This window comes from Protofrankia sp. Cr2 (genome assembly GCF_963555885.1).
GTDB lineage: Bacteria > Actinomycetota > Actinomycetes > Frankiales > Frankiaceae > Protofrankia.
Window position 1 is genome coordinate 178284 of the sequence record NZ_CAUVXG010000001.1, and the last position, 57671, is coordinate 235954.

The 57671-nt window shown below is 66.0% G+C and carries 47 protein-coding genes and 1 pseudogene (1 of these 48 only partly in view); 28 read left to right on the forward strand and 20 right to left on the reverse strand.

The window, feature by feature from the left end:
• Positions 1-11 precede the first annotated feature (11 nt).
• Entirely contained in the window at positions 12-1295 is a 1284-nt protein-coding gene (locus U9978_RS00750; protein ID WP_322759061.1) for an acyl-CoA dehydrogenase family protein, read from the forward strand.
• On the forward strand, positions 1292-2242 hold the full coding sequence (locus U9978_RS00755; RefSeq protein WP_322759062.1) for a sugar phosphate isomerase/epimerase family protein: 951 nt from the start codon (positions 1292-1294) through the stop codon (positions 2240-2242). The genes U9978_RS00750 and U9978_RS00755 overlap by 4 nt, the downstream gene beginning before the upstream one ends.
• A 108-nt stretch (positions 2243-2350) precedes the next feature.
• Here the strand turns inward: U9978_RS00755 and U9978_RS00760 are convergent, their stop codons facing one another.
• Together U9978_RS00760 and U9978_RS00765 are read right to left on the reverse strand one after the other, a co-directional pair.
• Positions 2351-2659: a hypothetical protein gene (locus U9978_RS00760; protein ID WP_322759063.1), complete on the reverse strand. Its 309-nt coding sequence runs from the start codon at positions 2657-2659 to the stop codon at positions 2351-2353.
• Between the two features lie 7 nt (positions 2660-2666).
• Positions 2667-4175: a class I adenylate-forming enzyme family protein gene (locus U9978_RS00765; RefSeq protein ID WP_322759064.1), complete on the reverse strand. Its 1509-nt coding sequence runs from the start codon at positions 4173-4175 to the stop codon at positions 2667-2669.
• Positions 4176-4553: 378 nt separating this feature from the next.
• Between U9978_RS00765 and U9978_RS00770 the strand changes: the two genes are divergently transcribed.
• Both U9978_RS00770 and U9978_RS00775 read left to right on the forward strand, forming a co-directional pair.
• Positions 4554-5747: an amidohydrolase family protein gene (locus tag U9978_RS00770; RefSeq protein WP_322759065.1), complete on the forward strand. Its 1194-nt coding sequence runs from the start codon at positions 4554-4556 to the stop codon at positions 5745-5747.
• The gene (locus U9978_RS00775) at positions 5744-6550 is read left to right on the forward strand and encodes a CoA pyrophosphatase (RefSeq protein WP_322759066.1); all 807 of its coding nucleotides are present in this window, start codon (positions 5744-5746) and stop codon (positions 6548-6550) included. Before U9978_RS00770 ends, U9978_RS00775 begins: the two co-directional genes overlap by 4 nt.
• A gap of 50 nt (positions 6551-6600) precedes the next feature.
• Here the strand turns inward: U9978_RS00775 and U9978_RS00780 are convergent, their stop codons facing one another.
• Together U9978_RS00780 and U9978_RS00785 are read right to left on the reverse strand one after the other, a co-directional pair.
• Complete coding sequence (locus tag U9978_RS00780; RefSeq protein ID WP_322759067.1) at positions 6601-9024, reverse strand: CoA transferase; 2424 nt, start codon at positions 9022-9024, stop codon at positions 6601-6603.
• 164 nt (positions 9025-9188) lie between these two features.
• A complete protein-coding gene (locus tag U9978_RS00785) occupies positions 9189-10106 on the reverse strand; it encodes an alpha/beta hydrolase (RefSeq protein WP_322759068.1) in 918 nt (305 codons plus the stop codon).
• Positions 10107-10454: 348 nt separating this feature from the next.
• Between U9978_RS00785 and U9978_RS00790 the strand changes: the two genes are divergently transcribed.
• Positions 10455-14030, forward strand: a complete 3576-nt coding sequence (locus U9978_RS00790) for a DEAD/DEAH box helicase family protein (protein ID WP_322759069.1) — start codon at positions 10455-10457, stop codon at positions 14028-14030.
• 131 nt (positions 14031-14161) lie between these two features.
• Positions 14162-15370 (forward strand): restriction endonuclease subunit S, encoded by a 1209-nt coding sequence (locus U9978_RS00795; RefSeq protein ID WP_322759070.1) that lies wholly within the window; start codon positions 14162-14164, stop codon positions 15368-15370.
• Between the two features lie 125 nt (positions 15371-15495).
• Here U9978_RS00795 and U9978_RS00800 read toward each other — a convergent pair whose 3' ends face one another.
• From U9978_RS00800 to U9978_RS00810, 3 genes are read right to left on the reverse strand one after another with little or no spacing between them, the layout of a single operon-like run.
• Complete coding sequence (locus U9978_RS00800; RefSeq protein ID WP_322759071.1) at positions 15496-15945, reverse strand: NUDIX hydrolase; 450 nt, start codon at positions 15943-15945, stop codon at positions 15496-15498.
• A gap of 4 nt (positions 15946-15949) precedes the next feature.
• Positions 15950-17203, reverse strand: coding sequence for a DegT/DnrJ/EryC1/StrS family aminotransferase (locus U9978_RS00805; RefSeq protein ID WP_322759072.1), 1254 nt, complete (start codon positions 17201-17203; stop codon positions 15950-15952).
• Positions 17200-18192 (reverse strand): Gfo/Idh/MocA family oxidoreductase, encoded by a 993-nt coding sequence (locus U9978_RS00810; protein WP_322759073.1) that lies wholly within the window; start codon positions 18190-18192, stop codon positions 17200-17202. Before U9978_RS00810 ends, U9978_RS00805 begins: the two co-directional genes overlap by 4 nt.
• Before the next feature lie 397 nt (positions 18193-18589).
• Between U9978_RS00810 and U9978_RS00815 the strand changes: the two genes are divergently transcribed.
• The 4 genes from U9978_RS00815 to U9978_RS00830 all read left to right on the forward strand — a co-directional run bounded on the left by U9978_RS00815 (position 18590) and on the right by U9978_RS00830 (position 23109).
• Positions 18590-19879: a helix-turn-helix transcriptional regulator gene (locus U9978_RS00815; protein ID WP_322759074.1), complete on the forward strand. Its 1290-nt coding sequence runs from the start codon at positions 18590-18592 to the stop codon at positions 19877-19879.
• Complete coding sequence (locus U9978_RS00820) at positions 19876-20358, forward strand: GNAT family N-acetyltransferase (RefSeq protein ID WP_322759075.1); 483 nt, start codon at positions 19876-19878, stop codon at positions 20356-20358. The genes U9978_RS00815 and U9978_RS00820 overlap by 4 nt, the downstream gene beginning before the upstream one ends.
• Before the next feature lie 288 nt (positions 20359-20646).
• Entirely contained in the window at positions 20647-21510 is an 864-nt protein-coding gene (locus U9978_RS00825) for an ImmA/IrrE family metallo-endopeptidase (RefSeq protein ID WP_322759076.1), read from the forward strand.
• A gap of 78 nt (positions 21511-21588) precedes the next feature.
• Positions 21589-23109, forward strand: coding sequence for a class I SAM-dependent DNA methyltransferase (locus U9978_RS00830; protein ID WP_322759077.1), 1521 nt, complete (start codon positions 21589-21591; stop codon positions 23107-23109).
• A gap of 3 nt (positions 23110-23112) precedes the next feature.
• Here the strand turns inward: U9978_RS00830 and U9978_RS00835 are convergent, their stop codons facing one another.
• Both U9978_RS00835 and zapE read right to left on the reverse strand, forming a co-directional pair.
• Positions 23113-24381, reverse strand: a complete 1269-nt coding sequence (locus tag U9978_RS00835; protein ID WP_322759078.1) for an ATP-binding protein — start codon at positions 24379-24381, stop codon at positions 23113-23115.
• 64 nt (positions 24382-24445) lie between these two features.
• Positions 24446-24676, reverse strand: coding sequence for an AFG1/ZapE family ATPase (gene zapE, locus U9978_RS00840; protein WP_322759079.1), 231 nt, complete (start codon positions 24674-24676; stop codon positions 24446-24448).
• A 3-nt stretch (positions 24677-24679) separates the two neighbouring features.
• Here zapE and U9978_RS23935 point away from each other — a divergent pair.
• A pseudogene (locus tag U9978_RS23935) lies at positions 24680-24850 on the forward strand (SAM-dependent DNA methyltransferase); the annotation flags it as partial.
• Positions 24851-24879: 29 nt separating this feature from the next.
• On the opposite strand, the gene U9978_RS00845 reads toward U9978_RS23935, so the two are convergent.
• The 3 genes from U9978_RS00845 to U9978_RS00855 form a co-directional block, all read right to left on the reverse strand.
• A complete protein-coding gene (locus U9978_RS00845) occupies positions 24880-26646 on the reverse strand; it encodes an ATP-binding protein (protein WP_322759080.1) in 1767 nt (588 codons plus the stop codon).
• A gap of 172 nt (positions 26647-26818) precedes the next feature.
• On the reverse strand, positions 26819-27133 hold the full coding sequence (locus U9978_RS00850) for a putative quinol monooxygenase (RefSeq protein ID WP_322759081.1): 315 nt from the start codon (positions 27131-27133) through the stop codon (positions 26819-26821).
• Positions 27134-27162: 29 nt separating this feature from the next.
• Positions 27163-28173: an LLM class F420-dependent oxidoreductase gene (locus U9978_RS00855; protein ID WP_416210813.1), complete on the reverse strand. Its 1011-nt coding sequence runs from the start codon at positions 28171-28173 to the stop codon at positions 27163-27165.
• Positions 28174-28481: 308 nt separating this feature from the next.
• Between U9978_RS00855 and U9978_RS00860 the strand changes: the two genes are divergently transcribed.
• The 3 genes from U9978_RS00860 (at position 28482) to U9978_RS00870 (ending at position 31675) form a co-directional block, all read left to right on the forward strand.
• Entirely contained in the window at positions 28482-29285 is an 804-nt protein-coding gene (locus U9978_RS00860) for an enoyl-CoA hydratase/isomerase family protein (protein ID WP_322759083.1), read from the forward strand.
• Between the two features lie 146 nt (positions 29286-29431).
• Positions 29432-30559 (forward strand): CaiB/BaiF CoA-transferase family protein, encoded by a 1128-nt coding sequence (locus U9978_RS00865; protein ID WP_322759084.1) that lies wholly within the window; start codon positions 29432-29434, stop codon positions 30557-30559.
• Between the two features lie 177 nt (positions 30560-30736).
• Positions 30737-31675 carry an aldo/keto reductase gene (locus tag U9978_RS00870; protein ID WP_322759085.1) on the forward strand — a complete coding sequence of 313 codons (939 nt, stop codon included), beginning with the start codon at positions 30737-30739 and terminating at the stop codon, positions 31673-31675.
• A 62-nt stretch (positions 31676-31737) separates the two neighbouring features.
• On the opposite strand, the gene U9978_RS00875 is transcribed toward U9978_RS00870, so the two are convergent.
• The gene (locus tag U9978_RS00875; protein WP_322759086.1) at positions 31738-32952 is read right to left on the reverse strand and encodes an ABC transporter substrate-binding protein; all 1215 of its coding nucleotides are present in this window, start codon (positions 32950-32952) and stop codon (positions 31738-31740) included.
• A gap of 639 nt (positions 32953-33591) precedes the next feature.
• On the opposite strand from U9978_RS00875, the gene U9978_RS00880 reads away from it, so the two are divergent.
• Together U9978_RS00880 and U9978_RS00885 are read left to right on the forward strand one after the other, a co-directional pair.
• The gene (locus tag U9978_RS00880) at positions 33592-34578 is read left to right on the forward strand and encodes a sugar ABC transporter substrate-binding protein (RefSeq protein WP_322759087.1); all 987 of its coding nucleotides are present in this window, start codon (positions 33592-33594) and stop codon (positions 34576-34578) included.
• 329 nt (positions 34579-34907) lie between these two features.
• A complete protein-coding gene (locus U9978_RS00885) occupies positions 34908-36053 on the forward strand; it encodes an acyl-CoA dehydrogenase family protein (RefSeq protein WP_322759214.1) in 1146 nt (381 codons plus the stop codon).
• A gap of 79 nt (positions 36054-36132) precedes the next feature.
• Here the strand turns inward: U9978_RS00885 and U9978_RS00890 are convergent, their stop codons facing one another.
• Together U9978_RS00890 and U9978_RS00895 are read right to left on the reverse strand one after the other, a co-directional pair.
• On the reverse strand, positions 36133-36891 hold the full coding sequence (locus U9978_RS00890; RefSeq protein WP_322759088.1) for a 3-hydroxyacyl-CoA dehydrogenase: 759 nt from the start codon (positions 36889-36891) through the stop codon (positions 36133-36135).
• Between the two features lie 177 nt (positions 36892-37068).
• Positions 37069-38262 carry an acetyl-CoA C-acyltransferase gene (locus tag U9978_RS00895; RefSeq protein ID WP_322759089.1) on the reverse strand — a complete coding sequence of 398 codons (1194 nt, stop codon included), beginning with the start codon at positions 38260-38262 and terminating at the stop codon, positions 37069-37071.
• A gap of 498 nt (positions 38263-38760) precedes the next feature.
• Here U9978_RS00895 and U9978_RS00900 point away from each other — a divergent pair, with 498 nt between their 5' ends.
• The gene (locus U9978_RS00900; protein ID WP_322759090.1) at positions 38761-39651 is read left to right on the forward strand and encodes a pentapeptide repeat-containing protein; all 891 of its coding nucleotides are present in this window, start codon (positions 38761-38763) and stop codon (positions 39649-39651) included.
• 672 nt (positions 39652-40323) lie between these two features.
• Here the strand turns inward: U9978_RS00900 and U9978_RS00905 are convergent.
• Positions 40324-41727, reverse strand: coding sequence for an XRE family transcriptional regulator (locus U9978_RS00905; protein WP_322759091.1), 1404 nt, complete (start codon positions 41725-41727; stop codon positions 40324-40326).
• Positions 41728-42284: 557 nt separating this feature from the next.
• On the opposite strand from U9978_RS00905, the gene U9978_RS00910 reads away from it, so the two are divergent.
• The 3 genes from U9978_RS00910 (at position 42285) to U9978_RS00920 (ending at position 44804) form a co-directional block, all read left to right on the forward strand.
• Entirely contained in the window at positions 42285-42590 is a 306-nt protein-coding gene (locus U9978_RS00910) for a WhiB family transcriptional regulator (RefSeq protein ID WP_322759215.1), read from the forward strand.
• A gap of 8 nt (positions 42591-42598) precedes the next feature.
• Complete coding sequence (locus tag U9978_RS00915; RefSeq protein WP_322759092.1) at positions 42599-42949, forward strand: hypothetical protein; 351 nt, start codon at positions 42599-42601, stop codon at positions 42947-42949.
• Positions 42950-43529: 580 nt separating this feature from the next.
• Positions 43530-44804, forward strand: a complete 1275-nt coding sequence (locus tag U9978_RS00920) for a GNAT family N-acetyltransferase (protein ID WP_322759093.1) — start codon at positions 43530-43532, stop codon at positions 44802-44804.
• A gap of 382 nt (positions 44805-45186) precedes the next feature.
• Here U9978_RS00920 and U9978_RS00925 read toward each other — a convergent pair whose 3' ends face one another.
• Positions 45187-45414 (reverse strand): hypothetical protein, encoded by a 228-nt coding sequence (locus tag U9978_RS00925; RefSeq protein ID WP_322759094.1) that lies wholly within the window; start codon positions 45412-45414, stop codon positions 45187-45189.
• Between the two features lie 114 nt (positions 45415-45528).
• Entirely contained in the window at positions 45529-46914 is a 1386-nt protein-coding gene (locus U9978_RS00930) for a transcriptional regulator (protein ID WP_322759095.1), read from the reverse strand.
• Positions 46915-47082: 168 nt separating this feature from the next.
• Here U9978_RS00930 and U9978_RS00935 point away from each other — a divergent pair, with 168 nt between their 5' ends.
• The 5 genes from U9978_RS00935 to U9978_RS00955 all read left to right on the forward strand — a co-directional run bounded on the left by U9978_RS00935 (position 47083) and on the right by U9978_RS00955 (position 52454).
• Positions 47083-48201: a PP2C family protein-serine/threonine phosphatase gene (locus U9978_RS00935; protein ID WP_322759096.1), complete on the forward strand. Its 1119-nt coding sequence runs from the start codon at positions 47083-47085 to the stop codon at positions 48199-48201.
• A 9-nt stretch (positions 48202-48210) separates the two neighbouring features.
• Positions 48211-48519 carry a hypothetical protein gene (locus tag U9978_RS00940; protein WP_322759097.1) on the forward strand — a complete coding sequence of 103 codons (309 nt, stop codon included), beginning with the start codon at positions 48211-48213 and terminating at the stop codon, positions 48517-48519.
• Between the two features lie 181 nt (positions 48520-48700).
• Positions 48701-50038 carry an ATP-dependent 6-phosphofructokinase gene (locus U9978_RS00945; protein WP_322759098.1) on the forward strand — a complete coding sequence of 446 codons (1338 nt, stop codon included), beginning with the start codon at positions 48701-48703 and terminating at the stop codon, positions 50036-50038.
• 80 nt (positions 50039-50118) lie between these two features.
• On the forward strand, positions 50119-50352 hold the full coding sequence (locus tag U9978_RS00950; RefSeq protein WP_322759099.1) for a zinc ribbon domain-containing protein: 234 nt from the start codon (positions 50119-50121) through the stop codon (positions 50350-50352).
• A gap of 392 nt (positions 50353-50744) precedes the next feature.
• Positions 50745-52454 (forward strand): MFS transporter, encoded by a 1710-nt coding sequence (locus U9978_RS00955; RefSeq protein ID WP_322759216.1) that lies wholly within the window; start codon positions 50745-50747, stop codon positions 52452-52454.
• Positions 52455-52582: 128 nt separating this feature from the next.
• Here U9978_RS00955 and U9978_RS00960 read toward each other — a convergent pair whose 3' ends face one another.
• The gene (locus U9978_RS00960) at positions 52583-53485 is read right to left on the reverse strand and encodes an alpha/beta hydrolase (RefSeq protein ID WP_322759100.1); all 903 of its coding nucleotides are present in this window, start codon (positions 53483-53485) and stop codon (positions 52583-52585) included.
• A gap of 300 nt (positions 53486-53785) precedes the next feature.
• Between U9978_RS00960 and U9978_RS00965 the strand changes: the two genes are divergently transcribed.
• Positions 53786-54466: a metallophosphoesterase family protein gene (locus U9978_RS00965; RefSeq protein WP_322759101.1), complete on the forward strand. Its 681-nt coding sequence runs from the start codon at positions 53786-53788 to the stop codon at positions 54464-54466.
• 72 nt (positions 54467-54538) lie between these two features.
• On the opposite strand, the gene U9978_RS00970 is transcribed toward U9978_RS00965, so the two are convergent.
• Complete coding sequence (locus tag U9978_RS00970; protein ID WP_322759102.1) at positions 54539-54958, reverse strand: hypothetical protein; 420 nt, start codon at positions 54956-54958, stop codon at positions 54539-54541.
• Positions 54959-55626: 668 nt separating this feature from the next.
• On the opposite strand from U9978_RS00970, the gene U9978_RS00975 reads away from it, so the two are divergent.
• On the forward strand, positions 55627-56757 hold the full coding sequence (locus tag U9978_RS00975) for a DegT/DnrJ/EryC1/StrS family aminotransferase (RefSeq protein ID WP_322759217.1): 1131 nt from the start codon (positions 55627-55629) through the stop codon (positions 56755-56757).
• A 111-nt stretch (positions 56758-56868) separates the two neighbouring features.
• Positions 56869-57671: the 5' portion of an NAD-dependent epimerase/dehydratase family protein gene (locus tag U9978_RS00980; RefSeq protein ID WP_322759103.1), read on the forward strand. The gene runs 190 nt beyond the window's last position; the window shows 803 of its 993 coding nt (coding positions 1-803); it begins with the start codon at positions 56869-56871; its stop codon lies off the right edge, out of view.

Sequence of the window (57671 nt, forward strand, 5' to 3'; positions counted from 1 at the left end):
AGGAGTCACCGATGTGGGGCTTTCAGACGGATCCCGATTACCAGAAGCTGCTCGACTGGGCGGACGAGTTCGTCCGCACGGAAGTTGAGCCCGTCGATCGGTTGGTCCGCCAGCCGTACGACCTCGCCGACCCGGTCCGTGCCGCACTCATCCCACCGCTGCAGGAGAAGGTCCGTGCGCAGGGGCTGTGGGCCTGTCACCTCGGCCCGGAACTCGGTGGCCCCGGATACGGCCAGCTGAAACTCGCCCTGCTCAACGAGATCCTCGGCCGGTCGCGCTGCGCTCCGAGCGTTTTCGGCTGCCAGGCACCGGACTCGGGTAACAGCGAGATCCTCGCGCACTTCGGCACGGATGAGCACAAGGCGACCTATCTCGCGCCGTTGCTGCGTAATGAGATCGTCTCGTGTTTCTCCATGACCGAGCCGCAGGGTGGCGCCGATCCGAAGGTCTTCAAGACCCGGGCGGTACTGGACGGCGACGAATGGGTGATCAACGGGGAGAAGTGGTTCTCCTCGAACGCCCGTTTCGCCTCCTTCCTGATTGTCGTCGCGGTGACCGACCCGGATGCCTCCCCTTATCGGCAGCAGTCGATGTTCATCGTCCCCACCGACACGCCCGGCATCCGGTTCATCCGGCACGTCGAGCTCATCGACGAGGAGGTCGGTCAGGGCACCGAAGGCTACATCGCGTACGAGAACGTGCGGGTGCCCCGCGCCAATCTGCTCGGTGCGCAGGGCGGTGGTTTCGAGGTCGCACAGGTCCGCCTCGGCGGCGGCCGTATCCACCACGCGATGCGCACCGTAGGCCTGGTGAAGTGGGCCTTCGAGATGATGTGCGAGCGGGTGCTGTCCCGATTCACCCAGGGCGAGATCCTCGCGCGCAAGCAGTTGGTGCAGGAGGCCATCGCCGACACGTGGATTCAGATCGAGCAGTTCCGGCTGCTGGTTCTGCGGACCGCCTGGCTGATCGACGAACGTCAGGACTACCGCCAGGTCCGCGGTGACATCGCGGCCATAAAAGCAGCCATGCCGAAGGTCATGCTCGACGTCACATCCCGGGCCCTGCAGCTGCACGGCTCGTTGGGCCTGACCAAGGAGATGCCCTTCTTCGACATGCTCGTCGCCGGTTACACCGTCGGCCTCGCCGACGGTCCGACCGAGGTGCACAAGGTCACCCTCGCCCGTGAGGTACTCAAACAATACAAACCGACCGACGGGCTCTTCCCGACCAACCACCTGATCGCCCTTGAAGAACAGGCTCGGGCACGCTACGCCGACGTGCTGGCCGACCTGTGACCGGGGAGCAACCGGCTGCTGCTGCTGCCGCCGCCGCCGCACCTGTCACCCCGGCCACGTCCGCAGTGGATGGTGGGCTCGTGCTCTGCAACGTCTCGGTGGCGTCGCTGAGCTTTCGCGATGTCGTCACCGCCGCCTCGGCAGCGGGCTTCGACGCCATCTCGATCCTGGGCCGTTCGCTGCGCCGGGCCCGCACCCGGGAGGGGCTGTCCGACTCCGACATCAGAGCCATGTTGGACGACAATGGCCTTGCCGTCACCGAGATAGAGGCGGTCGGTGACTGGCTCATGCCACCCCCGGTCGATCAGCCCGCGTTCATGAACCAGGTTCTCACCGAGGCCGAATATCTTCAGGCGGGACGTTCGCTGGGGGCGAAGACGCTGGTGGCGACGCATTTCGGCGATCCGGTCGAGCTGGACCAGGCCGCCGAGAAGTTCGCGGGCCTGTGCGACCGCGCCGCCGACCACGGGCTCAACGTCGCGCTGGAAGCGGTGGCCTGGGCGACGATCGGCGACATCGGGACGGCATGGGAGATCGCGCGCCGTGCCGACCGGCCCAACGCCGGAGTGCTCGTGGACGCCTGGCACCACAATCGGGGACCCGGCGCCGGGAACGCGGAGATGCTGCGCCGTGTCCCCGGTGACCGGGTGTTCGCGGTGCAGCTCAGCGATGCCGCGGCAACGCCGGTGGGCCCCCCGCTTGAGGACGTCCGGCACCGGTTGCTGCCCGGCGAGGGCAGTCTGGACCTGACCGGGCTCGTCGGCATTCTCGACGACGCCGGGGTGCGGGCACCGATCGGAGTCGAAGTCCTCAGTGCCGAGATCCTCGCGCAGGGTCCGGCCGGCGCCGGGCGGATTCTGATGGACGCGCTCCGCGCTACGCTCGACCGCGCGCGATCGGCCGTGACGGAGTCGAGCGGCACGGAGTCGAGCGCGCCGGGGAGATAGACCGCGACGGTCAGGGGCCGTCCAGCCGATCGTCGATCATGCTGGACAGCCCCTGACCGAGGGCACCTGAGCGGAGAATCTCGGTGTTCGCCCGGTCGCTCTCAGACCCTAGTCGCTGGATGGAAGCGGCTTGGCCTCCTTGAGCAGCAGGGGGGTCAGCCCATCGGCGACGGTGCCCGCTCCGGCCTTGGTGACGAGGAGCTCGATCTCAGTGGCCTCGTCGGTGTACCGCTTGCCCAGCAGGGCACCGCCGGAAAGCTCCGGCTTGAGGTCAAGCCCTTCGGCGGGCGTCTCCTTGGATGCGATCATCGGATGACCACCGCAGGTCAGGTCGATCTCGCTGGACCCGGGCCGGACCACAATCACTTCCGTGGAGCAGACCTGGCTCCGCAGCCGCAAACCTGTCTTGAGCCGCATGGTGTGCTCACGTCCTTTCGTATGTCGTGGCAGCGCCGATCTCGGCAATCAGCTGACGGCGCAGAAGCTTGCCGGTGGGCGTGTAGGGAAGGTCGTCGCGAAAGATGACCTCGTCGGGTGTACGGGAGCCGCGAAGTCTGGCCCGGACCCAGGCGCGCAGGTCATCGGGTTCCGGTGCCGCGTGCGCCTCCGGCACGACGACCGCGGTCAGGCGCTCGCCCCACTCGATGTCGGGCAGACCGATGACGGCGACTTCCTTGACCGCGGGGTGGTGGATCAGCACGTCCTCGATCTCGGCCGGCGCGATGTTCTCGCCCCCGCGGATGATCGTGTCGTCTGACCTGCCCTCGATGAACAGGTAACCGTCGGCGTCGAGGCAGGCCCGATCCCTGGTGGGGAACCAGCCGTCGGCGTCGAGGACGGAGCCCAGCCCCAGGTACTCCCCGGAGATCTGACTGCCTCGCACCCACAGCTCGCCGATCTCGCCGGGGCGGGCGACCGCTCCGGTGGAGTCGCGGATCTCGCCTTCCACCCCGGGGACGAACCGGCCCGCGGAGGCCAACCTGGCCTGAACCGCCGGGTCGGCCGACGCGAGCGCCGCGCGGTGGTCCTCCGGACCGAGGATCGCGATCGTCGAGCTCGTCTCGGTGAGTCCGTAGGCGTTGACGAAGCCGGTACCCGGAAATGCCACGAGCGCTTTCTCCAGGACCGGACGGGGCATCCGGGCGCCGCCGTAGGCGATCGCTCGCAGCGTCGGCGTCGGTGCCTGGGCGCCAGCAAGCTGCTCGACGATGCGGGCCAGCATCGTCGGTACGACCATGGCGCTGGTCACCTCCTCCTCGGCCACCAGGCGCAGCCATGCGTCCGCGGTGAAGTTCGGCAGGTAGACGAAGCGGCGGCCGGCATAGAGGTTCGTCAGTACGGTTCCGACACCGGCGATGTGGTACGGCGGGACACTGGTCAGAGACGCCTCGTCCGGTTCGGCGGAACCGAACTCGACCGTCTGTAGGACGTAGGCGACGAGGTTGGAGTGTCGGAGCACGACCGCTTTCGGCTTGGACGTCGTCCCGCTGGTGAAGAGCAGGACCGCCGGTGCGTCATCGTCGACCTCGACCGGCTCGGCGGGTTCCGCGAGTGCAGCGTCCGCCAACCAGTCCTCGCTGCGGTGGATCTTCAAGCCGGTTCTGGCCACAACGCCCTGAAATGCCTCGTCGCAGACGACGACCGGCCCGTGTAACTCGCCCAGCAGCCCGTCCAGCTGGTCTTCGCTGAGCCGGTAGTTCAGCGGGACGAACGGCATCCCGGCCGAAGCCGCGGCGAACAGCACGGCGGGGAAGGCGGCGCTGTTGCCACCGAGGTACGCGACTCGCTCGGCACCGGAGGAGCGCAGCAGCGTGGCTCCACCGGCTGACACCCGGAGCAGGTGCTCGAACGTGATGCCGTCGCCACGCCGCCCCAGCGCCACCCGGTCACCGAAGGCCATCGCGGCCATGTCGAGCAACATCCCGATACTCATAGATCCCGCCCTAAATCATCGCTTCAAATAAGCTCTCGCATTGTAATTTAGGGATCAATCCACGTGCATTGGTTGCTGACTGATCATTCGGCGATCTCATTCTCGATCTTCGTAGCTCCCTGGTTGATCCCCGGCGTTCCCCGTCGTCCTCCGGCTGGCGTCTCGTCCGGCCGGGTCGCTTGCCCGGTCGGGTCGATCGGCGAGGCGAGCAGCGATGCGGTCGGTAGGGCCTGTCCAGCGGATCTTCGATCGCATCGACGGACATCCGCTGGACGAACTCTAGCGTATGATCAGGACTACTAGTATGCTAATTAGACGAAATGGCTCGTAGGGTCGCGAGGCTCGTAGGGTCGCGAAGATGGATGCGGGGAGACTCCGATGACAGTGCTCGACTTCGGCCTGTTCGACTGCGACACGCACTGCTACGAGACCAGGGACGCCTTCACGAAGTACCTGCCGGCGCAGTGGTCCGAGTACGCGGTTCGGCCGATCAAATTCGAGGGCGGCCTTGAGAAGATCATGGCTGCGGACCGGGTCGCGACCTTCAACTCGGAACAGGGACTCGGCTTCGACCTGGCCTACCGGCCGGGATCCCTCAAGGAGATGTTGCGCCAGATGGCGTCCGGTAACCCGGACGAGACCTACGAGCCGGAGCCGATGCGCCCGGAGTACCACGACCGTGACGTGCGCCTGCAGTTGATGGACACCCAGGGGGTGGACAGGGCCGTCGTCTTCCCGTCCGCGATGGCTCTGTCGGTCGAGAACTACGTGAAGCACGTGCCCGCCGCCTACGCCAACGTGCACGCCTTCAACCTGTGGTTCGAGGAGACCTGGGGCTTCGCGTACAAGGACCGCATCTACGGCCCGGCTCTGCTGTCCCTGCGCGACCTCGATCTCGCTGTAACCGAGCTGGACGACCTCCTCGCGCGCGGGGTCCGGGTTGTGCTGCTGCCGACAGGGCCCGTCAACGGCCGTTCGCCCGGCGACCCCTACTTCGACCCGATCTGGGCCCGGCTCAACGAGGCCGGCGTGACCGTCGCCTTCCACATCATGGAGAACTGGTACAACGAGCACATCGCGCCCGCCTGGGGCCACGAGGCATTCCCCGCGGCCTGGCACATGTCGGCGTGGCAGTGGAACAACCTCTACGGCGAGCGGCCCATCGAGGACACCCTCTCGGCGCTCATCTATGACAACGTCTTCGGGCGGTTCCCCAACCTGATGGTGCTCGTCGCCGAGTTCGGCGCCTCCTGGGTGCCGCATTTCATCGAGCACATGGACAAGAGCCGGGGGATGGGCCGCAACGGCCCGTGGATCGGCGGTCGCCTCACCGAGCGTCCCAGCGCGATCTTCCAGCGTCACATCCGGGTCGCGCCCTACCCGGAGGACAACGTGGCCAAGATCGTTCGTGATCTGCCTGATGTCGACTGCCTGGTCATGGGCTCGGACTTCCCACACGCGGAGGGGTTGGCCGTACCGGCGGACTTCACCGGGCTGCTCACATCGCTGACGCCGGAGCAGCAGCGGAAGATCCTGCGCGGCAACGCTGAAAAGCTCTTCGAGAAGGCGTGATCAAAGCGGCGGGTGATCGTCTGCCCGACGACCCGGATTCGGCAGGTGCGGCTCATGCCGGCCCGGTTTCCAGCGGGCCGGACGCTCCGCCGCAGCCGTACGGGGACACCTTCTCGGGCTCCCGTACCCGCCTGGACAGGCCGCCGCCATGGGCGGATCTTCCCACGCCGACGCGTCAAGGAATTCGGATCGATACCGTCCGGCGTGCCTTCAGACACCGCGATACCCTGCCGCCCGCCCCGCAGCGGCTGGGTATTCGGGCCGCGGCGGTCCTGCTTGTCCTGTTCGAGGAGGCGGACGACGTTCGGGTCATCATGATCGAACGCTCCGGCACGGTCAGCACGCACCGGGGGGAAATCGCCTTCCCCGGTGGTGTCTGCGACGCGGGCGAGACACCCGGCCAGACCGCGCTGCGGGAGGCGTGGGAGGAGATCGGGCTCGCCGGGGCGAATGTTGAACTGATCGGTGAGCTGGGCTGGCAGAACGCCGAGCTGACGAAGTTCCAGATCACCCCGATGGTGGGTACGGTCGCGGCCCGACCGCTCCTTCGGATCAACCACAGCGAGGTCCAGGATGTCTTCGACGTCGCGCTCACCGGGCTGATGGCCGACGGCGTGTACCGGGAGGAGCTGTGGGCCGGTCCGGATGGCAGGTTCATGGTCCCGTTCTTCGACCTCCCGCAGGGCAGCGCCTGGGGGGTGACGGCATCGATACTCCTTGAGCTCCTCGCCATCGTGATCGGTGACGTCCACGGCGACCGTCCGTGGCCTCCGGTACGGATCGTGCCTCGACCCGGGCCGTGACCCGGGCCGAGGCACGCCGCCGGTAGTGGTTCGCGTGCCCGGGGCCCGCCCTACGCGGGGAGATCGGCGCCTGTGACGATCCTGGCGTCCTTGAGTGCCGCGATGGCGTCTGCCTCATAACCGAGTTCGGTCAGCAGCGTTTCGGTCTGCTCGCCGAGCACGCAGCTACGGCCGATCCGCCCGGGCGTTTCCGACAGCGCCGCCGGCAGGCCGTGCACCCGGATCCGGCCGAACAGCGGGTGGTCCACCTCGGCGACCAGGCCGGTCGCCAGCATGGTCTCGTCCGTGCAGGTGAACCCGGAAAGGCCACCCTCGAAGACGGTCACGCAGGCGAGCCCCTCGGGAACGAACAGGTCCTCCCATGCCTGAGCGGTGTCGGTGAGGAGGACGTCTTCCAGGATCGAGGTCAGGTCGTCGTCGTTGGACACCCGACGTTCCACCGTGGCGAAGCGGGGGTCCTCCAGCAGTTCCGGACGCTTGATCCCACCGACGAGGATCTCCCATTCCTGCTGCGTCGGGGCGGCGAGGAAGACCCAACCCGACGACGTCCGGTAGAGGCGGTACAGGGCGTTGTACCCGTGTTGTTCGGAGTCCAGGGTGGGCGCGGGCGGCTTGCCCGCGTAGGCGTTGACGTCATCGGAATAGGTGTAGGCATTTCCGTTGATCATGGTGGTGGAGACGAGCTGTCCCTGCCCGGTCCGCTGCCGGTGGGCCAGCGCCAGCATGATGCTGGAGAAGAGCGTGGCCGCGGCGTTGGAGTCACCGTCGGTGAGGCCACGCAGCCTCGGTTGGACGATGGCCTGTATTTCGGTCAGGTCGAAGCTGCTGACGAGATCGGGGTCCATCCAGTAGGCGGCCTGCTTGAACAGGCTCCCGGCCACGGCGCTCGCGGCGTCGGCATAGAGCGGGCGGGTGCTGTACGGCCCGCTGCTGCCATACCCGGTGGCGTGCACGTAGATGAGCTTGGGGTTGGTCTCCCGCAGGGTCGGGTAGTCGATGCCGAGACGTTCGGCCACCCCGGGCCGGAACCCGAGGACGAAGACATCCGCCGTCGCGAGCAGAGCCTTGAGGATCGATTGTCCCTCGTCGGTGGCTACGTCGACGGCGATGCTCTCCTTGCCCGCCATCGTCTTCACGCCACCGGTCTCGCTGACCCCGAAGGAGCTGCGCATCGGGTCGCCCGCTAGACCCTCGATCTTGATCACCCGTGCGCCCATCGCGGCGGCAAGGGCGACCCCGAACGGCATCGCGTAGAAGTAGCCGAACTCGACGATGGTCACCCCCGCCAGGGGGTGGACCGGGGCGGCGCCGGTCGGGGTCGGCGGAGCCGACGGCCCGGTGAGTGGACCGTTGTTGGCGCCGAGCGCGGGTGCGGACCGCTCGATCCGGCACGGCGTCGCTTCGAAGGCCGCGACCGGGCCGACCTGGCGGATCGGGCCGCGTTCCGGATCGTCGATCGTGATCGAGTGTCCATTGTAGATCATTTGCGGATGGTCGAGTGCCTCTTCGCAGGTCGCACCGATCTCGAAGGCGACGTCCACGTCGGCCTCCAGCAGTGGCACCCACTCGGCGAGCGTCCTGCTCCGGACGGTATCGCTGAGCAGATCCTCCCAGCGCTGCGCGTCCTGCGGCGTCTTGAACCGTGGCATGTCCTGGAAGACCGGGTCGGTGATGAGCTGCTCATGGCCCAGCACGCGGGTGAGCGCCTGCGCCTGGTGGGGGAGCTGCGGATTGGCGATGATGAAGCGGCCATCCGTGGTTGCCATGGTGAGGCTGAACCGGCTTGCAGCCAGTGCGCCGCCGCGGGCACTGATGATGACGTGGGGTTCACCGCCGGTGTTCTTCGCGTACTGCCAGTGCATCGTCCCGAAGTAGTCGACCGGGTTGTAACCCTGTACGAGGGTGGCCTCGACGCGCTGTCCGCGTCCGGTCCGTTCGCGGACGATGAGCGCGGCCATGATGCCGCCCAGCGCCATGTGCGCAGCGCCCGTGCTGGCCAGGGGGGCGGCGACGAAGATCGGGCCGGGCCGGAACCCGAACTGTCCCCGGGCGAACGCCCCGGCCTTCGCCGCGACGACGCCTTCATAGCCCTTGAGCCGTGCGTACTTACCCGTGGAACCGAAACCGTTGACCGAGCAGTAGACCAGCGCCGGGTTGGCTGCGTGCAGGGCCTCGTAGCCGAGATCCCAACCCTGCGCGACGCCCGGTTCGAAGCTCTCGATCAGCACGTCGGCATGGCTGGCGAGCTCGCCGACCTCGGCCCGGCCCGCGGGGGTGCGCAGGTCGGCGACCAGGCTCTCCTTGCCCCGGTTCCAGACCAGGAAACCGGACGGTGACTGTGTGCGCAGACGGTCGCCCTGCGGTGGCTCGATCTTGAGCACCCGGGCTCCGTTGTCGGCGAGGATCATCCCCGCCAGGGACCCGGCAACACTGCCGGCGCCCAGCTCGAGCACTGTCAGACCATCGAGAATCATCGATACCGCTTTCCAGGGCCGCGGGTCACACCGGCACGAGAGCCCTGTGAGCCGTCCTGATTCCCGCCGTGGGGGAGGAGGCCGGGCGCTCAGCTGCAGGCGCTCCTAATAGGTAACGAATCTAACAGCTTCTGCAGGTCGGGGACAGACCGCGCATCCGGCGGTTACCGGTCGTCGTCCGCGGTACCGAAGACGAAGTCGCTGATGAGATGGGCAAGCTCGACCGGCCGGTCGCCCTGGACGGAGTGCCCGGCGCCCGCCACGGTCTCGACGCGGGTCGTGGGCTGGCGGCGACGGAACTCGGCCACGTCCTCCTCGGTGACGACGCCGGAGGTCGACCCCAGCACGAGCATCGCCGGTGCCGGCAGCGCTGTGACGTCCTCCCAGAGCGGCTCGAAGTCCAACAGGCCGCCGACCGGGGTCAGCCGGTCGTACCGCCAGGCCCAGCGGCCGTCCGGGAGCGGGTGGGCGTTGTGCAGGATGCCGCGGCGCAGGGAGCTGACCGACCGGGTCGGGTTGTGGCGGACCGTCCGTTCCAGGATCTCCTCGAAGGAGGGGAAGGACTCCGGGCCGTTGACGAACGCCGCGATCGGGGCGCTCTTCGCCAGCGTCACACCCGGTGTCACGTCGACGACCACAAGGCGGCGCACGAGGTGTGGGTGGACGGATGCGAGGCGGATGCCGGTGAGTCCTCCGAGGGACATACCGATCACACCTGCGGCCCGCGGCGCAAGTTCGCTGATGGCGCCGGCGAGGATGTCGGCGTTGCGGACCGGCCAGTAGTCACCGTCGGACCGTTTGCCGGAGTGGCCGTGTCCGGGCAGGTCGAAGGCCACCAGCGGGCGGCCGCCCAGCGCAAGGGCGACGCTGTCCCAGGTGTGGGCGTTCTGCGCCCCACCGTGGAGGAACACCAGCTCGGCGGGTCCGTCACCCCAGACCAGGGCGCTGATCCGTTCGCCGCCGACATCGACGTTCTCCCGCCGTACCAGCGGTGGACCGGCCCAGGCCAGGCCCGCTTCCTGTGCGTTCTCCTCGAAGAACCCGAACTCGTCGTATTCGGGTAGTTGCGCGGCCGCTGTCATGTGGGCCTCCCGGGGTGATCTGTTCCTCGAACGCCCACACGCGGTGACCGGAGGTCGCGAGACCTCCGCGGGCGTTGGCCCATGTATCCGATGTGGTTACAACATATACCTATATCAGGTACCGTCCGGGGGGAAGCCTGCGACCGTCAGGTCCCCGCCGCGAACACCGCGAACACCGCGAACTGCACGCCCGGCGGGTCGCCACCGATGAGCAGTGTCCGGTGAAATCCGGACCTGAGCTACATTGTGGTACTGCACGGTCACCAGCTGGCCGAAGGGTACGCGATTCTTGTTGTCTGCGCGCTCCCCGGAGGCCTCGGGGCTCTCCACGGGGGCGGGCTGACGGTCATGGACGCGCGCATCGAGGAGCTGGCCCGCCGGTCGGCGAATTTCGGCTTTCTTCTTCCCCACGAACCGTTACTGGTCTTCTACGGCGCGGGCGCGGAGTCCTACGCCCATTCGGACCCGAACGCCGCTCTGATCAAAGCCCGCCAGTTCGGCGAGGTCCTGGCGAAGGCCCTGGTCAACCGGGCCGGGTTGCCGACCCGCGGCGACAAACAGGTTGACCGCCTTGCTGCGCTCGGCCGGGCCGGGGTGTTCGACGGGCGCATCCGGGCCGCGTTCGACGCCGTCCGTACCGAGGGCAACCGGGCCGTCCACGGTTATTACGGCGAGGTCCGGGCAGCGGTCCGGGCGACACGGGCCTGCTTCGAACTGGGCGTGTGGTTCCACCGGCTGGTGACCGGTGACCGGAAGGTCATCGCGTTCGTCCCACCACCCGAGCCGGGCCGATCACAGCCGGGTGAAGCACGGCCGGCATCGTCCGCGGCGGAAGATGCCGAGCGTGCGGCGCTGCGCGCGGAACTGGCCGAGTACCGCGGCCGGCTCGCCGAGGCCAAGCTGCGCCTGGACGGGGGCGGCAACAACCGGCTGGACGCGGAACGCCGAGCGCGACGCGAGGCGGAGGAGGCGCTGACCCGAGCTCTGGCCGACGCGGAAAGCCTCCGCTTCGCCTTCGCCGCGCTGCCGGACCAGGTCGGCGACGAACCGCAACCGGCCGGGCGGACAGGGAAGCGGACAGGGAAAAAGAAGGTGTCCGCGGCGGAGCGGGAGTCGTTCGTCGCACAGGCCAAGTCCGCCGCGCGGGAACCGCGGACCGAAATCGAGGTACGCGCTGAGGTCGACCGGATGCTCACGCAGGCCGGCTGGTCGGTGCAGGACCTGTCCAGCCTGAACCTGATCGACCCCGACGGTGTCGCGCTGCGCGAAGGCCGGACGGCGACCGGCCCCGCCGACTACCTGCTGTTCGTCAACCGCCGGCTCGTCGGTGTCGTGGAGGCCAAACGGGAGGGCACCGTCCTCACCCCGGTCGAAGGGCAGTCCGGTCGGTATGCGAGCTCCCTGACCGACGAGCAGCGCGGGCAGGCATGGCGGTGGCCGCTGCCCTTCCGGTATGAGACGACCGCGGCCGAGACCCATTTCACCAACACCCTCGACCCGCGTGGGGGCCGGGCCCGGTCGGTGTTCTCCTTTCACAGGCCCACGACACTGGCCCGGTGGATGCGGGATGCAGACGCCGACCCCGAGCATCCGACCCTGCGTCACCGGCTGGCGCACCTGCCGCCGCTGGCCCATGGGAATCTCCGTCCGGCCCAGCTCGACGCGGTGGGCGGCCTGGAACGGTCACTCGCCGATGACCGGCCCCGGGCGCTGATCCAGATGGCGACCGGCGCGGGCAAGACGTACGCGGCGGTCACCTCGTCGTACCGACTGCTCGCGCACGCCAACGCGCGCCGCATCCTGTTCCTGGTCGACCGCAACAACCTCGGACGTCAAGCCAGGGAGGAGTTCGCCACCTACGTCACGGCGGGCGACGGCCGTAAGTTCACCGAGCTGTACAACGTCGAGCCGCTGACCGCCGCCGGGCTGCTCGGCTCCACCCATGTGGTGATCTCCACGGTGCAGCGGCTGTACGCGATGCTGCGTGGTCGCCCGGTGCCCGATCCCGACGTCGACGACCGGGCCTTCGACGCGGACACGTCCGAGGGCACCTCGGGGGACGGAGCAGGGGACAGCGATGACGAGCCGATCGACATCACCTACAGCGCGGATATTCCGCCGGAGACGTTCGACCTGATCATTGTGGACGAGTGCCACCGGTCGATCTACGGGCGTTGGCGCGCGGTGCTGGAGTACTTCGACGCCTACCTGGTGGGCCTGACCGCGACCCCGGTGAAGCAGACGTTCGGTTTCTTCCACCAGAATCTGGTCAGCGAGTACACCTACCCGCAGGCGGTCGCCGACGGGGTGAACGTCGACTTCGACGTCTACCGCATCCGCACCGAACTGACCCGACAGGGCGCAACCATCGAGGCGGGGATCACCGTCCCGAGGCGGGACAGGCGTACCCGCCAGCAACGCTACGAGGAACTCGAGGACGACTTCAGCTGGACGCCGGAGCAGCTCGGCCGCTCGGTCGTCAGCCCGAACCAGATCGAACTGGTGCTGCGGACGTTCAAGGACAGGCTGTTCACCGAGATCTTCCCCGGCCGGACGCATGTCCCCAAGACGCTCATCTTCGCCAAGGACGACAACCACGCCGAGGACATCGTGATGAAGGTCCGGGAGGTGTTCGGCCAGGGCAACGAGTTCGCCACCAAAATCACCTATTCAGTGCGGGACACCGACAGCCTGCTCAAGGCATTCCGTAACAGCGCCGAGCTGCGGATCGTCGTCACCGTCGACATGATCGCAACGGGCACGGACGTCCGGCCGCTGGAATGTCTGCTGTTCCTGCGCAATCCGCGCAGCGCGGTGCTGTTCGAGCAGATGAAGGGCCGGGGTTCCCGGACCATCGACGGTGACGACTTCCGGGCGGTCACCCCGGACTCGTCGGTCAAGGACCGGTTCGTGCTGGTGGACGCGGTCGGGGTGCTGGAGGGCGAACGGCTCGACGCGGCCCCGCTCGCGCAGCACACCGACAAGCAGATCAGTCTGGAGAAACTGCTGCGCAGGACCGGGACGTTGACGATCGACGCGGACGAGGTGTGTACCCTCGCGTCCCGCCTGGCCCGGCTCAACCAGCAGATCACCCCGGACGAGCGGGCCGAGCTCGAACAGCTCGCCGGAGAGTCGCTCGCCTCCGTCGTGTCGAGCCTCGCTCGCTGTGCCGACGCCGATGCGCTTGATGCCGCCCGCCAGGCCGGTCCGGGCGCGCAGCGGGCGCTGGTGGAGGATGCCGTACGTCCCCTCGCGGCGAATCCCGCGCTCCGCGCCCGTCTGCTGGAGATCCGCCGTGCCCACGACATCACCTACGACGAGGTCAACCCGGACACGTTGCTGGAGGCGGCCGGGGTTGACCGTACCGAGCTGGCGCAGCGCACCGTGGCGTCGTGGCGGGCCTACCTCCGGGAGCATCAGGCGGAGATCAGCGCGATCCAGCTGGGGTACGAACGCGGTACCGGGCAGCAACCGGTGTACGCCGCGCTCAAGGAGCTCGCCGGCCGGATCGCCCGGCCGCCCCATCAGTGGACGCCGGAACGCCTGTGGGATGCCTACGAACGGTTGGAACTCGCCGCCGCCGCACCGGAGGTCAAGTATGGAGCGCTGGATCTGATCGGGTTGATTCGCTTCGAGCTGGGTGTGGACGAGACACCGCGCCCGCACCGGACCATGGTGCACGAACGGTTCGAGGGCTGGATCATCCGGCAGCGGCAGGCAAGCAGACGGGAGTTCACCGCGGACGAGCGGTGGTGGCTGGAGAGGATCAGGGACATCGTCGTGACATCGGCCGCGTTCGCAATCACTGACCTGGATGAATCGCCCTTCACCGAACGCGGCGGCACCGACGGCTTCCTCACCGTCTTCGGCGAGGACCGCGCTCTGCCCCTCATCACCGACCTCACCCACGGCCTCACCGCATGACCCCCCTTCCCCCCGGCTGGGCTCGATGTACCATCGGAGATCTTCTGCTTCGGATTGAGGCAGGTCGTTCGCCTCGATGCGAACCCCGTCCAGCCGCGGACGATGAATGGGGGGTCATCAAGGTCAGCGCGATGACGCGTGGGGACTTTATCCAGAGCGAGAATAAATCCCTTGCGTCGACGACGAGCTTCAACCATGACGACGAGATTAAAACAGGCGACATTCTGATCAGTCGCGCAAATACGAAAGAGTATGTCGGTGCATCGGTTCTGGTCGGAAGATGCAGGCAACATCTCCTGCTGAGTGATAAAAGTCTTCGACTCGTCACTTTTCCTTATCTTGATCGTCAATGGTTTGCCCATCTTCTGAAGTCACCCGGGATCCGACGAGAGATTTCCCGAAGGGCAACTGGAACAAAAGACTCCATGCGAAACATATCGCAGAGTTCGCTCACCTCTATCGAAATCGATCTACCACCGCTGGCCGAGCAGCGCCGCATCGTCGCCACCCTCGACGAATACTTCTCGCGAACCGAGAAATCTGAGGAGACTCTTTCGAGATCTTACCGCAGATTAGAGAATCTAAGAAGGACGCTGGTTCGGCAGCGGTTTGATCGACGAGATGCGGCGACTTCTCACCATATCCGCAAGCTGGGCGACGTATGCGGCATTGCAGGCGGCCAGACGCCCAAATCCATCTCTGAGGTTCTGAGCAGCTCGCCGAGCCGTGAAAGCCTGCCATTTTATAAGGTGGGTGACTTGAATGTTACGGAACGACAAGTAGGGGGCTCTCGATTCTATATCAACCGCGATCAGGCGTTGAGATTTGGCCTGAAGGTCCGACCTGCCGGTACGGTCCTCATACCCAAGCGGGGTGGAGCAATTCATACCAACAAGAAAAAAATCATGTCTGTTCTGGGTTGTTATGACCTCAATACGATGGGCATAGTTCCGTCCGAAAGAGTAGATTCAACGTATCTTTGGTACTGGTTCCAGCAGGTCGACCTTGGTGAACTTGCCGATGGTTCAAACATACCTCAAATCAATAACACCGACCTAGTGGATCTCCTCATTCCGATACCGCCTATTGACGATCAGTTGGCGATTGTTTCGGAACTCGACATTCAGACAGACTCGATTGCTCGCCTGATGGAGTCATTGGCCAGTGCAAAAAATTCCAGCCTGAAACGCGCTCTTCTACGTATGGCGTTTGCGGGGCGGTTGGTGGAGCAGGATCCGGCGGACGAGCCGGCGTCGGTACTGCTGGAGCGGATCCGGGCGGAGCGGGCAGCCGCCGGCAGTGTTCCGCGGAGCAGAGGCCGGGCGAAGAAGGCGACGTAAAACCTGGACTGCGGGGGAGATGAGCAGGGTCACCGTAAGCTCGGTGAGCCGCCTGTGACAACGACAAACGCCCCACATGCCTCTCGCCTTTCGTGGGGCGCCGTCGCCTTGGATGGGGAGCCGGGCTATGCGTCCCGCAGCTCCCGGTATGTACCTAGCACGTCCTTCACGGCATCCGTCACCGACAGTTCTTCGTTGATCGGCGTCCAGGTGTAGGCGTCGTGCTCCTGCAACTCGATCGGCTCCGGGCTGGTTACGTCCACAGCGAAGTTGAACTGTCGGCTCTTCTTGCCGCTTCCGGACGTGTAATCGAAGCTGCCCAGGTAATCACCGAGCGCGTCCACGTCGAGGCCGGTCTCCTCCTGGACCTCGCGGATGAGCGCGGTGTCCAGCGCTTCCCCTGGCTCGACCTTTCCGCTGGGCAACTCGAAGATGCCGCCCATGAAATCATCCTCGGGGCGTTGTAGAAGGAGAACCTTGTCGTCGTGCTGGACGACCGCGCCGACAACGAATTGCTGCACCCCGTCTTCTTCGGCTTCGGCGGCGAGTCGGCGGAGAAGGGACGAGTGATCCATGCCATTATCCTATCAAGTCGTGGTAATGCTCTGTAACTTTGTGGAACGCTTCGATGTATTGGTCTACCAGTGGCAAGTCCTCCTCCCTATGCCACATGGGAAGCTTGAGGGTGCCGTGGTGGACCGCTTCGGCGCGCGGGAAGTCGCCCGGCTGGTAGGTCATGATGCCCTGGAGACCAGGGAAAATCGGTCCCGGCTCCTGGAACAGCGGTAGGAGGTTCAGCGGGCACGTCGAGCCGGGTCGATCCAGCTCGCGGCAGCCCTCGGCCTGGAGCGCGTCATAGAAGCGCTCGACCGGCAAGCCGCCCAAATCGTCGCCGTGGTATTGGAGGATCAGGCCATACCACGACGACATGCGGGTGGAGCCCAGCCGTGGCACGGCCACTCCGGGCAGTCCGTCCAGTTCCTCACAGATGTGGGTCGCGATGCGCTGGCGTCCGGCAAGGTACTCGTCCAGGTGCCCGAGCTGGTCAAGCGCGATCGTGGCCGCGACCGGGTGGATGCGGTGCTTGAGTCCCATCCCGGTGACGGCGTAGGGGTAGAGCCGGTGCTCGGGCGGCAGCTCGTTTCGGCACCGCTTGTTGTACTGGCCGTGCATGAGTGCGAGGTGGTAGGTGTCGTCATCGTCGGTCAGTAGAAAGCCTCCCTCGCCTGCCGAGAGCGGCTTCGGGCCGTTCATGCTGAATGCCGCTGCTCGGCCGAACGTGCCGACCTTGCGGCCATCGACGGTTGCGCCGTGGGCGTGTGAGGCGTCCTCCAGGAGCAGGAGGTCGTGCTCGTCCGCGATTCGGCGCAGCGCGCCGACATTCGCAGGCGTGCCCCACATGTGTGTGCCCACGATGGCGTAGGTTCGCTCCGTGATGCGCTGGGCTACGTCCTCTGGGTCGAGGTTGCCGTCAGTGTCGCAGTCGGCCAACACCGGCACCGCGCCGAGATGAAGTAGCGGCGTCACCGTCGCGAAGAAGGTGTAGGCCGGGACGACGACCTCGTCTCCAGGCCGGATGCGGCAGGCCGCGTACATGGAGTAGAGCGCGGCCGTCCCCGAGCTGGTGAGGAGGGCGTGACGGACGCCGAAATACTCGCGAAGGGCGTCTTCGAGCTGCGCGATCACACCGGAGCGGTCGTAGATGGAGATGCCATCGTGTAGCTGCTCGAGTACGGCCTTGGCGGTTTGATCTGTGAGGGGCGGCCATGAGAAGTGTGGAGCGTCCCCGGTGACGGTTGGTTCCCCGCCGAGTAGGGCGAGAGCTGATGTCACAGCAATTCCTTCGGGTTGATGTAGACGTGCGTGCGGGCCGACTCGTAGCAGGCCGTAATAAAGCTCATGTGTGCCAGGTTCTCTTTCGGACCGCTGACGTTCGGGCGCATCCCCTCGATCACCCGGCAGAAATAGTCGATCTGTCCGGCCGCCGCCGACGGCCACGCCTGTTCCCGCGACAGGGATTCGATGACTTCCCCGCCGTTGGCCATGCGGCGGATCCGGCCGCGCTCCAGATGCACCATGCCCCTTGAGCCCACCAAGCGGATTTGCTCGGTCTTGGGGCCGATGAACCGGGAGAGCAGAAGCGAGCCGTAGAGGCCGCTGTCATAGGAGAAGTGAATAAGCGCCGTATCCTCGGCGTCGTATTCCCGATCCGGTCGGGCACTGACCGAGACATCAGCCAACACACGGTCAGGCAGGCCGAAATACCAGAGGATCATGTCGATCAGGTGGTAGCCCATATCGATGACGCAGCCGCCTCCGGCCTTGGCGGTCAAGCCGCGCCAACCTTCGGACGGATCGTCAATGTGCAGCGTGTATTGCGCGTCCACCACGAATGGGGTGCCGATCTGGTCGGCCAGCTGCGTGAAACTCGTATAGATCGGGTTGAAGCGCCGTTGCAACGTCACCATGAGCTGGATGCCGCTCCGCTCGCAGATTTCCACGAGCACCTGTGCTTCCGGCATGCTTGTAGCGAACGGCTTTTCCTTGAGTACATGCACATTGTGCTCGGCCGCCGTCTCGATGACAGTGTGGCCGACATGGTGTGGCACGCAGATCACTACGAGGTCAAGGTATTCAGCCTTGAACATCTCGCGGAAGTCGGTATAGCCCTGCACCCGGTGTCGGTACTGCTGTTCGTGTACGATCTCAGGATTCTCATCGCAGACGGCTACGAGCTTTGCCCCATCTGAGGCGTGTAGGCCAGGAATGTGGTCTTCGAGTGCCTGCTTGCCCAAGCCAATGACGCCCGCCCGCAGCTTCACGCGACGCTCCCGGGGAGTAGTAATTGTTCGCCACGCTGATTCAATGTCCGTTGCCATGTCACAAGGCCGTGATCGTCGCTGTGCGTCGTAATTCCCGTGCCGCGAGTGCGCACAGGCGTTCGATTTCGGGTGGGAACCGATCGGAGACAGGGCGGACAGTTAAGACGCTCATGTTCGGCATGTCGCTTCCCTTCAGTGGTCATCTCGGGAGATAGGCGCCGACGCGGGAATCATTGCCGATCAACCGCGCCAGGCCGTAACCTGCACTCAACCGGCTGTGGCTGAGCACATCCACAGCGGGAGCGGCACTTGAGTGTGGCGTTTCCGCCGCATCCAGACTGCTGACCTGCGAAAATTGTGGTCACGGCGCACACGGGACCGAGCGTGGAGGCGACGTATGGTGGCGAAGCGGCAACGCCTCGCGGCGCGCCGCAAGGCGGTCGGCTTCAGCCAAGAGCAGCTCGCCCAACGGCTCGGCGTCGAGCGCTCAACCGTCGTTCGCTGGGAGAGCGGCGAGACGGAGACTGGCCCCCAGCCCTGGATACGCCCCAGGCTGGCGAGAACGCTCCAAGTGTCCATCGAGCACCTTGACGAGCTGTTGACGCCCGAACCCATCGACGAGCCGGAAACCGTGACGGCTGAAGTTGTGGCCATGCCGGAAGTTCACCCCGTCAGGCACATCGACTCCGCAGACATGAAGAACCTGCCCGACCCCCACCAAGTCGAGCTGCTGCGGCAAGGGCTGAACGACGCGCTCAGCGAGGGCACGATGGCCGAGGCCAGCCTTGACGACTGGGAGCGCACGGTTGTCCGCTACGGCCGAGCGACGCGCGACCGTCCGGCCGGGGTGCTGTTGGACGACCTGGCCTCGGACCTAGCCGAGCTGAAACGGGCGCTACATCGTCACCGCTCGACGTCCGCCCTGCGTCGCTTGACTCGCGTGGCCGCCCACATGTCCGGTCTTATGTGCCTGACGTTCTGCAAGCTGGACGACCGGCCGGCCTTCCGCAGATGGGCGCGCACCGCCCGCCTTGCCGCCGACGAGGCGGGCGACCCCGAGACGCATTCCTGGATATTTGCCCAGGAAGCGTACGGACACTATTACGCCGCTGACCTTCTCGGAGCCATAGATGTTGCGCGGCACGCGCAGGCAATAGTACAGAGGACGCCCTGCGTTGGCGCGGCATTGGCGGCAGCGCTGGAAGCACGGGCGCACGCCGCCATGCGTCGTCACGAGGAGACCCGGGAAGCTCTCGGGCGGGCCGAGGACATTTTGTCGTACCTTAGCGGCGACGCGCTCACGCCATCGGCATTTGGCTACAACGAAGCCCAGCTCCTTTTTCATGCCGGGAACGCTTATACGCACCTGCGTAACGCCAAGGCCGCGTTCAACGCCCAAGACAGAGCGCTGGAGCTATGTATGCCCGGCGACTACACGGACTGGGCCATGACGCGGCTCGACCGGACAAGTTGCCTCACTCACGATGGCGACACCTCAGACGCTTTTACATACGCAACCGAGACCCTAATCAACCTCACAGAGCCTCAGCGCCGAGGTATTATTACGTTGCGCGGACACGAAATACTGGATGCTTTGCCCAAGCAGCAGCAGACGCTTCCGGCGGCACGCGACCTCCGCGAACTCCTGATGCTCACCACCGACCGGAAAGAGGTAGAAGGCTCGTGACTGTCGTGACTCCCGCCGAATCGGCTCACGTCGAAGCAATCGCGGCGCTGGCCGAGAAGATGGATCGCTTCTACGGAGCGACTGAGGTGGAGCCGCTTGACCTCCGTATCCGACAGATCAATGAGGCTATTTTCGACAACCCGCCTGCCGCTTATGCACTGCTGGCATGGGATAGCGATCAGCTCGTCGGCTTCGCCGCCTACTCGTTTCTATGGCCCGCTGTCGGGCTCACGCGGTCACTGTTTCTGAAAGAGCTGTACGTGATCGAATCTGCACGGCGTACGGGCGTCGGGAAGCAGCTCATGCGGGCACTCTTCGATGTCGCCGCGAAACATGACTGTAGCCGCGTGGAATGGCAGACTGAAACCACCAACGCGGGTGCGCAACGCTTCTATGCCGAGCTGGGCGTTCCAACGTTTGAAGGCAAGCTGCTTTACCGGCTGGAAAGCGACGAGTTGCGGTGGGCGGTCAATGACTAGATTCGTGCTTTATTCGCCTACATTCACCTCGATCATCGCGCCGAGGATCTGCCCGCGCTGGTTATTGCGCCGAGCGCCGATGATTCCGCTTTTGCTTGGCCAATTTCCGCGTAACGACTCATGGGTGCGCGTAACCAGCGCTCTCTGTAGTTGACGCGCCGGGGAACTGGCGATCCAACAGGAAGACGCGGGACCTTGTTAAGAAGATTGGTCCGACCAAAGATCAGCCTTAGAAAGGTCCCGCCTCCCGCGATCGTGTCGCACCGCAACCTGCAGGAACCAGGTGCCGTGAGCCCCGCCATCGACCGGATGGTCGATCGGGTGGCACGCAACGTCGAGTTCGCGATACGGCACGACGATCGATGGAGTCTTGCCACCCCACCACAGCTGCAGCGGCCAAGGACAAACGAAGAAGCGGAACGCTGCGCTTCACAGGTACGCAGACTCCTCGTTCTCGACGATACCGAGCCTTTTCTGGACATATCCGTGCGCGTAGGCGACCTCGGTCTCCTGACCTTCTCCTTCGATCTGGGGCCGGAGTCCGCGGACGCCGCATCGATCCTGCTGACCCATGGCGGCATCGCTGTCGTCAACGGGCACCTCCGCGTGGGGCGGCGCCGGTTGGCCCTCGCGCACGAGTTGGGCCACTATCTGTTCGCCGACGCCTACACGGTCGATTGGCGTATCGCCGAGCAGGACGACGGCGACACCTGGGAAACCCGCCTCGACCGATTCGCCCGGGCTGTCCTGCTACCCGCGGCGGGGCTACGTCAGAAATGGACCGAACTGCGGGACCATAGCGACGACCTTCGTGCCGCCGCGGTCAGGGCTGCAAGCGCCTTCCGTGTAGACATGTCCACCTTGGCGCGTCGCCTTTGGGATCTCGGGCACGTGGACCAGGGCGAGGCCCATCGGATCCGTTCCGTGCGCACGACCAGAGCCGATATTGTCGAGTTCAACCTGCTCGTCCACGAGGAGCTCGCCGCGCCTTCGCTCGCCAGACGGTACGAGGAATCGGTGCTGAGGCTGTACCGCAGCGAGACGGTATCCCTGGCCCGGGCAACCGATCTCCTCTTCGAGGCATGGGACGAAGAGGACCTGCCCTCGCTGCCGCAGCTTCCGGAGAGTGCTATCTGGAAGTTCGTGTCATAGGAGGATGCCGAGGCATGCGGGCGCTGTCCCGAGGGGTAGGCGTCGGGCTGTCGGGGCGACGGGTCAGGATGTGGCCTCGTGAGTGCTGAGTCGCGGCGGCTGGTCGCCAAGCTGTGGAACTACTGCGACGTCCTGCGGGACGACGGCGTGTCCACCATCGACTACGTGGAGCAGCTAACCTACCTGTTGTTCCTGAAGATGGCGCACGAGCGGGCGAACCGTCCGCTGAACCCCGACACGGCGCTCGCGCACGTCGCGAACCGGTGGCAGGCACTGCTTGACTACGAGGGTGACACCCTGGAGAAGGTCTATCGCACCACCCTGGACGAGCTGTCGCGGGAGAGCGGCACCCTCGGGGTCATCTTCCGCAAGGCGCAGAACAAGATCCAGGATCCGGCGAAGCTGAAGAGGCTGGTCGTCGACCTCATCGGCAAGGAGAAATGGTCGGCCGCCGGGGTCGACGTGAAGGGCGACGCCTACGAGGAGCTGCTAGCCAAGAGCGCGGAGGACATCAAGTCCGGCGCCGGCCAGTACTTCACCCCACGGTCACTGATCACCGCGATGGTCGACTGCCTGCGACCCGGACCGGACGACACCGTCCACGACCCGTCCTGCGGCACCGGCGGGTTCCTCCTCGCGGCTTATGAGCACATTCAGGCGCATCATGCTGCCGAGCTCACCCCGGAGCAGCGCCGGGCGCTGGGGCGCACCGCCATCACCGGCACCGAACTCGTCGACGGCACGGCCCGCCTCGCCGCCATGAACATGCTGCTGCACGGCATCGGCCAGCCGAACGGGCCGTCCCCGATCGAGGTGGCCGACGCGCTCGCCCGCCCGTCCGGGCTGCACCCGAGCGTGATCCTGGCGAATCCGCCGTTCGGCAAGAAGTCATCCATCACAGTGATCGCTGATGACGGCCGCGCCGGGCGGGACGACATCTCCTACAACCGCCAGGACTTCTGGGTCACGACCACGAACAAGCAGCTCAACTTCGTCCAGCACATCGCGACCGCGCTGGGTATGAACGGACGGGCGGCGGTCGTCGTCCCCGACAACGTGCTGTTCGAGGGTGGCGCCGGGGAGACCGTACGCCGTCGGCTCCTGACCCAGTTCGACGTCCACACGCTGCTGCGGCTGCCGACCGGCATCTTCTATGCCGGTGGAGTGAAGGCGAACGTGCTGTTCTTCGACAAGCGGGAGGCGCGGCCGGGCACGCCGTGGACGTCCAAGCTGTGGGTGTACGACTTCCGTACCGGGGAGCATTTCACGCTCAAGCAGAACCCGTTGCGCCGCGATCATCTTGACGATTTCGTCGGATGTTACCGGCCGGGTGAACCTCGTGCGGACCGGGTGGAGACCGAACGGTTCCGCCCGTTCAGCTATGACGAGCTGGTCGCTCGGGACAAGGCCAATCTCGACATCACCTGGCTGAAGGATCCGAGCCTTGACGACGCAGACAGTCTGCTGCCGCCCGAGGTGATCGCCCGGGAGATCGTCGAGGACCTTCAGGCCGCGCTCGCCGAGTTCGCGGCCATCGCAGACTCCCTCGCCACCCGGGTGCAGCCCCGCGAGACCCCGGCGGCTGGGGATCAGGGTTGACGGTTAACGCCACAGCCGGTCCACCGGCAGGACCCAGATCCGGTCATCGGCCTGATAGGCCCGTTCTCCCAGGTACAGGACCGTACCGGCCGTGAACCGCGAACCGAGTTTCTCGCGCAGCAACCGGAGCCCTCGCAGGTCTTCTCCCGGCACCCGGGAGGACGCCTTGACCTCAACCGCCGCGATTGTCCCGTCATCGGTCTCGAGGACCAGGTCGACCTCATGCCCATCGCTGGTCCGGAAGTGCGACGGCTCGACAAACGTTTCCGCCCAGCCAGCCTGTTTGATCACTTCATTGACGACGAACGTCTCCATGATATGTCCGAATTCGGTCAGGGCCGCAGGGTCACGGTTCTCCAGCCGCTGCGCGGTGATCCCCAGTAGATAGGCCCCGAGTCCTGAGTCGACGAGGTGCGCTTTGGGTCTACCGGTGACCCTGCTGTGCAGCGTCCGTCCGAATGCCGGCAACCGATGGACGAGGAAGACCGTTTCCAACAGCTGGACGTAGTCACCGACGACATCCTGCGCCAGTCCCACTGCCCGTCCGATGTCCGCGAGATGGAGTACCTGACCGGTTCTTGCCGCGATCCGGCGAAGGATCATGGGCAGTACCCCTCGCTGCCGCACCTTGCGGATCTCCAGGACGTCCCGCTCGACCACGGTTGTCACATAGTCACGGAACCAGCGGTTGCGGGCCGCACCCGCAGGGCGGCGTGCAGCGAGCGGAAAGCCGCCCGCGATGAGCCGCTGTGTGTACTCCTCGCGGGGTGTGGGTTTCCCCTCCACCGCCAGCAACGAGCCGGGGTCGCCGAGGACCTGGTCCACGAACGTCTCCCGGCGACCGTTCAGTTCACCCTGAGACAGCGGCCAGAGAGTCATCACATGGACCCGGCCGGCCAGTGACTGGGACAGGGTCGGCATCGTCAGGTAACGGGTGGACCCGGTGAGAACGAACCTCCCTGGACGCAGGTCGCGGTTGAGTTCGGCCTTCACGGCATCCAGCAGCTCGGGGATGTGCTGGAACTCATCCACGAACACTGGCGATCGCGCTGCCATGAAGAAGACGGGGTCAGCCTCGACAGCCGGCCTCGTGGACAGATCGTCGAGATCGAGGACGGTGGCATCGTGCTGGGTGGCCAACGCGGACAGCAACGTGCTCTTCCCGGACGTGCGAGCACCGTTGATCACTATCACTGGTTCGGCGGTCAGGAGCTCTGTCACCACCGGTGTCAGGTTGCGCCGCAGCGCGCCGCCGCCCGACTGCGTCACCACTGTGTCACCGCTGGTTCACCACGGTGGACTCGGCCTCATGCCTTGCGATGCTAGAGCCCGAACGCTATTTTTGCCAGAACCCGAGCACTTCTGATGCCAGAACACGATGATCTTTTATGCTGGAACCCGAGCACACCATTGGGTCGAGGGCGGTGTCGGCACCACGCGGATCCGCACCACGCAGGAGGTCCGCCAGCGGGATGTCGCCGATGAGGAACAGCGCGATGTCCCTGTCGCAGAGAACATCCACGAGGTTGACGAAACGCTGCTGGGCGTCCGGTGAGCACGCTGTCATCTCAGCTTTGACGAGCTGGTCGCTCGGGACAAGGCCAATCTCGACATCACCTGGCTGAAGGATCCGAGCCTTGACGACGCTGACAGTCTGCTGCCGCCCGAGGCGATCGCCCGGGAGATCGTCGAGGATCTTCAGGTCGCGCTCGCCGAGTTCGCGGCCATCGCCGACTCCCTCGCCACCCGGGCGCAGCCCCGCGAGACCACTTATCGGGGGCGGCTGCCGCGCCGTGGAAACGCCGGCCCGGCTTCGTACCTGACGGTCGGTCCGCGGGTCGGCGAGCCCGCGGTCCGTTGGATCACGCCCTTTTCCGCAAGCGAGCGCAGGAGCACGCTTGCCCGCTGGACGCCTACCAGGAACAGGTTCTGGACGGTCTGGTTGGAGATCGTTCCATATTCGCCGAGGTGCGCGACGATACGGCGTTCGACCTCGTCGGAGTCGTTGCGATGGTAGGGCAGCAGCGTGCCCAACTCTGCACGGACACGTTCGCGGAAGCGATACGCGGGCAGCCGGTAACGGCGTGTCTCTCGAATAGGCTCCAGCAGTTCGTATGCGTCGTCGGAGAGCCGTCGGAGAGCCTCGGATGCCTCCTCAACGCTCTTCTGGAGCACAGGAGCGATCTTAACCGCATCGACCGTCGCATGGGACCGAAGGAAATGAACAATCAGAATTGCGTCGGTGTCGTCCTGCACGTCAACAGGCAGGCTTGCAATCATGACCGCAAGGCGGGTGACCGGAGCGCCGCCGTCGAGGACGACCCGGACGTTTCCGCCTCCGCTGGTGAAGACCGGGGGTACATGTCCCGCGCGGATCATGACCCGCACCATCACATCGACACCGGTTCCGGCTCTTTCCGCCAAGCGGAGCACCCGCAACGCCTCGACCAGGCAGCGGTTTCGTGGCTTGGACACATGCGTGAGCAGGTTCTCCTCGGTTACTCCGAATACCAACTCCCCGGGTGATGTCACAACAAACCGGCTGGGGCTGTGCTCGACGACCACCGGCTCAGGATGCCGGTAATCGCGGTGTGCAAGTGCGTTGACCACGGCTTCGCGCGCGGCCGGGCCGGGAATTGTTTCGAGTTGTTGTTGCACTCCGGAGGGAAGTGTGACAGATGTGGTCTCGTTGATCGCGTCAATATCCCGAAGAAGGTCGGACAGGGCAACTATCAGAGGAGTCCGATGGACTGCTGGCGGACGAGCAAGGGGACCAGCCGGAGTCCGCCGGCGCAGGTACTGGATCGTCGGATCGGCGGCGAAAGGGTGCACGTTACTGAACATCAGGGCGCCGCCCCGCGTGAGATGTCCGTCAGCGTCCAGAACTGCGCATTCACGTAGAAGGTCTGGGACGCTCAGCTCGGCACGTCGGCGGCTCTGCGAGTCTCCTGCCTCGGTGAGCCCACGGCGCGCCTCCTCGACCGCTCGCGGGGAGACGTCGTCGATCCGCAGGTGTGTGGGCTCGGCGGACCAGTCGTATCCGCGACGCTCATCGCGGATGGCAGCTTCCCGGCCAGAAGTCATCGGCTCGCAGGATGTGCCAATCCGTTCGCGGAGTTTCCCACCAGCCCGAATCAGGTCGAAGGCTGTTTCCACGGTGATGAGTAGCAGGCGGGTGCCTTGCGCTATGCGACTTTCAATATCAACTACCAAGGGTGGCGACGTGTGTTGCCAGATGCGATGACGAAGATCGTCGGTATCGAGGTCGGCGGGCACGCCCACGAGGGCCGCAGGCCCGGCCCAGTCGTCGCGCACGCCAACGATGATCGTTCCTCCTCGGCTGTTGGCCAGACAGGCCGCAGCTTCGGCGAGGTCGGCAGCCGCCGCCTTCAGCGGGTCGCGGTCGTTGCCCGCGGGACGCTTGAGCTCCTTGAAGTCGAGCGTCTGCGACTCCAGCTCTCGCGCTTCGCACCCCCCGAGCACCCCGTCGATCGCCCTGTCCACCTCGTGGCGGAGTTGTTCACGACTCAGAGTCACGACAAGTTTTATATCACCCTGTCAAGGCAGGCTTGTATAAAACCCTGTCGGCAGATCGCGTCACCACCGCGCCCAGGCCGATGGCTGGCAGTGTCCGGGCCTGACGGGCCGGCTTCGCGGACGGGAGCGGCGCTACGTGACCAGTGGCTCAGGTTGACCAGTGGCTCAGGGCTCAGGCGGGCAGGCCGACGCCGGTCACCGGGTTGAGGATGAAGCCCTTGCCCGGCTGCGCCATCAGGGCGTTCAACCGGCTACCGGCCGCCTTCATGATCGGACCCTTGCCGTGGACCTTGAATGCAGCCTCGTCCGGGTAGAGCTCGTAGAAGGCGAACGAACCCGGCTTGTCGGCGCGCTGGTGGGAGACGTGCATCAGGGCGGCGGGCTCCTCGATCGTCATGGCCGCGCTGATCTCAGCCAGGATTTCGATGGCCTCGTCGACCTTTTCCGGCGGAACCGAGAAGGTGAACATGACCGCGAGAGGTGGCATGGACCGCTTCCTTCTGGGAGCTGCGAGGTTCAGGATGCCTGGAGGGCGGCCACGATGTCTGGCCACAGCTTCTCCTCGGACGGGTACGGAGTGTTGAGGGTGACCCGCGTCATGACGTCGCCGTAGCGCCGGCGGAGCTCAGGTGCGATGTCGTCGGGCTCGCCGACAACGGCGAACGTGTTGAGGACCTCGTCGTCGATGAGGTCGCCCATTTCATCCCAGGCTCCCCGCTTGGACAGCAGGTTGAGCTGCTCCTGGAGGGCGCCCCAGCCGTGGATCTCCAGGACGGGCCGGTAGGCGGGCGTGGAGGCGTAGAACGCTATCTGCTTGCGGGTACCGCGCGCTGCGTCAGCCAGCGCCTGCTCGTCGTGGCCGGTGACGACGAAGGGTGCTCCTGCGATGGTGAAGCCGTCGAGCGTTCCGTCAGCGGACTCGCGCCCGGTCGTCAGCGCCGGGAGCGTCACCTCCCGCAGAAAACGCTCGGTGGTGAAGGGATGGCACAGAAAACCGTCTGCGACCTCGCCCGCGACCGTCGTCATGAGCTGGCCGACGCCCGCGAGGAGCACCGGGGGGCGCCCGTGCGGGTTCGGGCCGGGGTTGAAGAACGGTGTCATGAGCGTGTGGGTGTAGAACTCGCCGCGGAAGTTCAGCTCCGCGCCGTCGTTCCAGCAGTCCCAGATCGCCCGGATCGCCAGGACGAGCTCGCGCATGCGGGCGGCCGGCTTGGACCACGGCATGCTGAAACGGCGGGTGATGTGCGGTTTGATCTGGGTACCCAGCCCGAGCAGGAACCGGCCGCCGCTGGCGAGCTGGAGGTCGTTCGCCGCCACCGCCAGGTTCATGGGGTTGCGGGCGAAGGCCACTGTGATGCTCGTGCCGACCTGGATGCGGTCCGTGCCCGCCGCGGCCAGGGCCGCGCCGATGAGGGGGTCGTGTGCGGTCTCGCCGAGCCACAGCCCGTTGTAGCCCCGGGCCTGGGCATCCTGGGCCAGGGCTGCCGCTCCGGTCGGATCGATGATCCCGCCCGCATCGACCTTCACGTGTTCCGTCCCCTCGTCCATGTAGCCAGGGCCTGACTGAGCAGATCTGATCGCTGCCGATCCGGCGGGTGGTCGATCAGAATCGCAGGCTATCCCGTTAGAGTTAGACCATCAAACACATTGCACTACAAGAGCGCTGGAGCGTAGCGTCGGCAGCCGCGATCCCGACGCATCGATCCCGACGCATCCGTCTTATCCGTTCTGATACGTCGGGCCTGACGTGGACGCTTTTGTCGGTAGGGCACGCAGGTCGTCACCAGGGGCAGGGCCGCCCCTACTGCCGGGCGCTCTAAAGGAGTGGTGCAGCCTTGGAAACCATCAGTATCGAGGAAGTGGCTCCACATGTCGCCGTCCTTACCCTCAACCGGCCGGATCGGCTCAACGCGATCACGCTGAAGATGTACGACGAGATCGAGGAGACCGTCGACGCCCTCTCCCGGGACACCTCGACCCGGGTTCTGGTGATCACCGGTGCGGGCCGGGGCTTCTGTTCGGGGCAGGACCTCCGTGACCTCGGCGCCGACCCCGCCGCCTCCGATCTGGGACGGATCCAGTTCGGGATGGCCTGGCAGGCCCGCGCGTCCCGACTGATCAAGGCCATCCATGAACTGCCGCAGGCGGTCATCGCCGCGGTCAACGGCCCGGCCTCCGGCGCGGGACTGGCTCTCGCACTGGCCGCGGACATCCGGCTCGCCGCACGCTCCGCTCGCTTCAACGTCGCCTTCGTCCGGATCGGGCTGTCCGGCGCCGACATGGGCACCAGCTATTTCCTGCCCCGGATCGTCGGGCCGACGGCGGCGGCCGAGATGATGCTGACCGGCCGGCTCATCGATGCGCCGGAGGCCAAGGACAACGGTCTTGTCCTGCGGGTCGTCGACGACGGCACGGTAGTGGAGGAGGCACTGTCGATCGCTTCGGCGATCGTGGCCAACAGCCCGTTCGGAGTCCGGATGACCAAGCAGGTGCTCTGGAACAACATCGACGCCCCGAGTCTCGACGCCGCCATGCAGGTGGAGAACCGCACCCAGATCCTCGCCAGCCTGACCGAGGACTGCCGCGAGGCCGAGGCGGCCTTCCTCGCCAAGCGTGCCCCCGTCTTCGGTAACAAGTGAACACGTGACTAGTTGCAAGAAACGATCTGTTACAACAAGTGACCGTTGCAAGAAGTGACCGTTGACAGCGTGACGGCGCCACCTCTGGTGGACGGCACGGACAAGCGGCCAAGCAGACAAGCGGACGACTACGAGATGGGCGTGCCATGGCCGAGAAGCAGGTGACCGCATCCGGCGGACCATTGCGTGGGGTACGCGTCGTGGAGCTGGCTGGTCAGGGGCCCGGACCGTTCGCGGCGATGCTGCTCGCCGACATGGGGGCGGACGTCGTCTCGGTGGATCGGGCGCCCGAGACCAGGGTGGAGCTGGCGCCCGCGCTACTCGCCCGCGGCCGGCGGACCGTCACCGTCAACCTCAAGGATCCGGCCGGGGTGGCCGCGGTGCTCGCGCTGACCGACGCTGCGGACGCCTTCATCGAGGGCTACCGCCCGGGTGTGGCCGAGCGGCTCGGCGTCGGCCCGGAGGTCTGCCTCGCCCGCAATCCCCGGCTCGTCTACGGGCGGATGACCGGCTGGGGCCAGGACGGCCCCTATGCCCGCAGCGCCGGCCACGACATCAACTACATCGCCCTCGCGGGCGCGCTGGACCCGATCGGTCGGGAGGGTCAGGCACCGGTCCCGCCGCTCAATCTGGTCGGCGACTTCGGCGGCGGCGGAATGCTGCTCGCTTTCGGCGTGATGTGCGCGTTGTTCGAGGCGAAGGCGTCCGGCCTCGGTCAGGTCGTCGACGCGGCGATGGTCGACGGGGCCGCGCTGCTGATGATGATGACGCATGAGATGCGCGCGGCCGGGCAGTGGGACGGCCCGCGGGGCACCAACGTTCTGGACACCGGCGCGCCCTTCTACAACGTCTACGAGACCGCGGACGGCCGTTATGTCGCGGTCGGCGCGATCGAGAACAACTTCTACCGCACGTTGCTGGAGCTGGTCGGCCTCGACCCGGTGGATCCGGCCACACAGTGGGACAAGGCCGGCTGGCGGCCGATGAAGGCGCGGCTCGCCGAGGTGTTCAGAACACGGACCCGGGACGAGTGGTGCGCGCTGCTTGAGCACACCGACGCCTGCTTCGCCCCGGTGCTGTCGATGGACGAGGCGCCCTCGCACCCGCATATCGCCTACCGCGAGACCTTCACCGACAGCGGGGGAGCGGTGCGCCCGGCGCCCGCCCCACGTTTCAGCCGCACACCCGCGTCCACTCCGCCCGGTCCGGTCGAGGCGAGCCTCGACGAGGCGCTGGCCGCCTGGGGTGTAGCTGCCGCGCAGAGGCGGGCGTGACCGCGGCGGCACCGGTCATCGACCTCGGGGAGCTGGCGAGGAGGACCGACATGCCCGTAGTGGAAACCGGTGCTGAGGTGCGTGCTGAGGTGCGTGCCCCGGCCCTGGGACGCCGTGTCCCCATTGCCGATCATTCTAAGTAGTCGGCGCCCACAAGCGGATTGCGAAGGAGTGGGAATGCGTACCCGAAGGATCGGCAGCCTGGAGGTCTCCGTCGTTGGGCTGGGCTGCAACCAGCTCGGCACCACCTGTGACGAGACCCGGACCGCAGCGATTCTCGACACGGCCGTCGACAACGGCGTGACCTTCTTCGACACCGCTGACGAGTATGGTGCCGGCGCGTCCGAGGAGCTGCTCGGGCGTCTGCTGGCCGCACGCCGTGACAAGGTAGTGATCGCGACGAAGTTCGGGTCGACCTACGGCGCGGCGCCCGGTGACGGCGGCGCGAGCCCCCGCTGGATCACGGCAGCCGTCGAGGCGAGCCTGCGGCGGCTGCGTACCGACCGTATCGACCTCTACCAGCTGCACTTCCCCGACCCGACCGTTCCGATCGAGGAGACCCTCGGCGCACTGGACGCGCTCGTTCAGGCGGGCAAGGTCAGGGAGATCGGCTGCGCGAACGTGGGTACGGCCCAGATCGACGAGGCGGCGCGCGCCGCAAAGGACAACGGCCTGCGGCCGTTTGTCAGTGTCCAGAACCGGCTCAACCTGTTGCGGCCGGAGGCGCTTGCTGACACCGTGCCGGCCGCGAGTGCGCACGGTATGGCGTTCCTTCCGTTCTTCCCGCTCGCGTCCGGCGTTCTCACCGGCAAGTACCGCCGGGGGCAGGCTCCGCCCGAAGGTACCCGCCTCGGGGACCACGTAGCCCCTGAGGTGGTCGGGAAAATCCTCTCCGACCGCACGCACGATCGTCTCGAGGCCTTCGAGAAGTTGGCCGGCCAGGACGGGCACAGTCTCCTGGAACTTTCGATCGCCTGGCTGATCGCACAACCGGCGGTGGCGTCTGTCATCGCCGGTGTGACCTCGCCCACGCAGCTTCTCGCCAATGTCGCCGCAGCCGAGTGGGAACTGAGCGAAGACACCGCGGCCGCGGTGACGGCTGTCGCCCACGGCTGAGCTCCGTGGCCGGTCCGCCACCGAACGGACCGGCCCCTGGGCGCCGACCACTTAGTCCCCGGTCAGGACGAGTTGCCGCACAGCGGCGCTGTTGACAGCACGTTGAAACGAACGCCGTCCGGGCTGACCTGGACGAAGTAGTTACAGGGGTTCTGGCGGACCGCGCTGGTGAGGTCGACTGGTGCCAGCAGGCCGCCGGCGGTGTATTTGTTGACCTTGTTGAGTCCGGTGATGAAGCCCTGCCGGGTCGGGCAGGTGCCGGCTGCCTGTACGCCTTGGATGAACATGTCGGCCGCTATCCATCCGTCGAGTGCCATCTGCTGGTTCGGCGGCTGTATCTGCGGGGCGTACTCGATCATTCCCTGTAGAAAGGCTCGGTGCGCCGGGAGGTTGAGCTCAAAGGGCGCAGAGTTGACGGCGATGACACCGCCGGCGAGTTTGGCACCCCATCGGCTGAGCTGGTTGGGGTCGTAGCCGAGCGTCCCGATCCGTACTTTGAGCGTTACGCCGGCCTGCGCGGCCGCGTCAAGAACGGACGCGTACACATCCGGCGCGGCACTGATGATCAGAGTGTCGGCTTTCAGTCGTTTTATCTCCCGCCCGATGACTGCGAAATTATCGTTGGGCCCGGAGACGTCGCGGGCGTAGACGACATTGATGCCGGACGCGGCCAGACTTTCGACGACGGCATTTTTCTGCTGTATCGACACCGGGTCGAACTGGACGCCGAGCACGGCCGCGCTGGTGCCACCATGGTCGCGGACGAACCTGGGCCAGGTGGTTTCCGGGAAATAGGTGGTCACGGTGAAGACGTTGTCATAGCTCGCCTGACTCGCGCTGAGCGCCGCGACCGCCGGGATCCCCCGATTCTGCAGCCAGCTGCTGGTGTCGTCACTGGCCGCGAGCTGAACAATCCCGAATGCCTGTTCCTCGGTCACCAGATTGCGGACAGCGACAAGGTTCTGCTCCGGCCGGTTCTGGTCGTCGCCCCAGGCGTATGTCAGGCGGCGGCCGTTCACCCCGCCGCGTGCGTTCTCCGCCCCGATACGGGCGTCCACGCCGGCACGAAACGGCAGCAGCGTTGCGTTCGTCGTCCCGGTGTCCGAATAGACAAGTCCGAACGTGAGTGTGTCAGCACTCACGCCCGGGTCGGCACAGCTTTTCGCGGCATCCGCAGCCGAGTTCTTGCTTAATCCTCCGCAACCGACCAGTAAACCTAACGCGGCGACTCCGGCCAGCGCGATGCCGTGACGGCCACGGAACATGGAACGTGGCATCGGTGCACCTCTCCTTCTTCCTTGGCATGCCTATTGAAATGATCTTCTGGTCTTCCCGTTCAGCCGGACTGGCACGCTTTGTTATCGGCCGGTCACGGAACCCCTCGGGATGTTCGACCGACACTGCGGCCGCCCGTGGTCGCCGTAGTTCGGCGTCTGGCTGAGTCGTCATCGAGCGCTGCTCTGCTCTTCCGATTTTTCTGGTGAGTGGCTACTGTGGCCCTCTTCGCTGCCAATCTCAAGAAACACCGCTGAACGCCGCCCGCGCGGCGGGGCAAGGCGGGCGGTTGCGTGGTACGCCAATGGCCGTACCACGCCGCTGTCGCGGCGTACCCGGGCTTGGCAAGACACCGAACACCCGATTCAGTTCACCTGAAGGACAACGTGAAGACACGAATTTCTCTCTATTTGGACAATAATTGCGGCGGGTCTGCGACGGCTACAGGGATTTTTATCAGGCCACGGTTAGGCCGGACCCGGAGGCACAGCGGGTTACGGTTGGTCGCGGGCGCCGCGGCGGCAGTCTTTCTTGTGACCGCATGCAGCGGAGGGGCGTCTGCCGGGGGGAGTGGTGGCCAGACGGAGACATCCGGTGACGCGCTGATCGCGGCTCAGGCCGCCCAAGCCGAGGTGTCGAAGGTGCTGCGCAACCCCAGCGGCATCCTGCTCGACACACCGCTGTCGAGGACGCCGCCGACAGGCAAGATGATCGCCATAGTGGACACCCCGACCGGCACGGGCCACGTGAAGAACCAGGGTATTGTCGATGCCGCGCGGGCGCTCGGATGGCGGGCCGAAGTGATCCCCGTGGGCACGGGCGCCGAGGACGGGGCTGCGGCCTTCGACAAGGCGTTGGACATACGTCCGGATGCCGTTGTCTTCGCCGCTACCCCGGTGGCGCTGCTGAGCAAGCAGCTCGCCAGGGCCAAGGCGCTGAACATCCCCGTCCTGGCGGACAGCATCCCCGACCCGGTCCAGGCCGGGCTCATCTCGACGTCCCTGGACAGCGCGCCCCAGGTGGCAGAGTACGGCCGGCTTGCCGGTACCTACGTCGCAGCCACGAGCCGGGGCAAGGCGCACGTCGCCCTTTTCACGATCAGTGCCTTTCCGGTTCTCACCGTCTTCGCCAACAGCTTCAAGCAGGCCCTCGTCTCATCGTGTCCAGCCTGCAAGATCGTAGTTGTCAATCAGCAGATCAGAGACATCGGCACCAGGACCCCGCAGAGTGTGGTGGAAACAATCAAGCGTGATCCGGACATCGACTGGGCGATCTTCTCGATCGGTGATCTGACGGTCGGCGTGCCTGACGCGCTGCGGACGGCCGGGCTGCAGGGTAAGGTCAAGATTGGTGGCGAGACCCCGACCCCGGCCAACATCGAGGCATTGCGGGCCGGGACGGAGGAGGTCTGGACGGGTTTCGCCGCGACGATTCTCGGCTGGCGCGACGCAGACCTGCTCGCCCGCTATTTCAACGGCGACGACCTCGAGCCGGCGAACCGGACGTTGCTGCCCACCCAGCTCATCACCAGGGACACCGTGAACGCGGCTGCGCTGGACGCGACCGGGTACTATGTCGGTTTCCCAGGTTACGTCGATGCCTTCAAACGGCTCTGGAAGGTCGGCTAGGGCGCTCGGTTCCGGCGCTCGCTTCCGGGGCGAGCTCGTTGCGCCGCTGGATGTGACGCCGCTTGCCGTTGCTCACGTGGTACAGGTCGCGTGCGTCGAGCTGTACCACGTGAGGGCAGCCTGATTGTCTTGACCGCGCAGCGTCCACCCGCAAGGGTCAGGCCGGGACACAACTGTCGTCCTGGATCAGCCCGGCGGACCGCAGGCGCTGTCGTAGTCGTAGTCGTTATCTCGCGCCCGCGAATCCCGCTTCCTCGTCCCCGGTTCCTCGTCCCCGATTCAAGCTGGAGAGGTGGTGACCGGTGGTCACGGACCAGCTGCCGTCGTCGCTGTCGGCCCGTGTGTACGACAGCGAGCATGAGCTCTTCCGCGAGATGGTGCGGGCTTTCATCGCGCAGCGCGTGCTGCCGAACTTCGATGCCTGGGAACGCGCCGGCATCGTCGATCGGGCGATGTTCGCCGATGCCGGCGCGCAGGGCCTGCTCGGATTCGGTGTCGACGAGAGGTACGGGGGTCCCGGTGTCGAGGACTTCCGGTTCAACGCGATCGTGGGGCAGGAGTTCGGCCGTGCGCTGGTCTCCTCAGCGGGCCTCGGCCTGACGTTGCAGAATGACATCGTTCTGCCCTACCTGCTCGGTCTCGCCACCGACGAGCAGAAGGAGCGTTGGCTTGCCGGCACGGCCTCGGGTGACACCATCCTTGCGGTGGCCATGACCGAACCGGGCACCGGCAGTGATCTTGCTGGCATCCGGACCCGCGCGGTCCGCGACGGCGACGTCTACGTGGTCAACGGAGCAAAGACCTTCATCTCCTCCGGCCAGCATGCCGACCTCGTGGTAACGGCTGTGCGCACGGCGGACGATCCCCACCGTGGGCTGTCCCTGCTCGTCATCGAGCGCGGCATGCCGGGTTTCGAACGGGGCCGCAACCTGGAGAAGATCGGTCTGCATGCGCAGGACACCAGCGAGCTGTCCTTCACCGACGTCCGGGTGCCGGTCGCCAACCTTCTCGGGGAGGAGAACCGCGGGTTCTACGCCCTGGTCGGCAACCTGCCGCAGGAGCGGTTGTCCATAGCGGTCACCGGCCTCGGCGTGGCGGAGGGTGTGCTCGCGCAGACCCTAGTCTATGTGAAGGAGCGCACCGCTTTCGGCCAGTCGATCGGATCCTTCCAACACAGCCGGTTCGTCCTGGCGGAGCTGGCGACCGAGGTCGACATCGCCCGTACGTTCATCCTCGACTGTCTGGTGGAGCATCTGCGTGGCGAGCTCAGCGCCGCGCGTGCGGCCAAGGCCAAGTACTGGGTCACCGAACTTCAGTGTCGGGTTTCCGACCGTTGCCTACAGTTGTACGGAGGGTACGGCTATATGCGCGAGTATCCGGTTGGTAGGGCCTTCGTCGACTCCCGGGTTCAGATGATCTACGGTGGGACCAATGAGATCATGAAGGAGATCATCGGCCGGGATCTCGGCTTGTGACCCGTTCCGATGGATCTGTGACCGGTGCGGATGCATCTGTGACCGGTACGGAGGACGATTCGGTGGGCCGTCCGGCCGATCAGCGAGGCGCCATCCGGATGGCGCCGTCAAGACGGATGACCTCACCGTTGAGCATCGGGTTGGCGACGATGTGCTCCACCAGCGCGCCGTACTCGCCCGGATCGCCGAGGCGGTTGGGGTGGGGCACCTGGCGGCCGAGCGAGGCCTGAGCCTCCGCTGGAAGGCTGGCGAGCATCGGTGTGGCGAACAGGCCCGGCGCGATGGTCACTACTCTGATCTGCTTGTCCGCGAGATCGCGGGCAAGCGGCAGGGTCATGCCGACGACGCCCCCCTTGGACGCGGAGTAGGCTGCCTGACCGATCTGGCCCTCAAACGCGGCAACCGACGCGGTGCATATGACCACGCCGCGCTCACCCGCGGTCGGCTCATTGCGGACCATTCGCTCGACCGCGAGCCTGATGACGTTGAAGGTGCCGATCAGGTTGATCGTGACCGTGCGGGTGAACGTCTCCAGCGGCATCACGCCGGCCTTGCTGAGGACCCGGGCCGGCGGTCCGATCCCGGCGCAGTTCACCACGACGCGCAGTTCGCCCAGGCCGTCGGCGACATCGAGGGCAGCGGCGACCTGCTCGGAGTCGGTGACGTCGGCGGGTGCGAATGTTGCCTTGCCGAGATCGGCGGCGGCCTGCTCGCCACCTGATGAGGGCAGGTCCAGCAACACGACGCTCGCGCCCGCGTTCATGAGTCGGCGGGCCGTCGCGAACCCGAGCCCGGAGGCACCTCCTGTGATCACAGCGACGCCGCCTGCGATGTCCACCCGTCCGACTCCCCTCTCGCACCGTTGCCCGTTTCCGGCTTCTCCAGCGTTACCGACCGTACCGGGGGCTGCCGGCTTCACCGCGAAGCCGGCAGCCAGACGGTACTGCCCACATGTTCGCCGGTGCACGATCTGTCGGCGTGACCAGCTGTCCGAACCCAAGATTCAAACAGGCTTTTACAGGCGCTCGATGATGGTCGCGTTGGCCATACCGCCGCCTTCGCACATGGTCTGCAGGCCGTATCTGCCGCCGGTTGCCTCCAGGTAGTTGACCAGCGTCCCCAACAGGCGGGTACCGGATGCGCCGAGCGCGTGCCCGAGGGCGATCGCGCCGCCACGAGGGTTGAGTTTCCCCGGATCGGCGGCGAGATCGTGTGCCCAGGCCAGCGGCACGGGCGCGAACGCCTCGTTGACCTCATAGGCGTCGATGTCGTCAATGGTCAGACCGGCCCGCGCGAGGACCTTCTGGGTTGCCGGGATGGGGCCGGTGAGCATCAGCATCGGGTCGTCACCGACCACGGAGAACGCGTGGAAGCGGGCGCGTGGGCGCAGGCCGAGCGCGTTGGCGGTCTGCTCACTCATGATCAGTGCGGCGGACGCCGCGTCCGTGAGCGGGGAGGAGTTCCCAGGTGTGATCTTCCAGTCGATGTCGGGAAACCGTGCCCTCATGTCCGCGGTGGCGAAGGAGGGCTTGAGGGCGGCGAGCCCCTCGGCGCTCGTGCCCGCCCGTACGGTCTGGTCGACCAGATGCGTGCCGGTTGTGCCGTCCGGCGCGGGGGCCGTCACCGGCACGACCTCGTTGTCGAACGCGCCCGCGGCCGCGGCGTCGGCGGCGCGCTGGTGCGAGGCCGCCGAGTAGGCGTCGAGGGCCTCGCGGTCGAGCTTCCACTTCTTGGCGATCAGCTCGGCTGCGACCCCCTGGTTGACCAGGCCCTCAGGGTAGCGGGCGTGGATTCTCGCGTCCTGCGGGTCCTGGCCGATGGTCGGCGTGCCCATCGGGATGCGACTCATCGACTCGACGCCACACGCGATCACGATGTCGTAGGCACCGGCGATCACGCCCTGCGCGCCGAAGTGCGCGGCCTGTTGGCTGGAGCCGCACTGGCGATCGATGGTCGTCGCCGGCACGGTCACCGGAAATCCCGCGGAGAGTACGGCGTTCCGGGTGATGTTCGAGGACTGCTCACCCACCTGCTGGACACATCCGCCGATGACATCGTCGATCCGTGCCGGGTCGAGGTCATTGCGTTCGATCAATGACCGAAGCACGGTCGCGAGCAACGCAACCGGGTGTACCCCGGACAGGGCGCCGCCGGGCTTGCCTCGCCCGGACGCGGTCCGAACGACATCGATGATGACAGCGTTTCTCATGAATTTTCCTCCGGGCGGGCTCTGATCGGCCAGCGGCTGCGCGATCCTGGTCCTGTTCGCGCGGCAGGAGGCCCTGAGCAATCAAGGAAGCCGCCGGGCGAGGTCACAACGAGCCGCTCGCCGACCTCTGTCGTCAGTGGACTGCCGAGCCCATCGTCATCCACCGGAGATTACGCGGTCAAAAAATCAGAATTTTTTGCATATCAAAGACTGTTTTATCCCGATTTTCGGGTCCGGATTTCCGGAGCCGGGGAGCCGGGGAGCCGGGGAGCCGGGGAGCCGGTGGTCCTGGTCGGGCCTGTGTTCGAAATCGGTGGCACTGGTCCGGCGTCGGCAATACCGTCGGCGCCGTCGCAGGAACGGCAGCCGACTCCGCGCGGAGGTGTCGTCCCGTGGTCACGATGGGGACGGCTGGCTTCGTCATCGCATAGAACATCAGCTATGCATGGGCGCGGTGACCGATGGTGGCGGCTGGGGCCGGCGGCGGTAGGGCTGGCGATGCTGATCGGCCTGGCGGTGCTGTGGGTGCAGGTGCCGATCTTCTACGCGCCGGCGGCCGACGGTCGGGCACCGGCGATCGCGACCACTCGTACCGGGATCATCCTCGCCGGCACCGTATTGATCATATTTGCCGGTGTGATGATGTGTCTTGCCGAGATCCGTAGGGCTGCCACCGGGGCGACCGAGAGAGATCGACAGGCGGCCGAGCGGGAGCTGGCCGGGCAGTTGATCGAGCGTTACACCCGAGCGGTCAACCAGCTTGGCTCGGACACGGCGGATGTGCGCCTCGGCGGGATCTATGCGCTCGAGCGGCTCGCGGGGGGTTTTCCCGAGGAGCAACCCGCCGTGGTCGAGATGTTGTCCGCGTTCGTCCGCGAGCACACGCGCCCCGGTCGGCCCGGCAATCGGCGCTGGAAGAGGGCGGCCGACGGCCCGGACACCGACATCCAGGCTGCGATCAATGTGCTGGGTCGGCTCCCGGCGCGGGACGGGGTCCTGCGCGCCGATCTGACCGGTGCGGACCTGGCCGGTGCCCGGTTGGACCGCGCGAATCTCACCCGTGCGCGACTCGACGGCGTGAACCTGGCCGGCGCCCGGTTGGTCGAGGCGAACCTCACCCGTGCCGGGCTGGTCGGGGCGGACCTGCCCGCAGCCCGTCTCGACGGGGCGGATCTGACCGGAGCTCTGCTGGACAGGGCGAACCTCACCGATGCCCGGTTGGAAGGGGCCGACCTCACCGGAGCATGGCTGGACGGCGTGGATCTCACCGGCGTGGTGCGGCTGACGCCGGAACAGCTCGAGGCCGCGCACGGGGACGCCGCGACGGTGCTGCCGGTGGGGTTCACCCGGCCGACATCCTGGCCCGAGGCGATCACCGTCCTGCTCTAGAAGGCCGCTGAATAACGGCGTTCGATCCGCGAGCGGGCCGCCCGCTGGCGGCGCGTCGACCACTGAGCGCAGACCGGCCGATGCCGGCGGCGGCTGAATACCTCGTTCGCACCGGATACTCGGTCGACACCCGCCGGCCGACGCCGCGGGCATTGCCGAGAGCGTTCCGGTGGACGTGATCTAGCTATCAGTTTCGCGACACCTTGGTCGGGAAATCATGTGTTGTGAGAGGCGCGGCCCCGATCGCGACTCCATCGATCGCCTGTCGCCGGGTGCGATCGCCATGCGGGCGACAGGTGGCCATTGGTCGGGTGTTCCCGGGGTATTTAACGCTAGGTAATGATAGTTACTATATGTAATTAAATGGATGCCCTGTGGCAGCAACCAGATAGATCGTTTTTTGGTTGCCACTGGAATCGACGGCCGGATCATCGCGGGCATTCGGTTCCAGTCAGACTCGGATAGATAGGAAAATGTGGCGAGAGTCATACGTTGGCCGGGCATCGCGAAGGTCGTCTATATATGACCTAATCGGACATTAGCCATAAAAAGGCAAGAGGCAGTCGAGACGGTGATCCCGTCTCGGCTGCCTCAGCGGCCTCGTGTGTGCGGCGTCCCGTGCTCGAATCGCTCAGCCCGTCCCGCGTTGCGGAGACCGGCGGAGCGTTGCCGTCAGGCTGCGCCGACGGCGGTCAGAGCGACCCGGGCGTGATCGGTGAGATCGGCGGCGCCGGGGCACCCGGTACGTTCGATTTCACGGCAGAGCGTCGCGACGTCCCGGCCGGCCATGCCGGAGTCGAGAAGAGCCGCCTGCTCCACGGCCTGATGCCCGAGCTGAATAGCGGCATCGGCATCGCCGGCCTGGACATGCGCCACACCCAGCCTGGTCATTGCTTCCACCCGGGCGCGTGGGAAATCACCGGCCAGCCCGTCTGCGGCATTGTCCAGGTACGGAATCGCCGCGGCTCCGTCACCGCTGGCCAGTAGCGCTTCACCAGCGAAAAGTGAAATGCAGGACGGGACGCACCAATAGATGTGCGGGGGATCCTCCGCCGGCTGCGACTGGCTGATGAGATGAACCGCGTCCTCGGCGGTCCTGGCGGCCGTGGTGCTTTCGCCGGCACGGCCGTACGCGAGAGCCAGCGCGCCGGAGATCGCCGCCTTCTCGGTGGCAGTCATTGCTGCCCGGGCCCCGGCCTGAGCCGACCGGAGCATGGTGACGGCGTCATTCGGGTCGCCATACCATGCAGCCTGCTCAGCCATGCAACGCAGGATGTTGGCACCGAGCGCGGGTTGGCCGGCCTCGCCGGCGGCCCGTAGCGCGACCATCCACAGGCGCTGGGCGCCCCCGTGGTAGCCGCTGTCGAAGGCTGCCCACCCGGCCAGGCGGGCCAGCTCAGCCGCGACAGCGTACAGCCGTGCCTCGTGGGCGTGGCCGTACAGGGCGGTCCGCAGGACGCGTACGGCGACTCGCAGCTCCGCCATGGAAAGTTCGTATATGTCATCTCCTCCGAGAACGTCATCCATCTTGCGAAGCGTGTCGACCCGCCGCTCGAAACCCGCGACGAGCGAGTCGTTCACGCGCTTTCCTTCGAGTGCCGCAGCAAGCCCGGCTGAATCGGTCATGAGCCAGTGATGCGCGACCGAGGTCAGCGCCACGCCGGACACGCTGAGAAACTTCCGCCGTTCCATGTTGGCGGTCACCTCCTCGAACCCGACGGCCAACCCGTCAGGTCTCCATAGAAGGTCGAGATCGGCGTCTGCCCATCGAGCCTCCCCATCGTCAACTGAATTCGACATGAGTGCCAGAGCCCCGGTTTCGGGCCCTGTGTAGTCGCACGCCCAACCCAGGGCTACGACATTGGTGCAGTAATAGCGGGATAGTAGATCACAGTGTTCCCAGCTCGGGCGTTTGCCGCCCTCGTACTCCGAGAGGCGCTGCGCGGTCAACGCATCCCATGGTCTACCGATGTCCTCGGCGAGACTCCGGATCTCTTCCGCTGCCCGCGCCAGAGACAGGCCGCGGATCTGGCGTGCATGCTGCAACGGACCGATGGTAACCCTTCGAGGAGGCATCTGACCTTCTCCCATTTGGCCGTCATGTCAAGGCATGTACTCGGAACGTAGCCAACCCCCCCTCCGGAGTCTAAGGACCCGAGGTCACCTGTGGTGAGTCGTTCTTCCTGGTCGGTCCGCGGCGGGGCACCTTGATTCTTGCCGGATTACGCCCCGGCCGGTATTCGCCGGCACCGTATGCGACCTCCGCCGGGCGCCGGGCCCTCGCGACTCAGGTGTACGCGGAGTATCCGGACGGTGATCGTGCGGATCTGTGAACTGTCGTCCCGATGTCCCTGGAAACCCTGATTCCCAGCGCTTCGAACGAATGGCGGCGACGGGACGTTGTACCTCAGCCTTTATTCAAGAGTCCCTGGCGTCGGCTCAGGTCATATTCCCCGTTCCCTGGTTCTGAAACATTGCGAGTAGACACTCACTGGGGTCGGTCGTACGCTTCTGCTCGATTTAGTCTTCATGTCGACGCGACCACGGGACGGTGTCGGATGGGCAGAAGAGTTCTTGTATTGGATGCGGCCGGCGAGCTGCGCGGCCAATTCGAGGACATGAACACCGCATATATGTGGCGTCATGTTCGGGCGCAGGAGCCGCAGTCCGCAGAGGATTTGGAAGTCTGGCGTCAGCGCAGCGCCTGCCGGGATGAGGACCCGGAGTTGTTCTTCCCGGTGGGTACTACCGGGCCGGCACAGCGACAGCTGGAGGAGGCCAAGGCCGTCTGCCGTCGCTGTCTGGTGATCCGCGAGTGCCTGAACTGGGCGCTCGATACCGGCCAGGATGCCGGTATCTGGGGTGGCCTGGACGAGGATGAGCGTCGGGCCCTGCGCCGTCAGCTGGTGAGCGCTCCCGCTCCCCGGGTTCCACAGTGATTACGAAAATGTTGCCGAGGGCCGCCTCGCCGGCGCTGCTGGCCTGCGCCATGGCGGATTGGCAGCACGCCGCGGCTCGCCTGTGGATCGCCGCACGCGAATATGCCGAGGCTGTGACCTCGGAGAGCGATGTCATGACATCCCTTGCCCGGCTGATCGCGGACGGAGCGCCGGAAGGAGAGATTCACCAAGCGCGGGCACTGCTGGCCCATCTGATGGCTATTCGCGAAGAGGCCGGGTGCAGACTGGGACTGACAGGGCTGCCCGACGAACTCGCTCGTGCCGGCCGGGATCTGCTGTCGGCCGCTCCTCTCGCGCGCAAGCACGCGATCCCCCGGCCGCGCGAGGGCGCCGCCTGATGATTGGACTCCGTGGGACGGCGACAACGGCTGTCGGCCGTCCGCGAGTGCGGGGCAGCGTACCCCGAGGAATGTTCCGCCGAGGTTTCGCCGCACTGACGCGGTGGTGTCGGCGGGCGGTCGACCGATGTACCCGACGCCCGAAAACTGTTTCTGCAACGAACTGGCCGGCGCTGCGCTGGTGTTACCTCGGTCGCATCCCGGAGGCTACCGAGAACTCGATCGAAAATCGTTGGAACATAACATCGCGAGGGTCTCCGCCGGGCAGAACAGGGCCGCTGGAGGTGCGAAAAGAGTCATGATCACGCTTTCCTCGGCCGGCAGCTGAGGTCCGCGTGGTCGGAAAAGCTCCCCGGCGCGGTCGCTGACAACGGTCGCGACCCCGGGTGAGACCCCGGCGCGGGCCATCTACCGCTCCCCTCCGCGGCTGAATGGCCTGCGCCGGCTGGTTAACTCTGCTCCTTTCGAGCCTGCGCCGCGGGCTCCTTGCCGCTGCCAGAGTGGTAACACGAGTGGAAACGACGCGACAGGTAACTGACCCGTACTTGCGCACGAGTGACACGAGTGAAAGGAGTCGGCCATGACCAACTGGCATGTACGGTCCTACGACACCACCGATCACACCGCTACGGTTCAACTGCTTGAGGAGGTCAGATCTGACGCGGAAGGGCCGTCGTTTGATTTGACGGACACGGTGCTCGCGTTGCGCGAGGACACTCCTGCTGTTGTGGCTGTCACACCCGATCAGTTCGTCGGCGTCGCGGTCGGGAAATATGAGCGAGGACACGCCCGGGTACTTGCGCTGGCGATCTCGCCCGCATGGCGATACCGGGGCATCGGGTCCGCGCTCCTGCAGGCACTGGAGAACCAGCTCATTCATGCCGGTCACCGCCGCATCACCACGCTGCTCGCGCCGGGCCAGTTCGGGGAACTAGCCTTCCGGAACCGAGGATTCGCCAAGACCGGGCTCACGCTCTATGAGAAGTACGAGCCGCTGCGGCCGGTTGACGTCACGACCGTGGAGCGCTGGGGCGGTACCCTGCTCACCGCGGCGGAATGGCACAGCCTGGCCGGGATGGCCGAGGGCAAGAAACTGGTGGAACAACGCTTGCTTCTTCCTATCAAGGAAAACGAGCTGGCCGAGACGTACGGGGTGGTCACGCCGACGACCATGCTTCTGTTCGGGCCACCGGGTACCGGGAAGACGTCGTTCGCGCGGGCGGTGGCGGCGCGCCTGGAGTGGCCGTTCGTGGAACTTCTGCCATCCCGGTTGGTGGCGACCGGCGGCGGCAACCTTGCTGGTGAGTTGCGTACAGCCATCACCGAGCTCATGCAGGTCGAACGGGTCGTGGTCTTCATCGACGAGGTGGATGAGATCGCGCAGTCCCGGGACGCGGTCGGGCCGGAAAGCCAGTCCGTGGTGAACGAGCTACTGAAGGCCATCCCGCAGTTCCGCGGCGCACCGGGGCGTCTGTTGATCTGCGCGACGAACTCGATCGCGGCGCTGGACCCGGCGTTCATCCGCCCCGGCCGCTTCGACCTCGTTCTTCCGGTCGGGCCGCCGGACGCACCCGGCCGCCGCCTGCTGCTCGACAGGTTCCTCGAGCGGATCGACAACAAGCAGGTCGACGTCGAACCGGTTGTCGCGGCCACCGAGCTGTTCACCCCGGCCGATCTTGCTTCTACCGTGCAGCGCGCCGTGGCGGCGGCATTCCACCGCGCGGTCGACAAGGGTGAGCGCCTGCCGGTGACCACCGAAGATCTCCTGGCTGCTGCGCGCTCGTCGCGGCCGACCATCAGCGCCGACGAGCTTGACCGCTTCCGCTCAGACGCCAGGGCCTTCACCCGCAGCTGAAGCTTCCGCCACTGCGCCGACCGGATGCCCGCGGCCGGGCCCGCGTCGGGACGGTCGTCTGGCGTGGCTGCTGGGGTCTCCGTTGTCCGCATTGACCCCGATGGTGCATAGTTGATGTGTTCGTGTCTACTAATGCTAGTGGGTGTTGTTCTTTACATGTTTCTCTGTTGGTTTTTGCTATCGCGCAGAGATCGAACAGGGATCGAGCAGGGGATGTCCGGGGGGAGCACGCGGGGAGCGGAGACGCGGACCTGGCGACATGGCATGCAGGCTCGCAAGGTGCGCTGCAGGCCAAGGTGCGCTGCAGGCCAAGGTGCGCTGCAGGCCAAGGTGCTGTGCAGGCTCACCGGGTTACGTGAGCCTGCACAGCCGCCGCTTGCAGCTACTTCCCGCCGGTGTCGGAAAGCAGGGTCAGTGCGTAGGCCGCCCGGAAGTACTTGTTTTTGCCCAGATCCGAGATGGTTTTGACGTTCAGTGCCTGGTTGAGCAGTTTTCCGTCATCATCGGTCACGCCGGCGAGCGCGCTCACCGGCGCGCGGAGTACCTCGCTGAGACTCTTGTTCTCCCAGTCCTTGTCCAGCTGCGTGTCAAGGTCTGCGCTGATCGGCATGTTCTGGTTCCCCTTTCCCGGAGGCTGGCCCGTGCGAGTACGAGTCTGCGCCGGTGGCGGGGAGATCGCCGGACGTGGCGGGTCGCGGGATCCCGGGCGGCCGGATCCCGGCCCCTATCCATTGAGCACGGCCACAGGGTTCAGCAGGACGTCGCGGTGGCGCCAGGCCAGGCGGAGCAGAGCGGCACCGGCCGGCTGCATGGGTTCGGTGCCGGCGTAGCGCTCGACGGTCTCGGCGGTGAACGGGATGCCCCTGACCGCACCGCTGCCGTCGGAGCGCGTGCCGATCACCTGACCCTCGGCGTTGGTCGTGACAAGGTTCGCGAACAGCGTGTCGAAGACGTCCGCGTCGAAGACCGCGGCCTGGAGCATGTCCACGACGAGCGTGAGGGGGTCGACGCCGGTCCCGAGCCAGAACACCCGCAGGCGCCCGGCCGCTCGGGCTTGCGCCAGGGCGCGGTACAGGGGCCAACTTTCATAGTCCAGTGGCGCGATATCGGTGCCGTAGGACTCACCAGCGCCGAGCAGTTCCTCGGACAGCTCCCGCACGGTTGCCCGCCAGAGGTCAAGGTCGTGCATCTCGTTCCAGGCGGCATCCGCGGACGGCTGGAACATGCCGACGGGCATCACCTGGTAGAGCCCGCCCCCGCTGGCGACCTTGGCCGGGTCCCGCCAGTGCAGCGGGAAGCTCGCCTGCCCGGATACGGGGTCGCGGCGCAGCACCAGGGTACTGATCGCTGGGAGCAGTGGGCGCCGCCCGGCGTCGAACGGGTCGCCGATGAGCTGGCGCCACGGTAGTTCCGACCAGCGAACAGGCAGGTCCGGCCAGCTGATCGGCGTAAGGACCGCTCGTGACCCGCCGGGGATCTCGCCGGGGATCTCGCCGGGCGGCGGTGCCCATCCGGCGTCGGTGAGTCTGGCAAGGACGGCCCCGGCGAGTTCGTGCGCGGCGGCTTCGCAGATGTTGATGACGTCGAAGTAGGAACCTGGGGCGAACGTCAGGCGCAGCGGGTTCCCACCGACGGGGGGATCGAGGTCGACAAGGCGGTAGGTCGTGCGGTTCTCCAGCAACCGAGGTGGGTTGAGCGCAGCCAGCGCGTGGGCATAGGTGGCGAACGGTCGTCCCTGTGGCCCCTGTGGCCCCTGTTGGAGCGGGGCGGGGGTTGGGGTCGCCGCCGGTGGCGGGCTCGCTCGCAGGGCCGCGGTCTCGCGTTCGGTACCGTTCACCTCGCCCGGCGCCACGTCGGTTGTCCACCCCACCTTCACCTCCGCCAGGGGGACGACCCGGTCGGGGATCCAGCCCGGCGGCGCGAGCAGCGGCGTACCAGCCACCCGTGCCGACCGCGGGTACAGTTCACCGGCGAGCCGGGTCAGCGGGTGGCGGTGCCGGTTGAGGAACCGTCGGACGGTTCGCCACTGTTCGTGATCGATCTGGCTGCTCCAGTCATCCGCGGCGTGCCATGGCAGCTCTGTGCCCTTCCACGTGCCGATCCCTTCCACGTGCCGATCCTTTCCCACCGGCGGATCCTCGCCTCGCACCGGTGGACGGCGGTCCGGGACCCCGCTGATGGTTTTGGTGGGAGCCGCGGCACAAGTAGCGTTCTACCGGTGGTCGTATTGTGGTCAACGGCGTTTCCTCGTTCGTTGGTTGTGGGCATGGTGAGGACAATGCGGACACGTGGAAGCGCGGTCGTGGCGGCCGACGGAGGTCTACCCGGCCTGCTGGGTCTTCTCGTGGTCGCCGATGTCGTCATCCCCGGGATCAACCTGACCGGCTTCTACGGACTGGTACCCCTGGTCGCCTCCGCTACCGGCTCAACGGTGGTCACGGTTGCCGTCGGGCTCGCAGCGGTGGTCGCTGCCGTGGCATCGGGTACGTGGGACCATCGGTTCGGCACCGGGCAGCATGTCGCGGCATGCGTGCTCGTCACCGTCCAGGCCGCGGTCGCGGTCTATGTTGCGGTGACCAGACAGCGTAGGGAACGGGAGCTGGGACGGGTCCGCGTCGTCGCCGAGGTGGCCCAGCGCGCGCTGCTACCGGTGGTACCCGCCACCGTGAACGGGGTCGCGTTCGCCGCTCGATACCTGTCCGCCGCGGCCGAGACCCTTGTCGGTGGGGACCTCTACGAGGTTGTGACGGCAGCGGGTGCTACCCGAATGATCATTGGGGATGTGAAGGGGAAAGGCCTACCTGCGGTCCGGCTGACCACGGTCGTCCTGGGTGCGTTCCGCGAGGGCGCCGCCAACCACGCTGAGATCGAGGGGGTTGCCGGTGCCTGCGCCCGGGCGGTTTCGCGAGAAGCGGGCGCCGAGGACTTCGTCACGGCCCTGTTCGTCGACATCCATCCGGACGGGACGTTGCGGTTGATCTCTGCTGGGCATCCACCGCCGATCCTGTTGTCCGCAGAGTCGGCCCACCCACTGGCGATCATCGAGCCCAGCCCCCCACTGGGCATCGCCGAGGACTTCACGGCGACCATCAGCAGCTGGGCTCCGGGTGACCGGTTGTTGCTGTTCACAGACGGCCTGATCGAGGCACGTGACAGCAGGCGGGCGTTCTTCAGCCTCGATGACCACCTTGCCGAGCTGACAGCGGTCACTCTTGACACGGCGCTGGACGCGCTGGTTGCCCATCTGCACGGTCATGTCGGCGGGAAGCTGCATGACGACCTCGCCCTGCTCATCGCCGAACGGTTGCCCGCACCCGACCGCGCGACCGCGGCAGTCGGTGGGACGCCGGTGACCGCGACCGGATCAGCGCTCTCGGTTTCCCTCACCGAAGGATGACCGGATGACGTGTCGGTACCCGCGGGCGGCGTCCGGTCGGCATCGTCCAGGGGACGTTCAGTAATCGATCTCACTCTTTGCGGGTTGGGGGCATGTCGCCACGCCGGGCTGACCGGTGCGGTCGCGTCCGGCGGCGGCATGAACACCGACGACGACCTGCGGCTGGTCGCTGAGCCGACGCCGACCGGCGGTGCCGATCGGGCTGACCCGGGTTCATGGCGTGTCCGGCCGGTAAAGCACGGGTTTCGGCCGGCGCACCACTCGGGCGGGTTCACGATCCTTGTCATCGGGGTTGGCGGCCTGGCCGGTACTGTTTGACACGAGTGGGCGAGAAAGGAGATTTGACAATCGTGGTGTGTCCCACCCGGAAATCTCTGTTTCACGTCGGTAACAGGGCTGGTCCGCCGGCTGGCCGGGAACGGCGCGGTCACCGGGCGGAGTCGGGAGCTCCCGGCTCCCTCCCGCTTGCGTCGGCGGCGGTCCCAGGGATGCGTTACTGATGGCTGATGGTCCAGATCTTTCCGTAAGGACGCTGGGGTCCTGCCGGATCACGTCGCCGCTGGCGCCGTTGATCGGTGACAAGCGAACGACCCAGCATTATGTGGACGAGGATGACCGTGTTCTTCTCGACGACACGTTGTCCATGGTTGCACAACGTGAGATGCCGGTCGACGCCCTCCCGGGATTCGAGCCGGCCGGGCCCCGGCGAAAGATTTTCTTCGATCCATCCAAGACCCGGGTCGGAATCGTCACCTGTGGTGGGTTGTGCCCCGGTCTGAACGACGTCATCCGCGGCCTGGTGTTCGAGTTGACCTCGCACTACGGCGTTACCAGAATCTTCGGTTTCCGCAACGGGTACCAGGGGTTCATCGCCCAGTACGGCCACAGCGTCCTGGACCTGACCCCCGAGCTCGTCGGCACCATCAACGAGAACGGTGGAACGATCCTCGGGACCTCGCGCGGGCAACAGGACCCGGAGGAGATCGTTGACTGCCTGGAACGGATGAGCATCACCATTCTGTTCGTTGTCGGCGGTGACGGCTCGCTGCGCGGCGCGCTTGAGCTCGCCCGGATCGCGCGCGAGCGAGGTGACAAGATCGCTGTTGTCGGCGTCCCGAAGACGATCGACAACGACATTCCGTACATCGACCAGAGTTTTGGTTTTCAGACGGCGTTCGGGAAGGCGGCCGAGTCGATACGGGCTGCGCACGTCGAGGCGACGTCCTCGCCCAACGGTGTGGGCGTCGTAAAGCTCATGGGCCGGCATTCGGGATTTCTGGCCTGTTACGCATCGCTGGCGAACAGCGACGCGGACGTGGTGCTCATCCCTGAAGTGCCCTTCGCTTTTGACGGTGACGGTGGGCTCCTGAACTTCCTGCACAGACGGGTCGAGGAGCGGGGCCATGCCGTCGTCGTCGTCGCGGAAGGCGCCGGGCAGGAACTTCTCGCCCAGGAGGAGCAGGGCCGGGCGCCGCAGGGCAGCGACGCCTCGGGCAACATCAGGCTCCGGGACGTCGGCCAGCTCCTCACCAGGCGGGTCACGGAACATTTCGGCGCGGTGGACATCGAGCTGAATCTGAAATACATCGATCCGAGTTATGTGATCCGCAGCGTACCGGCCAATCCCTACGACAGCGTGTACTGCATCCGGCTGGCGCACGCCGCGGTCCACGCGGCGATGTCCGGCCGTACCGAAATGGTGGTCGGCCGGTGGCGTCGCAGGTTCGTGCACGTCCCGATTCCGCTGGCTATCAGTCACCGCAGTCAGGTTGATCCCGCCGGCGACCTCTGGCTGTCGGTCCTCGAGGCGACCGGCCAGCCAGTTCAGTTCGGCTGACCACCGGATCGGCTGACCACCGGATCGGCTGACCACCGGATCGCGTGTTCGACCTGGGCCGCTCGACGTAAGCTGGGAGCGTGCCTGCATATGTATACCGTTGCCGTACGTGCGACACCAGTTTCGAGGTGCGACGTGGCATCACCGAAACAGCCGCCGTCAGCACGCCGTGCCCGGTTGGTCACGCCGACACCAGTCGGGTGTTCACCGCGGTCGCGGTGACCCGCGCGGGTTCGTCGCAGGCTTCCGGGTTCGCTTCGCCGCTGCCGGCCCCGTCGGGTGGCGCCTGCTGCGGCGGCGGCTGCTGTACCTGACGCAACACTGCGTGGCCTGATGGGCTCCCGCGACGAATGTCGCGGGAGCCCATCTTTTTACCGGATTTTTGTGGTCTCAGTATATTCCGGCTATATTTTCCCATACGGACTATATTTCCGTTTTTTTCTTTTCGCGTATTTGGCCTAAGGCCAATCTCACACCTGGGACCTCGCCAAATTGGGTGTCACTTGCTTAGTCTTACTAAGCAAGTTTCCGGGTGGGGCGAGTGGTGTTCGCGGAGGGCTGCCAGGTGCCGGAGTCAGATCATGTCAGACAGCAGATTTCGGATGATATCGGGATTGATCGACCGTCGACGGTAGCTGATCGGGTACCTGTGCCGGGTCCCCGCTACAAGTGGATTGCCCTGTCCAACACCACGCTCGGCCTCCTGATGGCGACGGTCAACGGATCGATCGTTCTCATCGCCCTGCCGGAGATCTTTCGCGGGATCGGCATCAATCCGCTGAGCCCGGGTAACACCAGTTACCTGCTGTGGATGATGATGGGCTTTCTCGTCGTCACAGCCGTGCTGGTGGTGACGTTCGGACGGCTCGGCGACATGTACGGCCGCGTCCGTATGTACAACATGGGCTTTGCGATCTTCACCGTAGCCTCCATCCTGCTGGCCGTCACCTGGATGCACGGCACCGCGGCCGCTCTCTGGCTGATCGGTTGGCGGATAGTGCAGGGTGTGGGCGGGGCGTTCCTCTTCGCGAACTCCACGGCGATCCTCACCGATGCCTTTCCTGCCCGCCAGCGTGGTATGGCGCAGGGTATCAACGTGGTCGCCGGTATCTCCGGCACGTTCCTAGGCCTGCTGCTCGGCGGCCTGCTTGCCCCGATCAGCTGGCACTGCGTATTCCTGGTGTCGGTACCATTCGGGGTTCTGGGTACCTTCTGGGCCTATACGAGTCTGCAGGACAGTGGCGTGCGACGGCGCACGGCGATGGACTGGTGGGGGAATATCACTTTCGCCGTCGGGCTGATCGCGCTGCTCGTCGGCATCACCTACGGCATTCAGCCTTACGGTGGACACACGATGGGCTGGACCAACCCCTGGGTGCTCGCCGCGGTGATCGGTGGCGTGGTCATGCTGGTTGTGTTCACGATCATCGAGTCGAAGGTGATCGAACCATTGTTCCATCTGCGCCTGTTCCGGATCCGGTCGTTCTCCGCCGGCAACGTGGCAAACCTGCTGGCGTCACTCGGTCGCGGTGGCCTCCAGTTCGTCCTCCTCATCTGGCTGCAGGGAATCTGGCTACCCCAGCATGGCTACAGTTTCACCGACACCCCGCTGTGGGCGGGAATTTACCTGGTTCCGCTGACGATCGGGTTCCTGGTGGCCGCACCGATTGCCGGGGTACTGTCCGATCGTTTCGGCGCCCGAATGTTCACGGTGAGCGGCCTGGCCATCGTCATTGTGAGCTTCGTGCTGTTCATGTCCATCCCGGTGAACTTCTCCTATCCGGTGTTCGCGTTGATCCTTCTTGTCAACGGCGTGGGTACCGGTCTGTTCTCCTCTCCGAACCGGGCCGATGTGATGAACGGATTGCCGGCGAACACCCGAGGAGCCGGCGCGGGTATGGCCGCCACCTTCCAGAATGCCGCTTTCGTGCTTTCGATAGGACTCTCCTTCACTCTGATCGTCATCGGGCTTTCACACAGCCTGCCGTCGACCATGTTCAACGGTCTCGTGGACCAGGGTGTGCCGGCGTCAACCGCGCAGACGGTGTCCGCCCTCCCGCCGATCGGGGTGCTGTTCTCGGCCTTTCTCGGGTACAACCCGATGGAGCAGATCCTCGGGCCGCAGACGCTGTCAGCTCTGCCCGACTCAGGCGCCTATGTGACCGGTCGGGCCTTTTTCCCCAATTTGATCTCCGGGCCGTTCTCGGACGGTCTCGTCGCCGCCTTCGTCTTTTCGATCACGATGCTGTTGATCGCCCTGGTCGCGTCCTTCCTGGCGGGGCCCGGCCGAGGGGCGGAACCCGGGCTCGGCGACGCGGAGGCAGTGGGCGTACCTCCGGAGGACTCAGGCGTTGGCGCAGGCATGATCCCTGCACGCCGGTCGGAGGACACGACGACATCCGGACATTTCCGGTGACGGGCTGCCGCATTCACCGGGCTGCCCTGTTCACCGGGCTGCCCTGTTCACCGGGCTGCCGTATTCAGGAGGCCGCCGTCTTCACGGGGCCGCCGGGCGACCGGTGGCGCTGTCGCAGGTCGCCCGGCCTACGCGGTAGTCGCTCGGGCCTTCGGCCGGCTCTGGGGCACCGAGTGCTGCCAGTCGGCAAGCAACGTCCGAATGCCGGTAACCAGCAGTAGGGGCTGGTCCAGCATGACGTGGTGCCCCGCCAGCGGGATCTCGATGACCGGCGCGACCCGCCCCAGCAGCTCGTACATTTCGGTGCCGATATCCGGTGTTATCAGGCCGTGCTCGGCCCGGAACAGCGCGACACGGCAGCGGACCTCCTTGAGAATCTGCGGCGACGGCCGACGTCCCCGGAAGATAGCCGGATCAAATTTCCAGGTCCAGCCGCCCTCGACCGCCCCCATGGACGTCCGCGCCACGTGGTTCACGACGTAGGGCAGCATGTTCGGCTGGTCCGGCACCGTTCTGAACCTGGCCAGGGCGTCGGTCACGGTCGGGTAGACCCGAAGCGGCCCGAATGCGGTCCGTTCTCGGGCGGCTCGTTCCTCCGGGGTGACGTCTGCGACCGGAGCGTCGATGATCATGATGCCGCCGATTTTCTCGGGGTACTTCGCCGCAGCCATGATCGATGCCCAGCCGCCCATGCTGTGTCCGATGATGATCGGCGTACCGGTGAGGCCGGCGTGCGCCGCCACGCTGACGATCTCAGCGGCCCAGCTGGCGAGGTTGTACTCATCACGGCGCCCGCTGTCGCCATGGCCGGACATGTCGATGGCGACGACCCGGTACTCGCCGTCGATCAGCGGTGCGATGTGGTCCCACCAGCCCGCATGGCCGCCCCCGCCGTGCACGAGAACGATTCCCGGGCGGTCGCGCTCCCCCCAGTACCGGTAGCTGATCCGGCATCCGTCGACCTGGGTCGTGTGCCGCTCGGGCCGCCGCTCGAGTGCGGCGCGGAACCATCCAGGAGTCTCGATATTCATGATCTGTCTGCCATGTCAGTTCTGCCATTCCGGATATGCGGTGCTGGACGGTGTCGTAATCCAGTTTGACCGGAGCCGGGTCGGCCAGCTGGCCGGGACGGTCCCGATAGCTATGATCGTTTAATCTGCTCACTTGGGGTAACCATTTCCTGGGATGCGCCTGGACGAATCACGTCATAAATGACCGTGTTCTCCGTTTTGTCCTTTTCTCTGGATAGTGGACATATCCGGCGGAGAGCCGCTGGACGACGTGGCGGACGAAGAATGGCAGCACGGACAACGGCGGCGGATGGTGGTCGTATGCGATACGCGGTAGTGGCGGACCTACACGGGAAACGCAAGGCGTGGCGGCGGGTGCTGGATGATGTACAGCGCCGCGGCGCCGACCGGATCGTGTGTCTCGGCGACTACCTCGACGCCAAGGTGCCATGGCGTGGCCATGACAGCACCACTCGGCGCGACGTCACCGACGTGGTGGAACCGGATCCGAGGCTGTGGCGCGAGTTAGCCGGCGTCGATCTGGTCCTCGGCAACCAGGAATGGCGGATCCGCGATCTGCTGCGGGATGAACAGACCGTTGGCGATCTTGATGTTCTGCTTGCCGCACCCGCAACCCGCATGATCGGGGCTGCCACGGCAATGCACGGCCACCAGTTCTCCTGGGACGACGGGCCGATATGTCCCGGCTGGCCTGCGGTGCTCTACCCGCGGCTCGCGCAGCTGCCCGACGTCCCGATCCTGATGGTCGGCCACTCCCACCAGGTGCTGCTTCTGGACCTGCTCTCGCTCGGGGACCCGGCCGGCGCGGTGCTGGCGCGGCGTCGGCCGGTCACCCCGGGGAGGCCGATCCCGGTCGATCCGGGCGGCGCGCGGCGCCTGTTCGTCAATGTCGGTCCGGCGCGGGGCAAGCCGTCGCGTTGGCTTCTCTATGACGACACAGCGTCCGAAATGACGTTCCACGAAGCCGTATCCCAGCGCTGAAAGCTGGTGCTGTCACGATTGACGACGGGCCGAGGGCAGGTACCCGGCGTGGCTATGAGCGGTGTTCACAGGTCATCCGCTGCCGGTGTTGATGAATGCTTCGATGGTGGTAGCCGGGATGACGCCGAGCGGCCGGCCCTCGTCCTCGACCGTGATCGTCGTGCCCACCGGCGCATCGCGCAGGGATTCGTTGACGGCGCTGGTGAGAAAGTCACGCCAGTCCAGGAAGATTTCGGGCAGGAAGGCGTCGATCACGCCTGCCAGCGGTCGGGCCGGGTCGGGGACCTTGCCGAGGTCCGCCACAGTGATGATCGAGGAGCGGATGAGGTCGGCTTCGAGGCGGACGACCCGGGCGTAGCGCACACCCGCGTTGCGCATCTCGCGAGCTGCCTCGTCACGGGTTGCCGTGTCCTGCAGCTCGATGAACGGCTCCACCTTGTCGACAAGGCCGACCACACCGGCGAGATCTCGAATGATCTTGTCCTGTGTCACGTTGCAGTTCCTTCCCAGGTGCTGGTCCCGGGAACCCGGCAGCCGCTGCATCCTCGGTGCGGTCTGCCGGGGTACTGCCTGTGTGGGGTACTGCCTGTGCGGGGTGCTGCCTGTGTGGGGTACTGCGCGGACCGGGCGTTCCAGCCGCCCAGCTGACCGAAGTGCCACTCCTGTGCCGGATGCTTTCCGTTGTCCCACCACGGAGGTCGGTTACTGTCAGTATTCTGCAGTCACGTCTCGGTGATCATTCATGCTGTCCGGGCAGTCGCGACCTCAAGGTGTCCACCGGTCGTCGTGAAGCTGTCAAACACGCCCGTTATCGGCGCGTTGGGTAATAGTTTCTTCGTTGTGATTCATCCCCGTGTTCACAGTGGGACTATATGGGTCATCAGGTGACATGACGCACGATGTCCAGGTGGATTTGGGCGGCAATGGTCTATCTTGTTTTCTAGTCGCAGCCGGGGTGCAAACCGGGATCCTGGCGGTCATTCCCGGGCTACCCAGCGGCCCTCGGGCCGCCGTTCCAGGGGAGGATCATGGAAGGTGTTGCGGGCCAGAATGATCCTGACGGCTTTTCGGCAGGTGAACCGGTAGCGTCGCTCTGCGCAGTGTCCGGACCGGAGACGGTCGTGAACACCGATGTGGTGCGGCCCGAAGGGGGTGTGCAGGTGCAGGTTCCAGCGGCGCGGATCGTCTTCCCCGAAGCCGATCGCGCGGAGATCGCGTCCTTGACGTCGGAGATCCTGGCTAGTGGAGCGCTGACGCTCGGCGCGCATACGAAGGAGTTCGAAGCGGCGTTCGCCGCGGCTCACGGTGTCCCTTTTGCCGTCGCGGTCAGCAGCGGCACGGCTGCTCTTGAGATCATTCTCCGCACCGTGGATGTTGCGGGTACAGACGTCGTCGTGCCGACGAACACGTTTGCGGCGACCGGCTTCGCGGTTCTGCGGGCCGGCGCGAATCTGATCTTTGCGGATGTGGACGCCGAGACGTTTGCCCTGAGCACCGCTACCGTGGCCGCGGCGCTCACGCCCCGTACGCGTGCGGTGGTCCTCGTCCACATCGGGGGGTTGATCACTCCCGAGATCGACGACATCCGGGCATTGTGCGACGAGCGTGGCATTCTCCTGGTGGAGGACGCCGCCCATGCGCATGGTTCGAGCCATGACGGCCGCTACGCGGGTTCGTTCGGTGTGGCCGGGGCATTCTCGTTCTATCCCACGAAGGTCATCACCAGTGGTGAGGGCGGGATGATTCTCACCGCCGATGAGCGGGTACGGGACGAGGCGGTGATATTCCGGGATCAGGGGAAGGCCGGCTTCCTTGGCAACGTCCACATCAAACAGGGTTACGCCTGGCGGATGAGTGAACTGCATGCCGTCACCGGACTGGTGCATCTCCGCCGGTTGCCCGAGTTTTTTGACAGTCGCAACGCCGCCGCCGCCGCCTATACGGCGGGACTGGCTCAGATCGAGGCACTCGAACCGATCTTGGTACCAGTGGGCGGCCGCAGCAACTACTACAAGTACCTCGTCCTGGTGCGGCCGGGCATCGACCGGGCGCGGCTGAAGAAGGAGCTGAAAGAGCGTCACGGCGTGTCACTGTCGGGTGAGGTGTACGAGGCGCCTCTGCACCAGCAGCCGGCGTTTGAGTCGTATGCTCGGGGTGATCACCCGGTCGCGCAGGACGTGTGCGCCAGGCACGTGTGCCTTCCTGTCCATTCGGATATGACCGGAGCTGAGGTGGACCACGTGTTGGTGTCACTGGCGTCTGCTGTCGAGACTCTCACGGTCGAGATCTGACCGGGGTCCGGTCCCGGGTCCGGTCCCATCATTCCCGGCTTCACGACCAGGTCCCACCAGCTCCGACTACATGATCCGACCCCAAACCTGACGACCTTGGACGGGTGACCTATGCGTATAACCGTCACTGGAGGTTCCGGCTTCATCGGAGCCCATCTGGTGGACCGGCTCCTGGACGCCGGCCATGATGTGATCTCGGTAGATCTGCATGCGCACGTGGCGGACCCTCGCGCCGATCACCGGATCGTCGACGTCCTGGACCTCCCCTCGGTTACCTCAGCGTTTGCTGAATGTGACATGGTTTTCCATCTGGCGGGCATGGCCAACGTTGATCATGCCTTCGCCGATCCGATCCGGACGGTGCGACTCAACGTGGAGGGCACGGCCAACGTCTGCGAGGCCGCGCGCATCACCGGAGTGCGCCGGGTTCTGTTCGCGAGCACTGTGTGGGTATATGGGGCCAGCGGCGGCGATCTGGATGACCCACAAGCGCTGACCGAGGCCGCGGAGTTCGCGATGAACCGCGCCGGCCACGTCTACACCTCGACCAAGATCGCAGCGGAGCTGCTACTGCACAGCTACCAGCAGACCTACGGCGTGGACTTCACGATCCTGCGGTACGGCATCCCGTATGGTCCTGGGATGCGCGAGGAGCTGGTTCTGGCCCGCTTCCTGCGTAAGGCGATCGACGGGGAGCCTCTCACCGTCGCCGGTGACGGACAGCAGTTCCGCAACTACGTCTTCGTCCGTGACCTCGCGGATGCGCACGTGCTCGCCATGGACGCCGCGGCGCGCAACGAGACGATCGCGCTCGAGGGTGATGAGCGCGTCAGCGTGCTGGCCATGGCGCAAGCGGTCCGGGACCACTTCCCGGGCGTCGAGATCGAACACATCCCGGCCCGCCCGGGTGACTT

What these genes read in the sequence shown, in the direction of transcription:
- U9978_RS00750 (WP_322759061.1), top strand. Translation starts at nt 12, where the DNA reads ATGTGGGGCTTTCAGACGGATCCCGATTACCAGAAGCTGCTCGACTGG.
- U9978_RS00760 (WP_322759063.1), bottom strand. Translation starts at nt 2,659, where the DNA reads ATGCGGCTCAAGACAGGTTTGCGGCTGCGGAGCCAGGTCTGCTCCACG.
- U9978_RS00765 (WP_322759064.1), bottom strand. Translation starts at nt 4,175, where the DNA reads ATGAGTATCGGGATGTTGCTCGACATGGCCGCGATGGCCTTCGGTGAC.
- U9978_RS00770 (WP_322759065.1), top strand. Translation starts at nt 4,554, where the DNA reads ATGACAGTGCTCGACTTCGGCCTGTTCGACTGCGACACGCACTGCTAC.
- U9978_RS00780 (WP_322759067.1), bottom strand. Translation starts at nt 9,024, where the DNA reads ATGATTCTCGATGGTCTGACAGTGCTCGAGCTGGGCGCCGGCAGTGTT.
- U9978_RS00785 (WP_322759068.1), bottom strand. Translation starts at nt 10,106, where the DNA reads ATGACAGCGGCCGCGCAACTACCCGAATACGACGAGTTCGGGTTCTTC.
- U9978_RS00790 (WP_322759069.1), top strand. Translation starts at nt 10,455, where the DNA reads ATGGACGCGCGCATCGAGGAGCTGGCCCGCCGGTCGGCGAATTTCGGC.
- U9978_RS00795 (WP_322759070.1), top strand. Translation starts at nt 14,162, where the DNA reads ATGACGCGTGGGGACTTTATCCAGAGCGAGAATAAATCCCTTGCGTCG.
- U9978_RS00800 (WP_322759071.1), bottom strand. Translation starts at nt 15,945, where the DNA reads ATGGATCACTCGTCCCTTCTCCGCCGACTCGCCGCCGAAGCCGAAGAA.
- U9978_RS00815 (WP_322759074.1), top strand. Translation starts at nt 18,590, where the DNA reads ATGGTGGCGAAGCGGCAACGCCTCGCGGCGCGCCGCAAGGCGGTCGGC.
- zapE (WP_322759079.1), bottom strand. Translation starts at nt 24,676, where the DNA reads ATGACAGCGTGCTCACCGGACGCCCAGCAGCGTTTCGTCAACCTCGTG.
- U9978_RS00850 (WP_322759081.1), bottom strand. Translation starts at nt 27,133, where the DNA reads ATGCCACCTCTCGCGGTCATGTTCACCTTCTCGGTTCCGCCGGAAAAG.
- U9978_RS00865 (WP_322759084.1), top strand. Translation starts at nt 29,432, where the DNA reads ATGGCCGAGAAGCAGGTGACCGCATCCGGCGGACCATTGCGTGGGGTA.
- U9978_RS00870 (WP_322759085.1), top strand. Translation starts at nt 30,737, where the DNA reads ATGCGTACCCGAAGGATCGGCAGCCTGGAGGTCTCCGTCGTTGGGCTG.
- U9978_RS00875 (WP_322759086.1), bottom strand. Translation starts at nt 32,952, where the DNA reads ATGCCACGTTCCATGTTCCGTGGCCGTCACGGCATCGCGCTGGCCGGA.
- U9978_RS00895 (WP_322759089.1), bottom strand. Translation starts at nt 38,262, where the DNA reads ATGAGAAACGCTGTCATCATCGATGTCGTTCGGACCGCGTCCGGGCGA.
- U9978_RS00900 (WP_322759090.1), top strand. Translation starts at nt 38,761, where the DNA reads ATGCTGATCGGCCTGGCGGTGCTGTGGGTGCAGGTGCCGATCTTCTAC.
- U9978_RS00905 (WP_322759091.1), bottom strand. Translation starts at nt 41,727, where the DNA reads ATGCCTCCTCGAAGGGTTACCATCGGTCCGTTGCAGCATGCACGCCAG.
- U9978_RS00910 (WP_322759215.1), top strand. Translation starts at nt 42,285, where the DNA reads ATGTGGCGTCATGTTCGGGCGCAGGAGCCGCAGTCCGCAGAGGATTTG.
- U9978_RS00915 (WP_322759092.1), top strand. Translation starts at nt 42,599, where the DNA reads ATGTTGCCGAGGGCCGCCTCGCCGGCGCTGCTGGCCTGCGCCATGGCG.
- U9978_RS00920 (WP_322759093.1), top strand. Translation starts at nt 43,530, where the DNA reads ATGACCAACTGGCATGTACGGTCCTACGACACCACCGATCACACCGCT.
- U9978_RS00925 (WP_322759094.1), bottom strand. Translation starts at nt 45,414, where the DNA reads ATGCCGATCAGCGCAGACCTTGACACGCAGCTGGACAAGGACTGGGAG.
- U9978_RS00935 (WP_322759096.1), top strand. Translation starts at nt 47,083, where the DNA reads ATGCGGACACGTGGAAGCGCGGTCGTGGCGGCCGACGGAGGTCTACCC.
- U9978_RS00945 (WP_322759098.1), top strand. Translation starts at nt 48,701, where the DNA reads ATGGCTGATGGTCCAGATCTTTCCGTAAGGACGCTGGGGTCCTGCCGG.
- U9978_RS00955 (WP_322759216.1), top strand. Translation starts at nt 50,745, where the DNA reads ATGGCGACGGTCAACGGATCGATCGTTCTCATCGCCCTGCCGGAGATC.
- U9978_RS00960 (WP_322759100.1), bottom strand. Translation starts at nt 53,485, where the DNA reads ATGAATATCGAGACTCCTGGATGGTTCCGCGCCGCACTCGAGCGGCGG.
- U9978_RS00965 (WP_322759101.1), top strand. Translation starts at nt 53,786, where the DNA reads ATGCGATACGCGGTAGTGGCGGACCTACACGGGAAACGCAAGGCGTGG.